This window comes from Flavobacterium difficile (assembly GCF_011392115.1).
Lineage (GTDB): Bacteria > Bacteroidota > Bacteroidia > Flavobacteriales > Flavobacteriaceae > Flavobacterium > Flavobacterium difficile.
Window position 1 is genome coordinate 1 of sequence record NZ_JAAJBT010000009.1, and the last position, 57,671, is coordinate 57,671.

The 57,671-nt window shown below is 32.2% G+C and carries 50 protein-coding genes (1 of these 50 running past the window's edge); 25 read left to right on the plus strand and 25 right to left on the minus strand.

The window, feature by feature from the left end:
- Positions 1-5: 5 nt before the first annotated feature.
- Genes G4D72_RS12265 through G4D72_RS12275 form a run of 3 tightly spaced genes read left to right on the plus strand, consistent with a single transcriptional unit; the run spans position 6 to position 1,720 of the window.
- Entirely contained in the window at positions 6-143 is a 138-nt protein-coding gene (locus G4D72_RS12265; RefSeq protein ID WP_317165247.1) for a T9SS type B sorting domain-containing protein, read from the plus strand.
- Positions 144-155: 12 nt separating this feature from the next.
- A complete protein-coding gene (locus tag G4D72_RS12270; RefSeq protein WP_166078016.1) occupies positions 156-1,157 on the plus strand; it encodes a PorP/SprF family type IX secretion system membrane protein in 1,002 nt (333 codons plus the stop codon).
- Between the two features lie 47 nt (positions 1,158-1,204).
- On the plus strand, positions 1,205-1,720 hold the full coding sequence (locus tag G4D72_RS12275; RefSeq protein WP_166078017.1) for a gamma carbonic anhydrase family protein: 516 nt from the start codon (positions 1,205-1,207) through the stop codon (positions 1,718-1,720).
- Positions 1,721-1,859: 139 nt separating this feature from the next.
- On the opposite strand, the gene murI is transcribed toward G4D72_RS12275, so the two are convergent.
- The 8 genes from murI to G4D72_RS12315 all read right to left on the minus strand — a co-directional run bounded on the left by murI (position 1,860) and on the right by G4D72_RS12315 (position 9,949).
- A complete protein-coding gene (murI, locus tag G4D72_RS12280; protein ID WP_166078018.1) occupies positions 1,860-2,636 on the minus strand; it encodes a glutamate racemase in 777 nt (258 codons plus the stop codon).
- Positions 2,637-2,706: 70 nt separating this feature from the next.
- Positions 2,707-3,219 carry an OmpH family outer membrane protein gene (locus G4D72_RS12285; RefSeq protein ID WP_166078019.1) on the minus strand — a complete coding sequence of 171 codons (513 nt, stop codon included), beginning with the start codon at positions 3,217-3,219 and terminating at the stop codon, positions 2,707-2,709.
- A 46-nt stretch (positions 3,220-3,265) separates the two neighbouring features.
- Complete coding sequence (locus G4D72_RS12290; RefSeq protein WP_166078020.1) at positions 3,266-4,111, minus strand: OmpH family outer membrane protein; 846 nt, start codon at positions 4,109-4,111, stop codon at positions 3,266-3,268.
- A gap of 37 nt (positions 4,112-4,148) precedes the next feature.
- A complete protein-coding gene (gene bamA / locus G4D72_RS12295; protein ID WP_166078071.1) occupies positions 4,149-6,767 on the minus strand; it encodes an outer membrane protein assembly factor BamA in 2,619 nt (872 codons plus the stop codon).
- Between the two features lie 7 nt (positions 6,768-6,774).
- Positions 6,775-7,509 carry an isoprenyl transferase gene (locus tag G4D72_RS12300; protein WP_166078021.1) on the minus strand — a complete coding sequence of 245 codons (735 nt, stop codon included), beginning with the start codon at positions 7,507-7,509 and terminating at the stop codon, positions 6,775-6,777.
- A 1-nt stretch (position 7,510) separates the two neighbouring features.
- Positions 7,511-8,197: a type IX secretion system protein PorG gene (porG, locus tag G4D72_RS12305; protein WP_166078022.1), complete on the minus strand. Its 687-nt coding sequence runs from the start codon at positions 8,195-8,197 to the stop codon at positions 7,511-7,513.
- Between the two features lie 196 nt (positions 8,198-8,393).
- The gene (locus G4D72_RS12310) at positions 8,394-9,278 is read right to left on the minus strand and encodes an NAD kinase (protein ID WP_166078023.1); all 885 of its coding nucleotides are present in this window, start codon (positions 9,276-9,278) and stop codon (positions 8,394-8,396) included.
- Positions 9,279-9,289: 11 nt separating this feature from the next.
- Complete coding sequence (locus G4D72_RS12315) at positions 9,290-9,949, minus strand: CBS domain-containing protein (RefSeq protein WP_166078024.1); 660 nt, start codon at positions 9,947-9,949, stop codon at positions 9,290-9,292.
- 90 nt (positions 9,950-10,039) lie between these two features.
- Here G4D72_RS12315 and G4D72_RS12320 point away from each other — a divergent pair, with 90 nt between their 5' ends.
- The 8 genes from G4D72_RS12320 to clpX all read left to right on the plus strand — a co-directional run bounded on the left by G4D72_RS12320 (position 10,040) and on the right by clpX (position 18,479).
- Positions 10,040-10,753 carry a pyridoxine 5'-phosphate synthase gene (locus G4D72_RS12320; RefSeq protein ID WP_166078026.1) on the plus strand — a complete coding sequence of 238 codons (714 nt, stop codon included), beginning with the start codon at positions 10,040-10,042 and terminating at the stop codon, positions 10,751-10,753.
- Between the two features lie 101 nt (positions 10,754-10,854).
- Positions 10,855-11,613: an alpha/beta fold hydrolase gene (locus tag G4D72_RS12325; protein WP_166078027.1), complete on the plus strand. Its 759-nt coding sequence runs from the start codon at positions 10,855-10,857 to the stop codon at positions 11,611-11,613.
- A 104-nt stretch (positions 11,614-11,717) separates the two neighbouring features.
- Complete coding sequence (locus G4D72_RS12330) at positions 11,718-12,974, plus strand: OmpP1/FadL family transporter (RefSeq protein WP_166078028.1); 1,257 nt, start codon at positions 11,718-11,720, stop codon at positions 12,972-12,974.
- 18 nt (positions 12,975-12,992) lie between these two features.
- Positions 12,993-14,552, plus strand: a complete 1,560-nt coding sequence (locus G4D72_RS12335; protein ID WP_166078029.1) for a G-D-S-L family lipolytic protein — start codon at positions 12,993-12,995, stop codon at positions 14,550-14,552.
- Between the two features lie 86 nt (positions 14,553-14,638).
- On the plus strand, positions 14,639-14,983 hold the full coding sequence (locus G4D72_RS12340) for a phage holin family protein (RefSeq protein WP_166078030.1): 345 nt from the start codon (positions 14,639-14,641) through the stop codon (positions 14,981-14,983).
- A gap of 98 nt (positions 14,984-15,081) precedes the next feature.
- Positions 15,082-16,410 (plus strand): trigger factor, encoded by a 1,329-nt coding sequence (locus G4D72_RS12345; protein WP_166078031.1) that lies wholly within the window; start codon positions 15,082-15,084, stop codon positions 16,408-16,410.
- 102 nt (positions 16,411-16,512) lie between these two features.
- Positions 16,513-17,169 carry an ATP-dependent Clp endopeptidase proteolytic subunit ClpP gene (gene clpP, locus G4D72_RS12350; protein WP_166078032.1) on the plus strand — a complete coding sequence of 219 codons (657 nt, stop codon included), beginning with the start codon at positions 16,513-16,515 and terminating at the stop codon, positions 17,167-17,169.
- Between the two features lie 77 nt (positions 17,170-17,246).
- Positions 17,247-18,479: an ATP-dependent Clp protease ATP-binding subunit ClpX gene (gene clpX, locus G4D72_RS12355; protein WP_166078034.1), complete on the plus strand. Its 1,233-nt coding sequence runs from the start codon at positions 17,247-17,249 to the stop codon at positions 18,477-18,479.
- An 83-nt stretch (positions 18,480-18,562) separates the two neighbouring features.
- Here clpX and G4D72_RS13495 read toward each other — a convergent pair whose 3' ends face one another.
- The 3 genes from G4D72_RS13495 to G4D72_RS12365 all read right to left on the minus strand — a co-directional run bounded on the left by G4D72_RS13495 (position 18,563) and on the right by G4D72_RS12365 (position 22,008).
- A complete protein-coding gene (locus G4D72_RS13495) occupies positions 18,563-18,694 on the minus strand; it encodes a hypothetical protein (protein WP_262887232.1) in 132 nt (43 codons plus the stop codon).
- A 36-nt stretch (positions 18,695-18,730) separates the two neighbouring features.
- On the minus strand, positions 18,731-20,302 hold the full coding sequence (locus G4D72_RS12360; protein ID WP_166078036.1) for an OmpA family protein: 1,572 nt from the start codon (positions 20,300-20,302) through the stop codon (positions 18,731-18,733).
- Positions 20,303-20,499: 197 nt separating this feature from the next.
- Positions 20,500-22,008, minus strand: coding sequence for a GH3 auxin-responsive promoter family protein (locus G4D72_RS12365; protein WP_166078037.1), 1,509 nt, complete (start codon positions 22,006-22,008; stop codon positions 20,500-20,502).
- A gap of 63 nt (positions 22,009-22,071) precedes the next feature.
- On the opposite strand from G4D72_RS12365, the gene G4D72_RS12370 reads away from it, so the two are divergent.
- Entirely contained in the window at positions 22,072-22,866 is a 795-nt protein-coding gene (locus G4D72_RS12370) for a DUF2797 domain-containing protein (RefSeq protein WP_166078038.1), read from the plus strand.
- A 61-nt stretch (positions 22,867-22,927) separates the two neighbouring features.
- Here the strand turns inward: G4D72_RS12370 and G4D72_RS12375 are convergent, their stop codons facing one another.
- Both G4D72_RS12375 and G4D72_RS12380 read right to left on the minus strand, forming a co-directional pair.
- On the minus strand, positions 22,928-23,875 hold the full coding sequence (locus G4D72_RS12375) for a DUF3078 domain-containing protein (RefSeq protein ID WP_166078039.1): 948 nt from the start codon (positions 23,873-23,875) through the stop codon (positions 22,928-22,930).
- Complete coding sequence (locus G4D72_RS12380; RefSeq protein WP_166078040.1) at positions 23,865-25,640, minus strand: 1-deoxy-D-xylulose-5-phosphate synthase; 1,776 nt, start codon at positions 25,638-25,640, stop codon at positions 23,865-23,867. The genes G4D72_RS12375 and G4D72_RS12380 overlap by 11 nt, the downstream gene beginning before the upstream one ends.
- A gap of 211 nt (positions 25,641-25,851) precedes the next feature.
- On the opposite strand from G4D72_RS12380, the gene G4D72_RS12385 reads away from it, so the two are divergent.
- The 3 genes from G4D72_RS12385 (at position 25,852) to pbpC (ending at position 34,369) form a co-directional block, all read left to right on the plus strand.
- Entirely contained in the window at positions 25,852-26,292 is a 441-nt protein-coding gene (locus tag G4D72_RS12385; RefSeq protein WP_166078041.1) for a nucleoside deaminase, read from the plus strand.
- Between the two features lie 153 nt (positions 26,293-26,445).
- On the plus strand, positions 26,446-31,935 hold the full coding sequence (locus G4D72_RS12390; protein WP_166078042.1) for an alpha-2-macroglobulin family protein: 5,490 nt from the start codon (positions 26,446-26,448) through the stop codon (positions 31,933-31,935).
- Positions 31,936-31,969: 34 nt separating this feature from the next.
- Positions 31,970-34,369 carry a penicillin-binding protein 1C gene (gene pbpC / locus G4D72_RS12395; RefSeq protein WP_166078043.1) on the plus strand — a complete coding sequence of 800 codons (2,400 nt, stop codon included), beginning with the start codon at positions 31,970-31,972 and terminating at the stop codon, positions 34,367-34,369.
- A gap of 124 nt (positions 34,370-34,493) precedes the next feature.
- Here the strand turns inward: pbpC and G4D72_RS12400 are convergent, their stop codons facing one another.
- Both G4D72_RS12400 and G4D72_RS12405 read right to left on the minus strand, forming a co-directional pair.
- Entirely contained in the window at positions 34,494-36,041 is a 1,548-nt protein-coding gene (locus G4D72_RS12400; protein WP_166078044.1) for an Rne/Rng family ribonuclease, read from the minus strand.
- Positions 36,042-36,379: 338 nt separating this feature from the next.
- The gene (locus G4D72_RS12405) at positions 36,380-36,673 is read right to left on the minus strand and encodes an HU family DNA-binding protein (RefSeq protein ID WP_091314983.1); all 294 of its coding nucleotides are present in this window, start codon (positions 36,671-36,673) and stop codon (positions 36,380-36,382) included.
- A 131-nt stretch (positions 36,674-36,804) separates the two neighbouring features.
- Between G4D72_RS12405 and mutY the strand changes: the two genes are divergently transcribed.
- From mutY to gldD, 3 genes are all read left to right on the plus strand, one after another.
- Positions 36,805-37,833 (plus strand): A/G-specific adenine glycosylase, encoded by a 1,029-nt coding sequence (gene mutY, locus G4D72_RS12410; protein WP_166078045.1) that lies wholly within the window; start codon positions 36,805-36,807, stop codon positions 37,831-37,833.
- Positions 37,834-37,869: 36 nt separating this feature from the next.
- On the plus strand, positions 37,870-38,283 hold the full coding sequence (locus tag G4D72_RS12415) for a single-stranded DNA-binding protein (protein WP_166078046.1): 414 nt from the start codon (positions 37,870-37,872) through the stop codon (positions 38,281-38,283).
- Positions 38,284-38,417: 134 nt separating this feature from the next.
- Positions 38,418-38,969 carry a gliding motility lipoprotein GldD gene (gene gldD / locus G4D72_RS12420; RefSeq protein WP_166078047.1) on the plus strand — a complete coding sequence of 184 codons (552 nt, stop codon included), beginning with the start codon at positions 38,418-38,420 and terminating at the stop codon, positions 38,967-38,969.
- A gap of 2 nt (positions 38,970-38,971) precedes the next feature.
- Here gldD and G4D72_RS12425 read toward each other — a convergent pair whose 3' ends face one another.
- The 7 genes from G4D72_RS12425 to G4D72_RS12455 all read right to left on the minus strand — a co-directional run bounded on the left by G4D72_RS12425 (position 38,972) and on the right by G4D72_RS12455 (position 45,873).
- Positions 38,972-39,364: a response regulator gene (locus tag G4D72_RS12425; RefSeq protein ID WP_166078048.1), complete on the minus strand. Its 393-nt coding sequence runs from the start codon at positions 39,362-39,364 to the stop codon at positions 38,972-38,974.
- 28 nt (positions 39,365-39,392) lie between these two features.
- On the minus strand, positions 39,393-41,024 hold the full coding sequence (locus G4D72_RS12430) for an ATP-binding protein (protein ID WP_166078049.1): 1,632 nt from the start codon (positions 41,022-41,024) through the stop codon (positions 39,393-39,395).
- 57 nt (positions 41,025-41,081) lie between these two features.
- A complete protein-coding gene (locus G4D72_RS12435) occupies positions 41,082-41,897 on the minus strand; it encodes an SDR family NAD(P)-dependent oxidoreductase (RefSeq protein ID WP_166078050.1) in 816 nt (271 codons plus the stop codon).
- 12 nt (positions 41,898-41,909) lie between these two features.
- Positions 41,910-42,647 (minus strand): monofunctional biosynthetic peptidoglycan transglycosylase, encoded by a 738-nt coding sequence (gene mtgA, locus G4D72_RS12440; RefSeq protein ID WP_166078051.1) that lies wholly within the window; start codon positions 42,645-42,647, stop codon positions 41,910-41,912.
- A 1-nt stretch (position 42,648) separates the two neighbouring features.
- Positions 42,649-43,761, minus strand: a complete 1,113-nt coding sequence (locus G4D72_RS12445; protein WP_166078052.1) for an NAD(P)/FAD-dependent oxidoreductase — start codon at positions 43,759-43,761, stop codon at positions 42,649-42,651.
- 28 nt (positions 43,762-43,789) lie between these two features.
- Positions 43,790-44,557, minus strand: coding sequence for a DedA family protein (locus tag G4D72_RS12450; protein ID WP_166078053.1), 768 nt, complete (start codon positions 44,555-44,557; stop codon positions 43,790-43,792).
- Between the two features lie 62 nt (positions 44,558-44,619).
- Positions 44,620-45,873: a dicarboxylate/amino acid:cation symporter gene (locus tag G4D72_RS12455; RefSeq protein ID WP_166078054.1), complete on the minus strand. Its 1,254-nt coding sequence runs from the start codon at positions 45,871-45,873 to the stop codon at positions 44,620-44,622.
- A 175-nt stretch (positions 45,874-46,048) separates the two neighbouring features.
- Here G4D72_RS12455 and G4D72_RS12460 point away from each other — a divergent pair, with 175 nt between their 5' ends.
- Positions 46,049-47,962, plus strand: a complete 1,914-nt coding sequence (locus tag G4D72_RS12460; RefSeq protein WP_166078055.1) for a S9 family peptidase — start codon at positions 46,049-46,051, stop codon at positions 47,960-47,962.
- 45 nt (positions 47,963-48,007) lie between these two features.
- Complete coding sequence (locus tag G4D72_RS12465; protein WP_166078057.1) at positions 48,008-49,216, plus strand: BaiN/RdsA family NAD(P)/FAD-dependent oxidoreductase; 1,209 nt, start codon at positions 48,008-48,010, stop codon at positions 49,214-49,216.
- Positions 49,217-49,268: 52 nt separating this feature from the next.
- Here the strand turns inward: G4D72_RS12465 and G4D72_RS12470 are convergent, their stop codons facing one another.
- Both G4D72_RS12470 and G4D72_RS12475 read right to left on the minus strand, forming a co-directional pair.
- Positions 49,269-49,811 (minus strand): hypothetical protein, encoded by a 543-nt coding sequence (locus G4D72_RS12470; protein ID WP_166078058.1) that lies wholly within the window; start codon positions 49,809-49,811, stop codon positions 49,269-49,271.
- A gap of 83 nt (positions 49,812-49,894) precedes the next feature.
- A complete protein-coding gene (locus tag G4D72_RS12475) occupies positions 49,895-50,374 on the minus strand; it encodes a TspO/MBR family protein (protein ID WP_166078059.1) in 480 nt (159 codons plus the stop codon).
- An 89-nt stretch (positions 50,375-50,463) separates the two neighbouring features.
- On the opposite strand from G4D72_RS12475, the gene mvaD reads away from it, so the two are divergent.
- The 4 genes from mvaD (at position 50,464) to G4D72_RS12495 (ending at position 54,499) form a co-directional block, all read left to right on the plus strand.
- Complete coding sequence (mvaD, locus tag G4D72_RS12480; RefSeq protein WP_166078060.1) at positions 50,464-51,549, plus strand: diphosphomevalonate decarboxylase; 1,086 nt, start codon at positions 50,464-50,466, stop codon at positions 51,547-51,549.
- Between the two features lie 57 nt (positions 51,550-51,606).
- Positions 51,607-52,545, plus strand: a complete 939-nt coding sequence (locus tag G4D72_RS12485) for a mevalonate kinase family protein (protein ID WP_166078061.1) — start codon at positions 51,607-51,609, stop codon at positions 52,543-52,545.
- Positions 52,546-52,627: 82 nt separating this feature from the next.
- On the plus strand, positions 52,628-53,548 hold the full coding sequence (locus G4D72_RS12490) for a geranylgeranylglycerol-phosphate geranylgeranyltransferase (protein ID WP_166078062.1): 921 nt from the start codon (positions 52,628-52,630) through the stop codon (positions 53,546-53,548).
- A gap of 81 nt (positions 53,549-53,629) precedes the next feature.
- Positions 53,630-54,499, plus strand: a complete 870-nt coding sequence (locus tag G4D72_RS12495; protein WP_166078063.1) for a pseudouridine synthase — start codon at positions 53,630-53,632, stop codon at positions 54,497-54,499.
- A gap of 51 nt (positions 54,500-54,550) precedes the next feature.
- Here G4D72_RS12495 and G4D72_RS12500 read toward each other — a convergent pair whose 3' ends face one another.
- Entirely contained in the window at positions 54,551-56,899 is a 2,349-nt protein-coding gene (locus tag G4D72_RS12500) for an endonuclease (protein WP_166078064.1), read from the minus strand.
- Positions 56,900-57,002: 103 nt separating this feature from the next.
- Between G4D72_RS12500 and G4D72_RS12505 the strand changes: the two genes are divergently transcribed.
- Positions 57,003-57,671, plus strand: partial view of a DUF6252 family protein gene (locus G4D72_RS12505; RefSeq protein ID WP_166078065.1) — the 5' portion only. The gene runs 24 nt beyond the window's last position; the window shows 669 of its 693 coding nt (coding positions 1-669); it begins with the start codon at positions 57,003-57,005; its stop codon lies beyond the right edge, outside the window.

Sequence of the window (57,671 nt, forward strand, 5' to 3'; positions counted from 1 at the left end):
AACAAATAGATCCATTAGGAGAAGGTTGGGACGGAAAATACAACGGACAAGACATTCCATCTACGGATTATTGGTTTAGTGTAGACTACACAGAAAACGACCAACAAAAACAATTTAAAGCACATTTTTCGTTAAAAAGATAATATTCGAATACTATGAAACTAAGAAATTTATTACTCCTTAACCTAATTATTTTTTTTCAATCGGCTTTTTCCCAAGAAGGAATTGCTGTTTATACAGATTATCTTACGGATAATTATTATTTAATTCATCCTTCTATGGCTGGTGCTGCTAATTGTGCTAAATTAAGAGTTACAGGTAGACAACAATGGTTTGGTCAGGAAAATGCTCCTTCTTTACAAACTATGAGTTTTAATACGGCTTTAGATGAGGATGGTAAATCAGGTATGGGAATAATTGCTTTTAATGATAAAAACGGATACCATTCACAAACTGGTGCCAAGTTAAGTTATGCACATCATATTTTATTTTCTCGTTCAAAGGCTGATTTGAACATGCTTTCTTTTGGTCTAAGTACCGCTTTTGTTCAGAGTAGGTTAGATGAAACTGCTTTTACCGTTTTTGACCCACAAGTTTATGGTGGTATTACTCAAAAAGACTCTTATTTTAACTTAGATTTAGGTGCTTCTTATCATTATATGGATTTCTTTACTCATGTTACAGTTAAAAATTTTATTGCCAATAGAAGGGAATTATATTTAGATGGAATCGAATCAGACAATTTAAGAAAATATTTATGGAGTGTTGGTGCTAATTTTGGTGATGAGGAGAACGTTTCAATAGAGCCTTCTTTTTTATTCCAAATTACAGAACAAACTGGAGAGAAAGCTATTGATTTAAATGCTAAAGTTTATAAAGCAATGGATTTTGGTAGACTTTGGGGTGGTCTTTCATACAGAAGAAGTTTTGACGGTGCCGAGTTTTTAAATGGTCAAGTTGTAGACAATCAAAAATTACAATATATAACACCTTTCGTAGGTTTAAATTTTAAACAGTTTATGATTGGTTATTCTTACAATCAGGTTTTAGGGGATGTTAAATTTGATAACGCAGGGTATCATCAATTAACTATCGGTTTGAATTTATTCTGCAAGCCTAAGGCTTACGATTGTAACTGTCCAGCTGTTGCAAACTAAAATAACTAATCCCGATTTATTCGGGATTTTTTTTTAAACAATTTATTATGATTATTAAAGAAGTTAGAGGAAAAAAGCCAGCTATTCCAGCTGATTGTTATGTAGCAGAAAATGCTACTATTGTAGGTGATGTTTCTTTTGGAGAACAGTGTAGTGTTTGGTTTAATGCTATAGTAAGAGGAGATGTTAATTTTATTTCTATTGGAAATAAAGTAAATATTCAGGATGGTGCGGTAATTCATTGCACGTATTTAAAGCATCCCACAATTATTGGAAATAATGTGTCAATCGGACACAATGCTATTGTGCATGGTTGTACGATTCATGATAATGTTTTGGTTGGTATGGGTGCCATAATTATGGATGGCTGTGTGGTAGAAAGTAATTCGATAATAGGAGCGGGAAGTGTGGTTACCCAAAACACACATGTTGAAAGCGGCTTCATTTACGCTGGAATTCCAGCAAAGAAAGTCAAAGCGTTAAATACAAGTGATTTTGCGGGCGAGATTGATCGTATTTCTACTAATTATGTGATGTATTCAAGTTGGTTTAAAGAAGACTAAAAAAGCACTTTTATGAATTATAGCCGTGGTTGTAACGGCATCCTTTTATTTTGTTGTTTTTGTACTTGAAAAAACAACAAAATAAAAGATATAGTGGAAGACACGAGGGGTTTTGTTTTGAAAGACCAATGTGGTGCTCCTAAAAATCTTTGTAAGCGACTCTAAATTTATCGCCAATTAATTCTTGCATTACTTGTGGTGCTTGATTAATATAAAATATTTGCTTTACATCTTTAGAAGTATTGAATAAGTTATTGATTTCTAAAATGTGTTTAGTTTGTTTCGCCACGGCTTCGCCTGAATCTATAATTTTAATGTGATGGGGTATGATTTTTTTTATTTGTGGTATTAAGTACGGATAATGCGTGCAACCCAAAACCAAATAATCGATGTCTTGCGCAACCATTGGGTGTAAATAATCTTCTAAGAGTTGGGTCATTTTTTTAGAGTACATTTCACCATTTTCGATGAGTTGTACTAATTCGTAGCCAATTTGTTCTACGACTTTAACATCGGAATATAAGGCAACAGTTTGATGAAAAAGCTCACTATTTAAAGTGCCTTGGGTAGCTAAAATTCCGATTTTTTGTGTTTTTGAATGTAAAGCAGCGGGTTTTATTGCGGGTTCAATGCCGATAAATGGTATGTCGTAAGAATTTCGTAACACTTTTATTGCATTTGTGGTTGCGGTGTTGCAAGCCACAATGATTAGTTTGCAATTTTGATTTAGTAAAAATTCTGTATTTTTTTTACTGAGTGCAATAATTTCTTCTTGTGTTTTTTGTCCGTATGGTGCGTTTTTACTATCCGCTAAATAAATGGTGCTTTCGTTAGGTAGCAATGCATGAACTTCTTTCCAGATGGAAGTGCCGCCAACGCCAGAATCGAATAGTCCTATTGGGTTTGTATTGCTCATAAAACAAATGTAAAAAAAAACTGCTCAATCTAAAAAAGATCGAGCAGTTTTGTATGATTTTAGTATTTTTTTAGAAACCTAATTCTTTTTTTACATCAGCCATAATGTCTATGTTTCCTGCACCAATATGTAAAACAGTTCCAGGAGAAGTTGAATCAAGTACGTAAGATAAACCTTTCATGTCAGATACTTTTTTGATAGCAGCTAACGCTTTTTCGAATAATGGTTTTTGTAATTCAACTTGTTTATCTTGTAATGATTTTGAGGCATCATCTTGATATTTTTGAATTCTTGCTCCCATGTCTTGCATTTCTTGAGAACGAGTTTGGTTTAAAACATCACCAGCAGTTTCAGCTTCTTGTTGATATTTAGCAGCTTTAGTTTGGTATTCCGATACTAATTTTTTGTATTCTACATCGTAACCTTCTCTCAATTTTGTCAATTGAGCTTCTGCTGCTTTCATTGCAGGCATAGTAGTCATTAAAGTACTTACATCAATATGTCCAACTTTAGTTTGAGCTGTTGCTACTTGTGCTCCAAAAAACATTACTATTGCAATAAATAGGGTCTTTAATTGTTTCATTTTAATTTAATTTAATAAGGGTTATTTACTTTTTTGGTTCTAGGTTTTAATTTTTAATTGGTTCTTGATTTTTATTGTCTTCTTTTTTTTCTTCTTTTTTCTTGTTTAAAGCTTCTCTTTTTGCTTTTTGCTCGTCTAATAATTTCTGACGAGCTTCTGCTCTTGTTTTTAAAAGTTCTGCTCTTTTATCGTCTGCCTCTTTTTTCTTAGCTGCAGCAGCATCTTTGCGTTCTTGTAATTTTTGTTCTCTTTCGTCTTTTGTGGCTTGTACTTTTTTCTCTTTCTCTAATATTTCTGGATTTTCAGTAGTGTCAAATTCTCTTTTTTCTTTTGCATCCTGAATTTTCTGTTGTTTTTTAGACAATTCTACTTTTTTTCCTGCTCTTTCTAATGCTTTTAAAACAAAATCACTTATGTCAAATCGTTCTGCTGTAAAAAGCATGGTTAAATCTGACGATTTGTCGAAAATGAAATCATAGTTTCTTTGTGCTGCAATATCTTGTACAATATTAAAAACCTGATCTTGTATGGGTTTTACTAGTGCCGATTTTTGTATGATTAAATCGCCCTGTGGACCAAATCTTTTTTGTTGGTACTCTAGCATTTCCTTTTCAAGCACATTTATTTCTTCTTCTTTGTCGTTAATCAATTCTTTTGTTAATAACACTTTTTCAGATGCTAAGGCATCCTTAAGTTTTTTGATTTCATTTTTCTTGGTTTCAATTTCTTGTTTCCAAGTGTTTGCTTTTTGTTCTAATTGGTTTTTTGCTTCTGCATACTCTGGAACTTTTTCCAAAATATACTCCATATCAATGTATCCAATTTTTGTTGTTTTTTGCGCTTGTGCTACAAATAAAACAAAACTAAAAAGTAAAACAAAATATTTTTTCATAAACTTAAAATGTTAAATTCAACTATCGTGCCAAAGTTTAAAATTGTTGTCCGATGATAAAGTGTGTTTGCCATCCACTTTTAATTGTATCTCCAGGAACAGGATCGAAACCATGAGCAAAATCAATACCTAATAAACCAAAGGCAGGCATAAATACTCTTAAACCAAATCCTGCAGAGCGTTGCATTTTGAAAGGATCGAATTTTTTGAAACTATCAAAAGCAGAACCTGCTTCTAAGAAAGTCATGGCATAAATTTTTGCCGTTTGCTTCATCGTGATTGGATACCTTAACTCCATAGAGTATTTATTGTAAATAGAACCACCGTCTTGCGAAGATAGTGAATTATTTGGATAACCTCTTAATTGAATTACTTCTCTACCATCTAAAGCAAAGTTTGCTAGTCCATCACCACCTACAAAAAATCTTTCAAAAGGAATGATTCCTCTGTCTGCATTGTAAGCGCCAAGGAATCCAAATTCTCCTCTAGCACGTAAAACGAATTTTTTGTACACTTTAGTATACCAATCCCCACTAAATTTAACTTTATAAAATTCTAACCACTTAAATCTTTCCTGGTCTATTAATGCATCATCTTTAACGGCTTTGTTAAAATCGGTTGTTGCATCTCCAAATTCATCAATATAAGCGCCTTGTGGAACAAAATTTCCGTTACTGTTAGTGTATGATGCCCCTTTGTTTTTTAACTTATATTGTTCTTGTTTTTCTAAGTTCCCGTAATCTACACCATTCCATAATGAGTAAGGTAAGGAGAATTTAGCTGAAATAGAAAAGTTTGAACCTCTATCAGGAAAAATTGGATCTAAACCTCTACTGTCTCTGGTTAAAGTTGTACTGAACGCTAAGTTTCTTGAGGCTCCATCTCCGAAAGTGAATAAACCAGTATTGTAATTGTTTAAGTCATAGTAAGAAAAAGAAACCGAGTTAGATAAACTAAAATAGTCATCTGGAACTTTTAATCTTTTTCCGTATCCTACAGTTAATGTAGTAATGTTGAAACTTTTATCTCTGGTAACGTCTCTGGTATTAAAATCGAATAAAAATTGTTTACTGTGTGATATGGAAGTAAAGAAACTAATTGGTTTTTTTCCGCCTAACCAAGGTTCTGTAAAGGATAAACTGTATACCTGAAACCCTTGACTTCCTTGTAATCTTAATGACATTTTCTGCCCGTCACCCATAGGTAAAGGTTGGTAGGCTTTTTTATTGAAAATATTTTTTAAAGAGAAGTTGTTAAAAGATAAACCTAGTGTTCCAATAAATCCACCGGCACCATATCCACCTTGTAATTCTACCTGACTTGATCCTTTTTCTACAACTGTCCAATCTAAATCTACCGTTCCAGCGGAAGGATCCATATTTACAGGCTCAGGGCGAATCGCTTCTGCATCAAAGAAACCTAATTGTCCTAATTCACGAATAGTACGTATTACTTGTTCTTTGTTCCATTTTTCTCCCGGACGCGTTCTTAATTCGCGATAAATAACTCTGTCGTTGGTTTTGTCGTTTCCTTTTACAGTTACGTTGTTCAAATAGGCTACTGGACCTTCTGAAATTCTAATTTCGAAATCGATCGTGTCGTTTTCTGTTTTTACTTCAACAGGGTTAATATTAGACCACAAATATCCGTTATTTTGATATAAATTTGAAATGTCCTCTGAGTCAGGTGAAGAATTATCTGCAATTCTTTTATCTAGTAAAACCCCGTTATAAATCTCACCTCTTTTAATTCCTAATATGGAATTTAATAATTGGTCAGAATAAACTGTATTTCCTAAGAATCTGATGTTACCGAAATAGTATTTTCTACCTTCTTCAAGATTTACATTAATGGTAATTTTGTTTTTATCTTTGTCGTAGTTTACATTTTCAGAGATAATTCTTGCGTCTCTAAACCCCTTTTCTTTATATTTTGAAACTAAAGTAGTTAAGTCTTCTTTGTACTTGTCTTTAACAAATTTAGAGGCTTTAAAAAGGCGATATATTTTTTTCTCTTTGGTGTTTTTGAAAGCTTTTTTTAGTTTTTTATCGGCTAATAATTCGTTACCGATAAAGTTGATTTTATCAATTTTTACTTTTTTACCTTTATCTATGAAAATAACCATATCTACTTTTGTATTTGTAGAATCAGCCAGAGTATTAATGGTTACTTTTGTGTTGAAAAAACCATCTTTTTTAAATTTATTTTCGATGTAATTTTTGGTATTGGTTACCAAGTTTTCGTTTACAATTTTTCCTTTTGTAAGTTCCGTTTCTTTAAGAACGTCTTCTTTTTTTCCCTTTTTAATACCTTTTATTTTAACTTCGTTAAGTTTAGGTAATTCATATAATTCTAATTCTAGAAAAATGTTTTCACCTTCAATTTTCTTTACATAAAAGTTTACGTCGTTAAACAAACCAAGTTTCCAAAGTTTGGTTACTGCACTACTAATTTCATCTCCAGGAACTCTAATTTTACTACCAATTTCTAAACCGGTAAAAGTTATAACTGTTTGTTCGTTAAAAGAAACTTTTCCAGTAATTTCTACACCAGAAAGCGTGTATTCTTTACCTTTTTCTAGAATTGTATCTTGTGCGTTTATTGTATTTCCTATAAATAATAAGGTAAATAAAAATAGTATTCTGTTTTTAAACATTGTCAATTTATCTAATTTGTTCGCTTGTTTTTCCAAATCTTCTTTCTCTTTTTTGATAACTTAATAGTGCTTTGTGCAATTCTTCTTCGTTAAAGTCTGGCCAAAGTACATCGGTAAAATAAAATTCAGCATAAGCAATTTGCCATAATAGAAAGTTGCTTATTCTGTGTTCGCCACTGGTTCTTATCATTAAGTCCACATCTGGCATGTTGTGCGTGTAAAGATGCTGATTAATAATTGATTCGTCAATAGCATCTAATGAAATTATATTATTTTTAACTTTTTCTGAAATTATTTTAACAGCATTTATGATTTCATCTCTAGCCCCGTAGCTTAAAGCTAAAGTTAAGGTCATATGTGAGTTTTGAGCTGTTTTAGAAATTACTTCAAGTAGTTCTTTTCTTACCCCGTTAGGTAAACTGTCTAAATTACCTATCGCGTTAAGTTTTATATTGTTATCTTGTAATGTTTTTACTTCTTTTTTTAAGGCACTTATTAAAAGTTTCATTAAGGTGTCGACTTCAATTTTTGGTCGGTTCCAGTTTTCAGTAGAAAAAGCGTAAAGTGTTAAATATTCAATTCCTAATTTAGCGCAATTTTCAACAGTTTGTTTTACAGATTTGGTGCCTTTTTCATGGCCAAAAACACGTAACATGCCTTGTTTTTTTGCCCACCTACCATTGCCATCCATTATTATGGCTAGATGTTTGGGTAAATTGTTTGGATCTATTTCTTTTTTCATTTTATTTTTCTGCACAAAAACATGGGTTTTTCCCAAAGGTATACGTTAAGGTAAATCCTGTAAAAATATACCAATCTTTATTATTTAAATTACCAAATTTTAAAGGCTCAAAATTTTTATTTTCAGGATTACTTCCGTCTAAATTATCGGTAAATGTATATCTAGCACCAGTTTCTAATCCTAAAACCAATTGGTTGGCTATCTTTGCTTTTACTCCAACAACCATCGGAATGGCAAAGGAAAAATCTCTGTAATCTTCTTTACTTTCTTTATTCAATACAAATGTTTCGTTGTATAAAAAGGTAGATATGCCAGAATATACATAAGGTGAAAATACAAAATCCGACTGATGCAAATCAAAATCTAAAAAATTAAATTCTAAACCAGCTGAAATTTCTTTTATGTTGTTTTTTATTTCAAAACCTCTTAAATTTCTGTTTGGCGCTTTACTATCTACATCTCTAGCTGAAATAGTTGCTTGTGTGTACGAAAATCTCCAAGAATGTCTGGTACTTTTATTCCATTTATAAAGCACGCCAAAAGCGGCATCATTTGGTGCCAAATAATCCATGCTTCCTACATCTCCAATGTAATTACTACCGCCAACAAAAACTCCTAATTCGTGAATTTGTCCGAAAGAAGTTAAGCAACAGAATAGCCCGATAATATTTAATAAAAATCTTTTCATTTTTTAAATAGTTTGCAAATATAATAATATTGAAGTACTAACCATCTTAAACCAAGTTTTTTTGATGATTAACTTCATTGAATAACGTAAAAAAATGAAAAATCGTGTGTTATTGGGATTGTCAATTCGGTTTTGTTCGATTTTTTATGAAATATTTTCATACAATATCAGAACTTTGTCTAATTTTTTTGGAATTTTAGTTTCTTTTGTCTTCTCCCCAAAGTAGTTTTTTTCTTATCGTTCTCAGGAAACCTTCTTCTGGGAATTCTACAATTGAAATGTGGAAATCGGTTTTTTTAATAGATAGTGTAGTTTCGTTAGAAACAGAAGTAATCCTAGAATCTAAAGAAACTAAATATTGTTCTTCTCTTCCTTTTATTTTTAAGGTTAGTTCCGAATCATCAGGAATTATTAATGGTCGGGCTGTTAAATTATGTGGCGCAATTGGTGTAATTACCAAGCAATTGGCAGTTGGCATAATTACGGGTCCGCCACAACTCAATGAATATCCAGTAGAGCCAGTTGGCGTAGATATTATTAGTCCATCAGCCCAATAAGAATTTAAGTATTCATTGTTTATATAGGTTTCAATCGTAATCATAGACGTCGTGTCTTTTCGGGAAACCGTTATTTCGTTTAAGGCAAAATTGATGTCTTCTAAATCTATGTTTTCAGGATTAGAATATAAACTTACTAAAGTTCTTTTAGATAAAGTAAAATCGTTAACAAGTACTCTTTGTAAAAGATTTTCAATATTTTCTTCTTGTACTGTAGCTAAAAATCCTAGTCGACCTGCATTAATTCCAATAATTGGTAAATTTGAATCTCTTACAAAAGTAGCAGCTCTTAATATGGTTCCATCGCCACCAATACTAATTAAATAATCGAAATTTTTTTTCAAACATTCATGTGAATCAAACGTTGGGAAAACAGTTGTAAGTACATTATTTTCCAGTAATTTTTCATAAAACACCTTATAAAAACAAACCTCAATATTTTTTTCTTCTAAAAACGCCACCACTTTTTCTACTATAGAATGCGTGTTGTTTTGATAGTACTGACCAAATACGGCTATTTTCATTTTAAGAAATTTTAAATATTTAAATATTTGTCTAAATAATCTGAACGCTCTTTTAAACCTGCTAAATAGGAATCTTCTTGATGTTCCGACAAAATCGTGTAGTTGTATCTTCTAAACGTTTGTATGATTTCATTAAAATTACTTTGCGAAATTTTTAATGTTATTTGTGTGCTGTTTTGTGAGATGTTCGATATGAAAACGCCTAACACTTTTGCATCATTACTTTCTACAATCTGACAAATTTGACTAAAGGTAAAATCGGTAGATTCTTTCTCAATCACTATAATGCCGCCGTCTTCTTTAACAAACGTAGTTTCGTTTAAAAAGTGAAGTACATCATCTAATTCGTAAAATCCAACGTACTGGTTTTTTTCATCTAAAACAGGTAATAAATTGGTGTTGTTTTTAGAAAATTCTTCAAAAACATCAAACCAATTCATGTTGTTGCGTACAAAAAAGCGATGTAAATTGTACTTGTGATCGTTAATAAGATGGGAAGTTGTTAGTATTTCCGTATCTTCTTTAGCAATTGATCCGATATAAATGTCTTGTTCTAAAACAGGAAAATGAGAATAATTAAAATCTAAAAACAAATTTTCTGCGTCAGCAATAGAATCGTTGACTTGTAAGGGTTTGAATTGATTATTTAAAAAATCTGTAATTTTATCCATAAATGATTGGTTCAAAACTATTGCAAATTAAGCAAAAAATACAAATTACTTAGTTTTTTGTTTGTATTTTTGTACAAATAAAACACATTTATGACAAAGTTATCTGTTAATATTAATAAAATTGCAACACTAAGAAATGCCCGTGGAGGTAATGTTCCTGATTTGTTGCAAGTTGCAAAAGATATTCAAAAATTTGGTGCGAACGGAATTACCATTCATCCCCGTCCTGATGAACGTCATATTACTTATCAAGACGCACGAGATTTAAAAAATGTAGTGCATACAGAATACAATATTGAAGGAAATCCACAACATAATTTTATTGATTTAGTTTTAGAATGTAAACCAGATCAAGTGACTTTAGTGCCAGATGCTATTGGAGCCATTACTTCAAACGCAGGTTGGGATACAGTAACACACCAATCGTATTTAAAAGAAGTGGTGCAAGAATTTCAAAGAAACAACATTAGAGTTTCTATTTTTGTTGACCCAATTGAAGCAATGGTTGATGGTGCAAAGGAAACAGGTTCAGACAGAATTGAATTGTATACCGAAGTTTTCGCTCATCAATACGGTTTAGGTAATTATGCTGCCATAGAACCTTTTGTAAAAGCAGCAATTAGAGCAAACGAATTGGGTTTAGGAATCAATGCCGGACACGATTTAAGTTTAGATAATATTAAATTTTTTAAAGATAATATTCCGAATTTATTAGAAGTTTCAATCGGACACGCTTTAGTTTCAGAATCGCTATATTTAGGTTTTGAAAATGTAGTGAACATGTATTTACAAAGGTTGAAGTAAAAAGTAAAAACTTAAAAGGTAAGTTTAGTCTTTGAAGTTCGACTTGGATTTCATTCTACTCTTTTGCGGTCTAAAATTTATAGAATTAATTATTTATTAAAATGCTATATTCAAAAATAGAAGGACAAGGAAAACCGTTTTTAATCATTCACGGATTTTTAGGAATGTCTGATAATTGGAAAACTTTAAGCACGCAATTTGAAAATTTAGGGTTTGAAATGCATCTGCTAGATATGAGAAACCATGGAAAAAGTTTTCATTCCGACGATTTTAGTTATGAAGTGATGGTAGAAGATGTGAAAGCGTATGTCGATTTTCATAAATTAGAAAACATCACTCTTTTAGGACATTCCATGGGTGGAAAAATTGCCATGTTGTTCGCCACGCGTTATCCAAATTTACTTGAAAAATTAATTGTAGCTGATATTGGCCCGAAATATTACGCGCCACATCATCAAAGTATATTAGCCGCATTAAATGCAGTGGATTTTTCCAAACAACCTAGTAGGGCGGAAGTAGATGAAATCATTTCTGCATACATTTCCGATTTTGGAACCAAACAGTTTTTGTTGAAAAATTTATATTGGGTAGAACCCGGACAATTAGGTTTCAGGTTTAATTTGAAAGTTTTTAACGAAAAAATTACCGAAATTGGTACGGCACTCCCGTTTGAAAGTCATTATGAGAAACCTGCTTTGTTTCTTCGCGGCGATAAGTCGGATTATATTTTAGATGCCGATTTTGAAACCATATATTATCATTTTCCAAAAGCTACAATTACTACTATTCCTAATGCCGGACATTGGCTACACGCCGAAAATCCAAAGGCCTTTTATTACGAAGTTGAAAAATTTCTATAAAATTTATTATGCATACATAATATTTTCCTTAAAAAAATTGTAAATTTCATAATTAATGTTAATTTTGAAATAAATATAACGTATAAACTAACTAAATTTAAATTATGAGAAAATTATTTTCTTTATCATTACTTACTTTGGCGTCAGCTACTATGTTCGCAGGTGGATATAGAGTTTCGATCCAAGGTCAGAAACAATTGGCGATGGGACATACCGGAGTTGCAGTTGTAAATAGTGCAGAGGTTGCTTTTTTTAACCCTGCCGGGATGTCTTTTTTAGATAAAAAATTCAATTTATCTGTAGGTGGTAACGCACTTTTTGCTAAAACAAGATTTCAAAGTTCACAGTTCAATCAAACGGCTGCTACAGATAACGTAGGTACGCCATTTAGTTTGTATGCTACTTATAAAATTAACGATTGGGTTTCTGCTGGTTTAGCAGTTTATACTCCTTACGGTTCGTCAGTAGAATGGAATCAAGATTGGGCTGGAGCGCATTTAGTAAACAACATTGATTTACAAGCGATTTTCATTCAACCTACTATCTCTTTCAAAATAGAAGATAAATTTAGTATTGGTGGTGGACCGATTTTTGTACAAGGTAGTGTAAATTTCAATAGAAACTTAACTCCAAATCCAGTTTTGTCTAACAACGGAAGTGGTACAGATGTTACTTTAGATGCATCAGGTATTTCTGCAACAGGTTATAACATTGGTATGATGTTTAAATTAACGAACCAAGTTATGTTAGGTTTAGATTATCGTTCAGAAATTATCATGGAAGCAAGAGGTGGAAGTGCAAATTTTGCAGATGTTCCAGCTATCGCATCAGCTAGTTTTACGAACACAACGTTTAGTGCAGATTTACCTTTACCAGCAGAAATTACAGCGGGTATTTCTTATAGACCAACAGATAAATGGTTATTTGCTTTCGATTATAACTACACAAAATGGGACGTGTATAAATCTTTAGATGTAGATTTTGATAATACTTTACCAACGTCTGTAAACCCAAGAAATTACAAAAATGCAAGTACGTACCGTTTAGGAGCTCAATACCAAGCTAATGATAAATTTACGTTCAGAGCAGGTTGGTATTTCGACGAAAGTCCAGTACAAGACGGATATTTTGCACCAGAAACTCCAAGAAATGATTCTAACGGATACACTGGAGGTTTAACTTATCAAGTAAATAGCAAATTAGGTATCGACTTATCGTTCTTATATTTACATTTTGATCAAGTAGATAATTCTTACGATTATTTTGATGATCCAACAACAACTACAGGATTGTCATCTTTCGGTGGAACATACAAATCTTCTGTATTCTCTCCAGGTATCGGAATTACTTACGGTTTCTAATTTAAAAAAATATACAAAATGAAAAATAAATTTATAGCATTAGCAGCTTTAGCAATTGGTTTTGCAAGTTGTGAACCAGAATTTGAAAAAGAAGTTACAGCAGATTATTCAGCTGGTGAAGCCGATTTTTCTTCTTATGTAGCCGTTGGTAACTCGCTTACCGCAGGTTTTATGGACAATACGGTTTCAAGAGTGGGACAAACTTATTCTTACCCAAATCTTTTAGCACAACAATTTGCTTTAGTAGGTGGTGGTGCTTTTACTCAGCCTTCTTTTGCAGAAGACGTTAATAACTTAGGAGGTTTTGCAGGTCAGCCTGGTTCAACCAGATTAGTAATTGATGCTACTCAATTAAATGCTGACGGAACTAGAGGTGCGGTAGAGCCAATCGCAGGTGCTTCTACTATTACTTTAACGCCTCAAGCTAAAGCGTATAACAATATGGGAGTTCCTGGCGCAAAATCATTTCATTTAGGCATTCAAGGGTATGGAGCATTAAATCCATATTTTGCTAGACATGCTACAACGCCAACGGCAACTGTTTTAGGTGATGCTATGTCAAAAGCTCCTACTTTCTTTACTAACTGGATTGGTTCAAATGATGTTTTAGCTTATGCTACTTCAGGTGGTGTTGGTGTAGATCAAAATGCTGCTGGTAATACAAACCCTACAACTTATGGTTTCAATGATATTACAAATGCAAATACGTTTAATAGTGTGTACAGTACTATTGTGAATACTTTAACTTCAAACGGTGCTAAAGGTGTGGTGTGTACGATTCCAAGTGTTACTTCAATTCCGTTTTTTACAACTGTTAAATATAATCCAATTCCAGATGCGGCACTTTCTGCAAATCCTAATATAGCATTAATTACTTCTTTACATCAATTTTTAGCATTAGCTACTAATGGTAGAATTTCTCCTCTTAATGTTGCAGATGGATTGCCAAATGCTGTGATAATTAACGATGAGACATTATCTGATTTAGGTACTCAAATTACTGCTTTTGCTAATGGGTCTGGGAATCCTATCCTTATTGCAAACGCATCTACTTTAGGAAATTTGTATGGTAGAGCGCGTAGTGCAACTTCTTCTGATTTAATAGTTTTGCGTGCAAGCTCAATTATTGGTCAAGTTAATACTTCAGCTCCAGCTCCATTTAACGTAAATGGGGTAACATTACCATTATCAGATCAGTTTGTTTTGATCCCTTCTGAATTAACAGCAATTTCTAATGCAACAGCGGCTTATAACAATTCGATTATCTCTATTGCCGATGCCAAAAACGCAGCGGCTGGAAAAACAGTTGTAGCTGTGGCAGATATGAATGCTATCTTAGCCAAATTAGTTTCAGGTTTAAAAATTGAAACAGGTTCTATTTATACAGCTAACTACTTCGGTGGTTCTGCTACAGAAGGACAAGTATTGTTTTCTTTAGATGGAGTACATCCAAATGCTCGTGGATATGCAGTAATTGCTAATGAAATCATTAAAGTAATTAATACTAAATTTAAAGCGAATTTACCATTACAAAATCCAACTTATTTCCCAGGAATTAACATTCTTCCTACCAACTAAGTTAGCGTTTTAAATAAAATTAAAAATAGGCATCATTTTTGGTGCCTATTTTTTTATATTTACACTCTAATTACAAGCAAAAAACCATGAAAAACTATCTTATCAAATTACTTATCTCAACGGTATTAATAGTTGTGATATCACATTTCTTAAAAATTGAAATTACAAATTATACTGCCGCGATACTTATGGCATTTGCCTTATCGGTATTAAATACTTTTTTAAAACCCATTTTAGTCTTTTTTACCATACCGGTTACCATAATGTCTTTAGGTTTGTTCCTGTTAATCATTAACGCAGTAATTGTTAAAATTGCCGATTATTTTATAGACGGAATTTCAGTGCCCACTTTTTTAACGGCTATTATTTTTAGTATAGTGTTGTCTGTTTCTCAGTATATTTTAAATAAAATTTTTATAGATAAAAAGTAAATCTTTAAATCTAAAATTCAATAAATCAAAAACTTGTATGGGTTGCAAAAATTATATAATTTTGCAACCCATATTTTATACTTCAAAAAATTAATAAAATGAACATTAGAAAAGAACACATTGACGCGTTAAATGCCGTTGTAAAAATTACAATTGGTAAATATGAATATACTGAAAAAATTCAAAATTTTTTAGAAGTAAAAAGAAAAACGGCTACGCTTCCTGGATTTAGAAAAGGGAAAACGCCAATGGAAGTTATTAAAAAACAATTTGAAAAACCTGCAATTATTGAAGAAGTAACGCAATTGGTGAACAAAGGTTTAAAAGACTATATCGCAAAAGAAAAATTAGACTTATTAGGTAGTGCATTGCCAAGAATTAACGAAAATTTTGATTGGACAGCAGATGAATTAACTTTTGAATACGAATTAGGAATTGCACCAGAATTTTCTGTAGATTTAGCAAGAGCAGCTGGAGTAACTCGTTATAAAATTATTGCTGACGATGCTTTATTAAACGAGCAAGTAGAAAGAATTCAAAAACAATACGGTAAAATCCTTACGGAAACCGAAGTAAAAGAAGGTTTCGAAATTAACGGAACGTTCTCTAACGAAGAAAAAAACATTAATAATCAAGCTTTAATTGGTTTAGATATTTTTGCAGATGCAAAAACGGGTAAGCAATTTATTGGAAAAAAAGTAGGTGATGTAGTAACTTTACAAACTAAAGGTTTATTTAACGACGACCACCAATTAATGGATTATTTAAAAGTGTCTCATGATGAGGTGCATGGATTAGATATTGAAGTTAACTTTACAATTGACGCTATTCAATCTATCGAAAAAGCAGAACTAAATGACGAGTTATTCTCGAAATTATTCCCTAATGGTGAAGTAACAACTGTTGAAGGTTTAAAAGAAAGAATCAAAGAAGATGCAGAACAACAATTCGTGCAACAAGCTGATCAAAAGTTTTTAAACGATGTTACTGAAGCTTTATTAGAAACTACAAAATTTGATTTACCAGAAACCTTCTTAAAAAAATGGATTCAAACTATTGGTGAAACGCCATTAACGGCTGAACAAGCTGAAGTGGAATTTGCTAAATCTGAAAAAGGATTACGCTACCAATTAATCGAATCTAAAATATTCACTCAAAATAACTTACAAGTTAGATTCGAAGAATTAAAAGACTTTACTTCGGGATTAATCAGACAGCAAATGGCACAATTTGGTCAAGCGAATGCTACTGATGCTGAGGTTGACGGAATCGTTTCTAGAGTGATGTCAAATCAAGAAGAAATTAAGCGTATTTCTGATCAAGTGTTAACCTTAAAAATGATCGACTTATACAAAACAAACGTTAAGGCAGTTGAAAAAGAAGTAAACTATCAAGATTTTGTTAAAGCTATGTATGGCGAAATGTAATATTGATAAAAATTAGTATATTTGAACGTCAATCCATTTTGGTTTGACGTTTTTTATATTAAAACGAAACTTAAAACCACAAACTTTTAAATACAATTTAAAATGAACTACGGAAAAGAATTTAAAAAATTTGCGACAAAAAAACACGGTGTAAATAGTTTATATTACGATAAATTAGTTGGAAGTTTAACGCCTTATATTATTGAAGAACGCCAATTAAATATTTCTCAATTAGACGTTTTTTCTCGTTTGATGATGGATAGAATTATCTTCATGGGAACTGGTGTTGACGATTATATGGCGAATATTATTCAAGCACAATTATTGTTTTTAGAAAGTGTAGACGCTTCTAAAGACATTCAAATTTACATCAACTCACCAGGTGGAAGTGTTTATGCAGGTTTAGGTATTTATGATACGATGCAATATATTAAACCTGATGTGGCAACAATTTGTACCGGAATGGCTGCCTCTATGGGTGCGGTTTTATTGTGTGCTGGAGCAGAAGGAAAACGTTCGGCGTTACCACATTCTCGCGTTATGATTCACCAACCTTCTGGTGGTGCTTCTGGTGTAGCTACAGATATGGAAATTAATTTAAGAGAAATGTTAAAGTTAAAAGATGAATTGTATCAAATCATCTCTACACACTCTAAACAACCGTTTGAAAAAGTATTCAAAGATAGCGAACGTGATTATTGGATGATTGCAGATGAAGCAAAAGAATACGGAATGATTGACGAAGTATTAAGAAGATAAATTCAGTTTGCAGTTTTCAGTCTCAGTTTACAGTTTTGTATCTGCGACAGAAAACTGCGACTGTGAACTAAAAAAAAATGGCAAAAGAAATATTAGAATGTTCGTTTTGTGGAAGGAAAAAGCCAGAAACTAATTTATTAATTGCAGGTATAGATTCGCACATATGCGACAAATGTATTGAGCAGGCGCATGGTATTGTTTTAGAAGAGCTTAAAGGAACAATGGATTCTGAAGCTTTTGGTGATTTAGTGTTGCGTAAACCTAAAGAAATAAATGAGTTTTTAAATGCGTATGTAATCGGACAAGAACAAACCAAAAAAGTATTAAGCGTGGCAGTGTATAATCACTACAAGCGTTTGATGCAACAAGTTACAAATGATGATGTTGAAATCGAAAAAAGTAATATTTTAGTTGTAGGTCAAACCGGAACTGGAAAAACACTAGTAGCAAAAACCATCGCTAAAATGCTAAATGTGCCATTAGCTATTGTTGATGCAACTATTTTAACAGAAGCAGGTTATGTTGGAGAAGATGTAGAAAGTATTTTAACACGTTTGCTTCAAGCTGCAGATTATGATGTAGCTAAAGCGGAAAGAGGCATCGTTTTTATCGATGAGATTGATAAAATTGCTCGTAAAAGTGATAATCCGTCTATTACAAGAGATGTTTCTGGAGAAGGTGTGCAACAAGCATTATTGAAATTATTAGAAGGTTCTGTTGTAAATGTACCACCAAAAGGCGGAAGAAAACATCCTGATCAAAAATTTGTTGAGGTGAACACTCAAAATATTTTATTTATTGCCGGTGGTGCTTTTGATGGTATTGAACGTATCATTTCCAAAAGATTAAACCGTCAGGCAATGGGTTTCAGTGCCTCTAAAGATTTAGATAAAGTAGATGAAAATAATTTGTTGCAGTATATTATTCCACGCGATGTGAAAGAGTTTGGTTTAATTCCAGAAATTATTGGTCGTATGCCTGTTTTATCACACATGGATCCGTTGGACGGTAAAACGTTACGTGCCATTTTAACAGAGCCTAAAAACGCTTTAATTAAACAATATCAAAAGTTATTTGAAATGGATGAAGTAACTTTTACCATTGAAGATGCTGCTTTAGATTTTATTGTAGAAAAAGCATTAGAATATAAATTAGGCGCGCGTGGTTTGCGTTCGTTATGTGAAGCGATCTTAACAGATGCCATGTTCGAATTGCCAAGTTCGGAAGAAAAAGAATTAAACGTAACTAGAGAGTTTGCTGAACAAACTCTAAGTAAAAATTTGCTTCAAAAGTTGCAAGTCGCATCTTAAAATCAAATGCATGCTTATCAAAAAAGGCAATCCTACGAATAGTGATTGCCTTTTTCTTTTTTTTATAGTTGTTGTTTTTGTGCTTAAGCCGTTTTATTTTCTGTTACTACAGGCTTTGCATTTACATATCTCGATTTGCAACTCCAACCTCTACTAGCACAAGAGGTTAAAATCAATCCGATTACCATAACTGCGATACATTTTTTAATAGACATTTTTTTGATTTTTTTATAGTTGTTGTTTCTTGTTTGTTATTTGTTGATTTTAAATTCTGTTCTTCTGTTTAATTGGTCTTCTTCTGATGTACAAGTAGTACATTTTACTTTCAATTCCATTTCACCCATTCCCATATATTTCAGTCTGTCTTTACTAATACCTTTAGATACTAAATAATCGAAAGTAGATTTAGCTCTTTTTTCTGATAAAACTTTGTTATATTCATCAGAACCTTTTGAGTCAGTATGAGCAAATATTGAGATCGACATGTTTGGGTTCTCATTTAACACCGTAATTACTTTATTTAATGAAAGTTTAGATTCTTGTTTGATTGTCGCTTTGTTAAAGTCGAAATAGATGTTTTCAATCTGAATCTCCGTTTCAGTAACAACAGGTTTTGATTGATTCAATTCAATTGATGAATCTCCATAAAAATCGCCAGAAGTTAATTGTTTAGTTAACGGTTCATAGCCATCTTTTTCTATAGAAACGTTGTAAATGGTTAGCGGATTATAAATAACAGAAATGTTTCCTTTATCATCTGTTTTTCCATTTGCTAAAATTCTACCAAATTCATTTTTTACAATAATCTTTGTGTTTGGTAACGGTGTTCCTGTTAGTTTTTCTTTAATCGTTAGCTTAGAAACCGTATTTGGCGCCATTTTTAAATTGTATCTAAAAATATCGTAATTTCCATCGGTAGCTGTATTGTCTGAAGAAACATAACCTCTTGTGTCGTTTACCATTACAAAGGCTAAATCATCTTTTCTTGAGTTTAATGTTGCTCCTAAATTAAATGCAGTATGGTAACCATCATCAGTTATTGAAGATCTAAAAACATCAAATCCACCCATGTTGGTATGTCCTTTAGAAGAGAAAAATAAATAGTTGTTATCATTAGATATGAATGGGAATTTTTCGTCTTCTTTGGTGTTTATTTTCGAACCTAAATTCATAGGAACACCTAAAGAACCATTTTCTAAAATGGCAACTTCATATAAGTCGAAACCACCAGCTCCACCAGGAATATTTGATGAGAAATATAACTTTTTACCATCATTTGAAACAAAAGGCGTTTCAATGGAATATTGGTCGTCCATTAGTTTTAATTCTGTAATATTTGTCCAATATTTATCAGATTTCATGTCTAAATCGGCCGTATACAATTTGTAAACGTTTGGATTTTCTTTTGTAGATTGAGTAAAAAACACTTTGTTTTCATCTGGAGTAAAAGCAATTGTACCTTCGTTATCTTTTGAATCAATTGCTGAGGCAAATAAAAGTGGAAAAGTTAAATTTCCAGTACTATCTACATTTACGCAGTATAAATTATTGTTTGGCGTTTTTGTGTCTTCGTTAACTGTAGTTTCATAATGTCTTCTTTTTTTGTTAGACAATATGATAAATTTGTTTTTAAAGAAAGAAGTTCCTATTTCTGATAACTCTGAGTTAACGCTAACTTCATTTAAAATAAACCTTAAACCTTTGGAGTTTTTGTTGATAATGTCGTTAATTGAGTCTAGCTTTTTATTTCTTATAGGCTCTTGTGCTTCTGCTGTTTTGAAAAGTAATAGTGAAAAGGCTAAAATTAAAAACTTTTTTTTCATATTTTTATTAGGTTAAATCTTTGGGGGCGCAAAAATATAAATTTTTATTAGATAAATACTTTATTTTCTGAATTATATGCAAAGATGGCTTCTAATAAATACCTAAAAAATTATAATCGATAATAAGTAGCTTTATTCGTTAAAATGCATAGAACATCATTTTAACGTTAAGAAATATAGTACTTTAAGAAAATAAATTAGTATTGAAGTAATTCTTCTAAATAGTCTCTGGAGTTAGAAAGGCGTGGAATTTTATGTTGTCCTCCTAATTTGTCGTTTTTTTTCAGCCAGTTGTAAAATAAGTTTTCTTTAGCAACATTTAAGACTAAAGGGTTCAGTGTCATGTTGTTAAATCTTTTGGCTTCATAATCTGAATTTACTTGTTGTAGGTTTTTATCAAGTAATTCTGAGAAATTTGAAATGTTTGTAGGATACTTTTTGAACTCGATAATCCATTCATGTGCCCCTTTTTCTTTTCCCTTCATAAAAATAGGAGCTACGGTATAATCTGAGATTTCGCAATTTAATTCGGAACACGTTTTAGCTAATGCGGCATCTGTATTTTCCACCATCAATTCTTCGCCAAAAACATTAATGTGGTGTTTAGTTCTTCCCGTAACTTTTATTCTAAACGGATTTAAAGATGTAAAACGAATGGTGTCGCCAATTAAATAGCGCCATAAACCAGAATTGGTTGTAATGACTAAGGCGTAATTTTTATCAAGTTCAACTTTGTTTAAAGGGATTACTTTTTGGTTTGGTTTTCCAAAAGTATCCATTGGGATAAATTCATAAAAAATACCATAATCTAACATCAAAAGTAATTCGTTAGAATCATTACGATCTTGTAAAGCGAAAAAGCCTTCTGAGGCATTATAAATTTCGTAATATTTGAAATTTTTAGACGGGAATAAGTTTTTATACTGCTCTTTATAAGGATCAAAACTTACCCCACCATGAAAATATACTTCTAAATTAGGCCAAATTTCTAAAATGTTGGTTTTTTTATTTTCTTCTAATGTTTTGTTTAATAAGACCATCATCCAACTCGGTACTCCTGCCAAACTGGTAACGTTTTCTAAGCTACTCTCTTTAATTATGGCGGGTAGTTTTATTTCCCAATCACTCATTAAGGAGGTTTTGTTGCTTGGAGTAGAACTAAACTCGGCCCACATGGGCATGTTGTCAATTAAAATAGCGGATAAATCTCCAAATATAGTATTGTTGTTTTCGTATAATTCTTTACTACCACCTAATCGTAAACTTTTCCCTGTAAACAATTGCGAATTTTCATTATTATTCAAATACATGCACAATAAATCCTTACTGGCTTTGTAATGGTTGTTGTCTAAAGCTTCAGAACTAACAGGAATAAATTTACTTTTTGCATTGGTTGTACCACTTGATTTGGCAAAGTACTTAATATTAGAATTCCAAAAAATATTTTGCGCACCTTGTCGTGTTTGTTCGATGTAAGGTTCTAGTTCTTCATAAGTAGAAACTGGAATTCTTTCATTAAAAGTGTCGTAATTTCTTATAGTACTGTAATCGTATTTTTTTCCTAGAACGGTATTTTCAGCAGCTCTTAAAAGTCCAAATAAAATTTCTTCTTGTACTTCAATAGGATATTTCATAAACAATTCAATTTGATGAATACGTTTTTTTAAAATCCAAGAAGCGATAGAATTAATTATAGGTAATGGCATTTGAATAGTTGTATTTTTATAACTTTACCAAAAATAATAATTTTTATTTCAATTACAATTTTTATGACAACTTTTGAAGGGACATTAACAAAAATGGAAACCGAAATGGGGGCTCCAATTCAGTATTATTTAATTTTCGATTCGAATTTTATTAATATGAATCAGTTACTCAATAAAGATATAGAAATTACCCACAAAGGTTATCAGTGTTTAAATTGTAAGAAAGCCAAAAAAGTATGGCGACAAGGTTTTTGTTACGATTGTTTTTCAACTATTCCAGCGGCTGCAGATTGGATTATGAAACCCGAATTAAGCACTGCGCATTTAGATATTGAAGACAGAGATTTAGAATATGAAAAGCGTGTACAGTTGCAGCCTCATACAGTTTATTTAGCTTTGTCTAGTGAAATAAAAGTAGGGGTTACAAGAAATACACAAGTGCCAACACGTTGGATCGATCAGGGTGCTGTTCAAGCTTTACCTATTTTAGAAACACCAAACAGATATTTAGCTGGTGTAGCCGAAGTGGCATTGAAAAATCATTTTGCAGATAAAACCAACTGGCAAAAAATGTTAAAAAATGAAGTGCCTGTGGTGAGTTTGTCACAAGAAAAAAGCAATTTGAAACAATGGTTGCCAGAAGAAACTAAACCTTATTTTATAGAAGAAGATACGTTGTACAATTTAGAATTCCCCGTACTTCAATATCCAACTAAAGTAACTAGTTTGAATTTAGAAAAAACACCAAATTTTTCAGGAAAAGTGGTTGGGATTAAAGGGCAATATTTAATTTTTGAAGATGGAACAGTCTTTAATGTAAGAACCTACGAAGGTTATGTGGTAAGTTTGAAGTTTTAAGAAATAATGGGCCACAAATTATTCATAATTAAATAATTTGTGGCAAATACTATATATGGTTTTAAAAAGTATATTCTAATCCAACTCCTACAATTTGTTTCCATTGTACTCTTGGACCTTCTGTGATTTGAATGCCATCAATTTCTCGTTTATTTTTAATGTCGTTATCGTATAATAAATGTGTGCCTAAATTCGCTCTTACATATTTATTCACGATCATTTCTACCCCCATTTGCCAATCGACATCAACATTTCCAAAGTCATTTAAATAGTCTGTGTATAATGTAGCTCTGGTGTCTAAATTAATATTGGTCATAATTTTTGTTTTGTACTGACTAGTAACTAAAGCCCCAAGTTCTGTACGATGTTTTTTTCCTTTTCTAATGATAACTGTTCCTGTTTCATCAAAAACGGCTTTTTGTACTCCAAATGCTCCTTCATTAGCCAAACGATTGTCTAAAACTAAAGTAGTTTTTTGAGTTAAAGGTGAAAGATAAACCGTGAAACCTAAATCTTTTCTGGAATATTCTGCTCCAATACCTAAGAAAATGTAAGCAGGAGCAAAAGGTTTTGAAATAGCTTTGTCTGTATTTGGATAGTTATATCCATTGGCAAATTGTGTTAAAAAACTAAATTTTCCTCCGAAGTACCAGTTCGAAATAGTGTCTTTTCTGTATCCTAAGGTTGAATTTAAATTAATCTGATCGTCTGTTTTTCTAACATCAGTATTTTCTTGTTTGTTAATACCGTATCTAATGATCAATTCGTTATTCCATTTCATGTTTTCTCGAGAATAGTTTCGAATAAAATTTCCTTTTGCTAATCCAGATATCGAATTGTTTCCACCAGCAGACCAATTAACAAAAGTAATTTGTGTAAAATCTAATCCTACTTTATTGATCTTTTTCCAATTTGATATTGAATCAGGCTTTTCGGTTCTAATAATTTGGGCGACAGCAAGTGTTGAAAAAAGGAATAATCCAAAAAATAAAATTCTTTTAAGCGTCATTGGTAGTACTCAATAATTGGGTTAAACTTAGGGTATCTAATTGGGTGATTTCAAATAATTGTTTTACGGTTCCATGTTCAATAAATTCATCTGAAACCGCACGATTTATAATTTTGTTTTTGTAATTGTTTTCTATGGCGAATAAGTTAATTACGCTTCCTAATCCACCATTTATCGTACCTTCTTCTACGGTAATAATCGTGGAATATTCGGCAAAAATAGTATTTAATTTTTCTGTATCCAAAGGTTTAATCCAGCCTACATGATACTGAGAAAAATTTTCTGGTTTTCCTGTATTTGATATGGCTTTCATAACATTATTCCCTATTGTTCCAGTGGATAAAACAGCAATTTTGTTTCCTTTTTTTAAGGTTTGTATTTTACCGATTTCAATTTTTTCAAAAGGTTGTTGCCAATTCACAATTTCACCTTTTCCTCTCGGATATCGTATCGCAATAGGATGCTGTAACCCTAACGAAGAAGTATATAAAATATTGCGCAAATCTATTTCGTTCAACGGTGCATAAATCATCATGTTTGGAATGCAATTCATGTATGCAATGTCAAATAATCCGTGATGTGTGGCGCCATCTTCTCCTACAAAACCAGCTCGGTCTAAACAAAAAATAACCGGTAAGTTTTGAATGGCAACATCGTGAATCACTTGATCATAAGCACGTTGTAAAAACGTCGAATAAATATTACAAAAAACAACAAGTCCTTGTGTGGCCATTCCTGCGGCTAAGGTAACAGCATGTTGTTCCGCAATTCCCACATCAAAAGCACGATCGGGAAAAGCTTCCATCATATATTTTAATGAACTTCCAGATGGCATCGCTGGTGTTATGCCAACAATTTTTTTGTTTTCTTTGGCCAATTCCACCAATGTGTGTCCGAAAACATCTTGAAATTTAGGTGCTAAATTTTCGTTCTCTGGTTTAAGAATCTTACCTGTTAATTTGTCGAATTTGCCAGGCGCATGAAATTGCAACTGATTTTCTTCTGCGTAGGATAAGCCTTTGCCTTTTGTAGTGATAATGTGCAAAAATTTCGGGCCTTTTATTTTTTGTAAACGTTGTAATTCTGAAAGTAATTTCGGTAAATCATGGCCGTCAATCGGACCCGAGTAATCAAAATTCAAGGATTTGATTATGTTGTTTTCTTTCGGATTTTTCCCTTCTTTTACAGCTGTTAAATAGTCTTTTAACGCACCCACACTTGGGTCAATTCCCATCGCATTGTCGTTTAAAATCACAAGTAAATTAGCATCGGTAACGCCAGCGTGATTTAAACCTTCAAAAGCCATCCCACTCGCAATAGACGCGTCGCCAATAATAGCAATGTGTTGTTTTTCTGTATCGCCATTAATATTGGAAGCAATCGCCATTCCTAAAGCGGCAGAAATAGATGTAGAAGAATGTCCTACACCAAAAGTATCATACGCACTTTCTGAACGTTTAGGAAATCCCGAAATGCCATCGATTTCTCTGTATTTGTGAAAAATTTCTCGTCTTTCAGTTAAAATTTTATGACCGTAAGCCTGATGTCCTACATCCCAAACTAATAAATCATTTGGAGTATCAAATACATAATGCAAAGCAACTGTAAGTTCTACCACACCTAAACTAGCACCTAAATGGCCTTCTTTTTGAGAAACGATATCGATGATAAATTCTCTAAGTTCTTGTGCAACTTGAGGTAACTGATTTTCAGAAAGTTTTCTTAAATCGGTTGGAGTGGTAATATGTGAAAGTAAATTTTCCATTTGTGCAGCAAAAATACAATAATGTTTGTAATTTTGATAACGAACAAGTAGCAGATGTATATTTAAATTAGCCACGAATTCACGAATTGATCTATTTACTGTGAAATTAGGATTGACAAAGTCGATAAATTATTCGAATTTTTTATTTTAAAATATTTCAATCTAATTAGTAATTCGAGAATTCGTGGCAAAATCAAAAACAAGATAAAATTTGGAAAATATATTTACCGACGAATATTTCATGAAAAAAGCACTTCAGGAAGCAGAAATCGCCTTTGAGAAAGATGAAATTCCTGTTGGAGCTGTAATTGTTGTAAATAATACAGTGATTGCTCGAACCCATAATTTAACTGAGTTACTTCATGATGTAACCGCTCATGCTGAAATGCAAGCCATAACCAGCGCTGCTAATTTTTTAGGTGGAAAATATTTAAAAGGCTGTACGTTATATGTTACGTTAGAACCTTGTCAAATGTGTGCAGGAGCTTTGTATTGGAGTCAGATTTCTAAAATTGTATTTGGTGCTTCAGACGAAAAACGCGGATATAAAACCTTAGGTACACAAATTCATCCTAAAACAGAAGTGATTTCTGGTGTTTTGGAAAAAGAGTGCTCAGCTTTAATGACCAGTTTTTTTCAAAAAAAGCGCTAAAAAACTGCTTTTTTTTACTTCATAATTGAACCAAAAAAGACACTTTTAATTTTATTTAACAGATGTGAATAAAATGTTAAAATTTGGCATGTGGTTTGATGCAGTTATTTTGAAATTAACCATGTTATATTAACTTAATTCCTATCTCAATTTATGAAAGCAAAACGTGTATTACAATTAATCGTATTATTGATTGTAGTGGTATCATGTAGAAAAAAAGCGGAAGACTTTAATTCTAAATTTGAATTGTTTAAAAACTACATTCTGAATTTTAGTTCCGGAATGGTTTCTTCCAAAAGTGATATCCGACTGGTTTTGGCTTTCGATAATAAAAATTGGAAAGCAAATGAAGAAATTGATGAAGATTTATTTTCTATAAGTCCAAGTGTTTCAGGTAAAGTAGTAGCGCTTTCTGCTAATACTCTAGCTTTTATCCCAAAAGAAAAATTAAAACAAGATACAGAATATCAAGTTACTTTTCATTTATCAAAACTTAAAGAAACTCCTGATAAATTAGAAGATTTTAACTTTACGATTAAAACCATCAAACAAGATTTTGCTATAAATACTTTCGATTTACAATCGTACAGTAAAGAATACCAATATCTTAACGGAACTATTACGTCAAGTGACGATTTAGAATTTGATGTCTTAAATAAATTAGTAAAAGCGGAACAAAAAGGAAAAGAGTTAAAAGTCAAATTTCTGAAAAATGGCGCGATAAAAAATGAATACCGTTTTACTATTGATAGTATCCAACGTTTTGCTTCAGATTCAGAAATTGACATTCAATGGAATGGAAGTTCAGAAGATATTGAACAAAAAGGAAATCAAATTGTTGAAATTCCCGGACAAAATAATTTTAAAGTGGTGAATTCTTGGGTAGATCAGAAAGAAATGCAAAGTCTATCCATCAATTTTTCTGACCCACTTTCCAGAGAACAAGATTTTAGTGGATTGGTTCAGGTGGAAACGGCTTCTAATTTACGATTTGCTACTGCCGGAAATGTCCTCAAAGTATTTTTCGAACGTCCGCTAAAAGGCGAATTACTTACAGAAGTTTTTGAAGGAATTAAAAATGACATCGATAAAGTCTTAAAAGAAGGGTTTTCTAAAAAAATCACTTTTGAAGATGCCAAACCAAGTGTGCGATTTATAAAAAGCGGTACGATATTACCAAGTTCTAATAATTTGAAAATTAATTTCGAAGCGGTCAACTTAAGTGCCATAGATGTAAAAGTGTATCAAATTTATAAAAATAATGTGTTGCAATTTTTACAAGACAATGAATTAAATGGTGGAAGAAATTTAAGAAATGTAGCACAACCTATTTCGAAAAGTAAAATTGTATTAAAATCAAACAGCTATACCAATTATAGTAAATGGAATGCCTATGCTATAGATTTATCGAAAATTGTAAAAACAGAACCAGGTGCAATTTACAGAGTAGAATTGTCTTTTAAGAAAAAATATTCCTTACTAAAATGTAGTTCTAATTTAATTGACGAAGAAGAAGAAAGCGAAGAAGAGGAGGAAGAAATTCGCTCTGTTGATGAATATTATGACGACTACTATTATGAAAATTATAGTTGGATGGAAAGTGCCGATCCGTGTACCGATTCTTACTATTACGATATTAAAATAGCCACGAATGTTATTGCGTCCGATTTAGGTGTGGTAGCTAAAAGAGGCGAAAATGGTGCTTATACTTTTGCGGTGAATAATATTATTACCACCGAACCAGAAGGAAATGCGAAAATTGAATTGTTTACTTTTCAACAACAAAAATTAGGGGAAGCTTCAACAAATAGTGATGGAATTGGAACAATCGATTTGAAAAAATACGCCTATTTCGCCATCATAACCAAAGGAAATCATACCACTTATGTAAAGTTAGATGAAGGGCACTCGCTATCGGTAAGTAATTTTAGCGTAGGTGGAGAAGCTCTTCAAAAAGGATTAAAAGGTTTCATTTACACAGAAAGAGGCGTTTGGCGTCCAGGTGATACTTTATTCGTTTCGTTCATGTTAAATGATAGGGAAAGTAAATTGGAAAAAACGCATCCAATCAAGCTAAGTGTAGCCGACCCGCAAGGAAAAACACGTTACCAAGCAATTAAAAAGTATAATGACATGAATCATTATCAGTTTAAAGTCGCGACTCGTGCTTCTGATCCAACCGGAAATTGGGAAGCAAAAGTGTCTATTGGAGGCGTGCATTTTTACAAAAGTCTAAAAATTGAAACCATAAAACCAAACCGCTTAAAAATTAAAAACGGATTTTCAAATGCAACGTTATATGCCAATTACAAAAATTCCGCAAATGTAAGTGTGGCTTGGTTACATGGTGCCGTGGGTAAAAATTTAAAACTTGATATGCAAGCGAAATACATACAAGATATTACCACTTTTAAAGGTTTTGAAAAATTCGATTTTGACGACGAAGTGCGTACTTTTGGTACAGAAGAAGTAAACGTTTTCTCAGGAAAAGTGGACGAAAATGGTGCAGCAAATGTGGCAATCGAACCAAGAATAACCAATCAAGCGCCAGGTAAATTAAAAATGGTTTTACAAACGAAAGCTTACGAACCAGGTGGCGATTTTAGTACGGATGTGGTTTCAGCAACGGTTTCACCTTATAGAACTTATGTAGGAATTAAAACACCAGAACTAAATAAATATGGCACCTTAGAAACGGATGTTGTAAATAAATTTGAAATTGCTACAGTTGGTGAAAAAGGTCAGCCTAAAGCGGTGTCTAATTTAGAAGTTCATGTGTTTAAAGTAGAGTGGAAATGGTGGTGGAATGCTTCGGATAATGATTTATCTAGTTACAATTCTTCTGAAGTTACCATGCCTTATAAACGTTATTTAGTGAGTACCAATAGCTCAGGAAAAGGAAGTGTAGCTTTTAGTGTGCCTGAGAACGATTGGGGTCGCTATTTGATTCGCGTTATCGATCATAATGACGGACATGCCACAAGTTTAACCACTATTATAGATTGGCCAGCTTGGTCTGGAAAAACTAAAAAAGGCGATGCGTCTGCAGCAAATATGTTAGTTTTTGCAACCGATAAAGATAAATATGAAGTGGGCGACGATATTGCGGTTTCTTTTCCATCTAGTGAAGGCGGAAGAGCATTAGTTTCTATCGAAAACGGAACGAAAGTAATTCAAACCAAATGGATCGAATCTAAAAAAGGAGAAACAAAATTTTCCATTGAAGCGACTAAAGAAATGGCGCCAAATGTGTATATCCATATTACATTGTTAAAACCACACGCATCAACTGTTACTGATGCGCCCATTCGTATGTATGGAATTATTCCAATAGAAGTCATTGATAAAAATACAGTATTGCAACCTGAAATCGTTTTACCGACGGTTTTAAAACCAGAACAAAAAACGACGTTGAAAGTAAGTGAGAAAAACGGTAAAGAAATGACCTATACAATTGCTATTGTTGATGATGGGTTGTTAGATTTAACCAATTTTAAAACACCAAATGCTTGGGATAAATTTTATGCACGTCAAGCACTAGGTGTAAAAACTTGGGACGTTTATGACGATGTAATTGGAGCGTATGGTGGAAAAATCAATCAAATTTTCAGTATTGGTGGTGATCAGGATTTAGGTGGCGGAAAGGCCAAAAAAGCGAACCGATTTAAACCTGTAATTATTCATTTAGGTCCCTTTAAATTAGAAAAAGGACAAACGAAAACGCACACTATTAAATTGCCTAATTATATTGGTTCCGTGCGCGCTATGGTGGTGGCTGGAAATGCAAAAGAAAGTGCATACGGAAGTGCAGAACAAACGTGTTTGGTGAAAAAACCATTAATGACGCTAGCTTCTTTTCCAAGAAAAATTTCTGCAAAAGAGAGAATCACTGTTCCTGTAACTGTCTTTGCAACAGAAAAATATATTAAAAATGTTGCGGTACAAGTTGTGGCTTCTAACGGAATTTCAGTAGTTGGCAAAAAAGTGCAACAAATTACTTTTGCAAATCCAGATGAAAAAGTAGTGTATTTTGATGTAGCTGTTGCCGATTTTTCAGGGATTGCTAAGTTGAGTTTTATATCGACTTCTGGAAAGGAAAAATCCGTTTACACGGTTGAGGTAGATGTGGTGAATCCGAATCCAGTTTCACAAGATTTTGTAGAAGTGGTGCTTCCTGCAAACAGTTCAAAAACGTTAAATTGGACCACATTTGGTGTGTATGGTTCCAACAAATCCAGATTGGAAATTTCGTCATTTCCATCCGTTGATTTTAATGGGCGTTTGAATTATTTGATACAATATCCGCATGGATGTGTAGAGCAAACTACTTCTTCGGTATTTCCACAATTGTATTTGTCGGATGTAGTTGATATCGATGCCAACCGTAAAGCACAAATTCAAAATAATATTAATGCTGCGATTCATAAATTAGGTAATTTTCAAATCGCTTCTGGCGGCTTGTCGTATTGGCAAGGTAATGGAAATACAGACGATTGGGGAACTTCTTATGCCGGACATTTTATGTTTGAAGCGGAGAAAAAAGGATATGTGTTACCTGTTGCATTCAAACAAAAATGGGTGAATTTCCAACAAACAGAAGCTAAAAGATGGCGTTATGATGCTTCTCAGAAAAATGATTTTGCACAAGCGTATCGTTTGTATACTTTGGCTTTATCAGGAAATGTAGATATGGCTTCTATGAACCGATTAAGAGAAACCGCTTCCATTTCTAATGAAACCAAATACCGTTTAGCGGCTACGTATGCTTTAGCAGGACAAAAAAATGCAGCGTTGAATTTAATCAAAGGACTTTCCGCACAATTAAATGCAGATATGTACGGTTATTATTATGGATCAGAACAAAGAAACAAAGCCATGTTGTTAGAAACGTATGTGTTGTTAGACAATAAAGCAGAAGCTTTCAAACAAGCTATTAAAGTAGCAAAAGATTTATCGTCAAGTAAATACATGAGCACACAATCTACAGCTTACTCATTATATGCGATTTCTAAATTCGCCATCAAAAATAAAGGAGCTGGAATCAACGCCACCTATTCGTATGCAGGAAAATCGAATGTAGTTACCAGTACTAAATCTTTTATCGATAGAAAACTAGAGGTGAAAACCGGGAAATATACAACGACTATCAAAAACAATAGTAAAGCACCAATATATGTGCGCGTTTTAAATAGCGGAATTTTACCTGTTGGAAAAGAAAAAGTCATGGAGAAAAATTTAAATGCGACGGTGAAATTCACCACAAAAGCAGGAGCGACACTCGATGTTTCTAAAATCAAACAGGGAACAGAAGTGGTGGCGGAAATTACCATTTCTAACAAAGGAACAGAAAAAATGGAGAATATCGCGTTGTCACAAATTGTGCCGTCTGGATTTGAAATCATGAATACTCGTTATACCGATTTTGGTTCATTTGGTAAAAATGTAGCAGATTATATCGACATTCGAGACGACAGAACCCAGTTTTATTTCTCGTTACGCGTAGGCGAATCCAGAACGTTTAGAGTTTTAATGAATACTAGTTATTTAGGGCAATACTATTTGCCAGGCATTCAATGTGAAGCTATGTATGATAATAATTACATAGTAAGAACAAAAGGACAATGGGTAACGATTATTAAATAAATTAAAAAGTACTTCATTAGGGTTTATAATCCTAATGAAGTTAAAATATAAGTTAGTGAAAACAATATTTCTAAAGCTGTATTCCAAAATCAAACAGAAAATTCTGAACCATAAAAAGAAATCAATTGTTAGTTTGGTTTTGTTGGTGTTGTATTATTTTTCCTTGCCTTTTCAATTGTTTGAAAATAGGTATTCTACGGTTATAGAAAGTGCCGAAGGACAATTATTGGGTGCGAAAATCGCTTCCGATGGCCAATGGCGTTTTCCTGAAAATGATACAATTTCTGAAAAATTTAAAAAATGTATTGTCGCTTTTGAAGACCAACATTTTTATCAGCATTTCGGATTTAATCCCGTTTCAATTGTACATGCCATTCAAGAAAATAGAAAAGCGGGTCGAGTAGTGCGCGGAGGAAGTACGCTCACGCAACAAGTCATTCGTTTACACCGAAATGGAAAAAAGCGTAGTTATTTCGAAAAAGCACTTGAGCTGATTTTAGCTACGCGTTTAGAATTTCGTCATTCTAAAGATAAAATTTTGCAACTCTACGCTTCACATGCACCTTATGGAAGCAATGTGGTTGGAATTGAAATGGCGTCTTGGAAGTATTTCGGGTTGCAACCGCATCAATTGTCTTGGGCTGAAACAGCAACTTTAGCAGTTTTACCCAATGCACCAAGTTTAATTTATCCTGGTAAAAATCAGGAAAAGTTACTTAAAAAAAGAAATAGGTTATTGAAAAAGTTGTTTGCTGAAAATGTAATAGACAAAGAAACATATGAGCTTTCTTTACAAGAAACGTTGCCTCAAAAACCTTTCGAATTGCCTAAAATTGCACCGCATTTAGTGGAAAAAGTCGCGAAAGAACATCGAGGGGAAAAAGTAAAAACAACCATTCAAGCCAGTTTACAGCAACGTACCAATGAAATTGTGAATCAATATTACCAAGTGTATAAGCAAAATCAGGTGTATAATATGGCGGTAATTGTAATAGATGTGAAAACAAATAATATTATCAGTTATGTGGGAAACACACCAACGGAAAAACAACACCAAAAAGATGTAGATATTATTGAAGCACCAAGAAGTACTGGAAGTATTTTGAAACCGTATTTATACGCGTCTATGTTAGATGATGGCGATTTGTTACCAGAAACGTTAGTCGCAGATGTACCTACTCAAATTTCTGGATATACGCCACAAAATTTCAACTTGACGTATGATGGAGCAGTTCCAGCTAGTAGAGCTTTAGCTCGTTCGCTAAACATTCCTTCTGTTTTAATGTTACAAGAGTATTCCGTAAATAAATTTTACGAGCAGTTGCAGAAATTGAAATTAAGAAACATTAACCGACCGCCTTCCAATTATGGGTTGTCTTTGATTTTAGGTGGCGCCGAATCAAATTTATGGGATATAACGAAAGCGTATGCTTACATGTCTCGAACCAATTCGTATTATGCTTTATCTCGAGGAAAATATCGCAAAGAAGAAATGGCACAATTGAATTACGAATTCGAAAATAAAATAGATTTTGGTTCAGAATCAGCACAAAAACCCATTTTTGGAGCGGCACCCATTTGGCAAACGTTTAATGCCATGAAAGAAGTCAACCGGCCACAAGGCGATGAGGCATGGCGTTTTTATGATTCGTCATTAGAAATTGCTTGGAAAACAGGAACCAGTTTCGGAAGTCGAGATGCTTGGGCTGTTGGCGTAACGAAAGACTATGTAGTTGGAGTTTGGGTAGGAAATGCAACTGGAGAAGGAAGGCCATTGTTGACTGGAGTAGATACAGCTGCGCCCGTTTTATTTGATGTGTTTCAATTCTTGCCTCGTTCAAAATGGTTTGAAGAGCCACATAAAGATTTAGAAGAAGTGATGGTTTGTGAAAAATCAGGGCATTTGGCTACAGAATTTTGTCCTTCAAAAAAACAATTTATTGCTAAAAGAGCGAAGAAAACTACCGCTTGTCCGTATCATAAAATGGTACATTTAGATCAAACTTTACGTTTTCGAGTAAATAGTAGTTGTGAATTGGTAGATAAAATCGTTTCTAAACCCTGGTTTGTGTTGCCACCTGTAATGGAATGGTATTATAAAAGTAAAAATGTTGATTATTTGAATTTGCCACCTTTTCGGGAAGATTGTGTCAATGCCCAACAAGATAAGTTTATGGATTTCATATATCCAAAAGCCAATACAAAAGTAATTTTAGCTAAAGATTTTAATGGAAAAGTACAACCTGCCATTTTTAAAGTAGCGTTGTCCAATTCTTCAGCGGAGTTGTTTTGGTATGTAGATCAAAAGTATTTAGGAACGACCAAAATGTTCCACGAAATGCCTGTTTTTGCCACCAACGGTTTTCATATCATTACGGTTGTAGATTCCAATGGAAATGAAATCAGACGTAAAGTCGAATTTGAAAGCGAGTAATTTAGTCAGCGGTATACAGTTTTCAGTATTCGGTTTGTTTCAGAGGTGAAATTTTTTCAATTTATTTTGAGGGAAAATATCAAATAAAAAAACCGCTATTCTTTCGAGTAGCGGTTTTGTTTTTTTATAAAATTTCTTTTCCTTGGTTATCAAAGAAATGATATTCTAAATACGTGTAAGCGTCACGAGGTATAATTTTCACCCATTTCTTATGTTCAAAAAACCATTTTGAACGTAAGGATGGAAAACCTTTTGTAAGGTATGCGGCCACAAAAGGGTGTACATTAAGTACAACTTTTTTATGGTCTTTAATAATGCTTTCTAGGTTAGCTTCTATTTTGTCAATAATTAAAATTGGCGCTTCAATTTGTCCGTTTTCGTTCGGATTTTCTTCGTTGGTTTCAATATTAACTTCAGGTCTAACTCTTTGTCTAGTAATTTGAACTAATCCAAATTTGCTAGGAGGCAAGATTTTATGCTTGGCCTTGTCGTCACTCATTTCTTCTCTTAAGAAATCAAACAATATTTTTCTATTGTCTGGGTTTTGCATATCAATAAAATCGACAACAATAATTCCTCCCATGTCTCTTAGTCGTAACTGACGTGCAATTTCTGCTGCAGCAATCATGTTCACTTCCATGGCAGTATCTTCTTGGTTTTGTGCTTTATTAGATCGGTTTCCAGAGTTTACATCGATAACGTGTAACGCTTCTGTGTGTTCGATAATTAAATAAGCACCTTTACTCATAGAAACTGATTTTCCAAAAGAGGTTTTTATTTGTCTTTCTATATGATATTTCTCAAAAAGAGGTAAATCTTTCGATTGATAGTGTTTTACGATAGACGCTTTATCCGGAGCTATTTCTTGCAAATAGTCCTTCGTTTGTAAATACAAATCTTCATCATCTACTTGAATACTCGTGAAAGTATCGTTAAAAATGTCTCTTAACATAGAAGAAGATTTAGTTAATTCTCCTAATACTTTTGATGGATGATGAGCGGTTTGTAGTTTTTTACACATTGTAGTCCAACGGTCTAACAATGTTTCTACATCTTTTTCAATCTCAGTTGTTTTTCTGCCTTCGGCTACTGTTCTCACAATAATACCAAATCCCTTTGGTTTGATAGATACTAATAGTTTTTTCAAACGTTCTTTTTCTTTTCTATCGCTAATTTTTTGCGACACAGAAACACGGTCTGAAAACGGAACTAATACTACATATCTTCCTGCTAAAGAAATCTCAGAACTAATTCTTGGTCCTTTGGTCGAGATAGGTTCTTTAACTATTTGAACTAAAATCGATTGATTGGCGCTTAATGTGTCCATTATAGTGCCATCTTTACTAATTTCGGGTTCAAAAGAGAAATTTTTGAGTGAATAATCTTTTATTTTACCTGCGCTTACAAGTTTAATAAATTTCATCAAAGAGCTTAAGTTTGGCCCTAAATCGTGATAATGCAAAAAAGCATCTTTTTCATGACCTAAATGCACGAAAGCAGCGTTTAATCCGGCAACAGGTTTTCTTATTTTTGCTATAAAAATATCGCCAACCTGAAACTGATTGCTATCGCTAGCTTCTTTTTCTTTGTGTAATTCAATTAGTTTTCCATCTTTTAATAAGGCAAAATCTACTGCGTCTGAACCAGATCGAATAATTAATTCTTTGTTCATGCTGTATCTTTTATATCCGAACATTTTTGTTTGATTGTCTAAAAAATCTTTTAATGAAATTTTAAATTCTCTACTTATTGCTAGGATGGATTAAACAATTTAGGTAAAATACCCAATAGAATTTTAATGCAAAATTGAACTTGTCAAAATCGTATGAAATTCATAATTCAATGAACGTTAATTCTTTTCTAAACAAAGAAAAGTAGTTTTTAGACTACTTTTTCTTTTTGTGACGGTTAGCTCTCGCTCTTTTTTTACGCTTGTGAGTAGCTACCTTATGTCTTTTTCTTTTTTTACCACTTGGCATAATGTGTAGTTTTTATGATTAATAAATAATATTATACAGTTACTTCTGTCTTTTCTTTAACGCTTTCTACAAATACTTTAGCAGGTTTAAATGCTGGAATGTTGTGTGCTGGAATTTTAATTGTTGTGTTTTTAGAAATGTTTCTTCCTGTTTTTTCAGCTCTTGTTTTAACAATAAAACTTCCAAATCCTCTTAAGTAAACGTTATCACCAGTTTCTAATGAATTTTTTACTTCTTCCATGAATGATTCTACAGTAGCTTGAACGTCACCTTTTTCAAGGCCTAATTTTTCTGAAATTTTTGCTACGATGTCTGCTTTCGTCATTTTCTTTCGTGTTAAATTTTATGTATTTTTTTGAGTGTGCAAATATATGAATTAAAAAAACACAAATTCAAACTTAATGAACTAAAATTTAACCATATAAATGATTTATTTTTACGGCTTTAAATTTTAACATGGATTTTTCAATCAAAATTATCAATTGGTACAACCAAAATTACAGAGACTTGCCTTGGCGAAACACCACTGATGCTTACAAAATTTGGCTTTCAGAAATTATTTTGCAACAAACAAGAGTGAGTCAAGGGTTGCCTTATTATACCGCTTTTATAAATGCTTTTCCAACCGTAAAAGATTTAGCAAATGCAGAAGAACAACAAATTTTGAAGCTTTGGCAGGGTTTGGGTTACTATTCTAGAGCCAGAAATCTGCATTTTACTGCGAAATATGTCATGGATACTCTCAATGGTGTTTTTCCAAATTCGTACGATGAATTACTAAAATTGAAAGGGATTGGTACTTACACAGCTGCAGCAATTGCTTCTTTTTCTTCTAATGAACCAGTAGCGGTTGTTGATGGTAATGTTTTTAGAGTATTATCGCGTGTTTTTAATGTAGCATATGATATTTCTCAAAATTCCTCAAAAAAGTATTTTATCGATTTAGCTACAAAAGTTCTTTCTAAATCGCAACCTAATATTCACAATCAAGCGATTATGGAATTTGGTGCTTTACAATGTGTGCCTAAAAGTCCTAATTGTATGGATTGTATTTTTAATGATAGTTGTGAAGCCTTAAAATTAAATAAAGTTTCGGAATTACCCTTGAAGTCGAAAAAGGTGAAGGTTACCAAGCGCTTTTTGAATTATATTGTAGTAAAAAATACTTCTGGTATTTATAAGATGCATAAAAGAACCGAAAACGGAATTTGGAAAAATTTATTTGAATTTCCATGCATTGAATCAGAAAGTGAAATAGCAGAAAATGTAATTTTAAATCAGATTAAAGATAAATATACGATAAATACGTTTCATTATTTCAATTCGTTTGACGTATTGCATAAGTTATCCCACCAACACTTAAATGTAAGATTTTATGCCATTGAAATTGATGATGAAATTCATGATGGCTATTCTTTTGAAGAAATAAGACAGTTGCCCGTACCAATTGTTTTACATAATTTTATAGAAAAAATTGCAATCTAAATAATATTTAGTATTTTTGATAAAAACATATAAGCCATGAACGGTACATTAAATAAGGTTATTCTAATTGGACATTTAGGAGACGAAATAAAAATGCATTATTTTGATGCACAAAGTTGTATTGGAAGATTTCCTTTAGCAACCAATGAAGTATATATTAATAAATCGACAGGAGAAAAAATAACTTCTACCGAATGGCACAATATTGTGGTGCGAAACAAAGCGGCTGAATTGTGTGAAAAATACCTTTCTAAAGGCGATAAAATTTATATTGAAGGACGAATTAAGTCACGTCAATGGACAGCTGAAGACGGAACAACAAAATATACTACAGAAATTCAAGTTACAGAATTTACTTTCTTAAACACTAAAAAAGAATCAGACTTATCAAAAGCCCCAACTAGTAATCCACCAAGTTCAAAAGATTTAGATTTTGACTCACTAGAATAATTGTGTCTTTTAGAGATTGTTTATAAAAATATTAAAGTAGAGAAGAGTTAAGCATATATAGATTTAGGTTTGAAAAATATTACAATCCACTTTCTATAAATTAGGCTCTTTTTTCTTTTAAAAAATAAATTAAAATGAAATGTTCCCTTTTTTTTACCCTGCTTTTTTTTGCTTTACTTTCTTGTGGCGATGAAAAAATGCCAAAGCCAACAGGACAATTACGTTTAGAATATCCTCCAGCGAAATACAAGAAGTTTTCTAATTCTTGTGGTTTTGATTTTGATAAAAACGAATTGGCAGAAGTAAAAGCGACATCAAATTGTGGTTTGGAAATTCATTATCCAAAAATGAAAGCTACAGTATATTTAACTTATAAACCCATTCAAGGTAATTTAGAAACATTGCTTGTTGATGCTCAAAAACTAACTTATGAGCATGCTATAAAAGCGAATGATATCGCAGAACAACCTTATGTAAACTTGAATAAAAAAGTATATGGAATGTTTTATCAAGTTGGAGGAAATGCGGCTACTAATGCACAGTTTTATGTTACAGATAGCACAAAAAACTTTGTAACTGCAAGTATGTATTTTTACTCTAAACCTAATTTTGATTCTATTTTGCCAGCCGCAGATTACATTAAAAACGATATGAAACAACTCATTGAATCGATCAACTGGAAGTAGTTTTAATACTCTAATTTTTGTAAAAAGTCTTTGGCGGAAATGGGTTTCGAAATAAAATTTTTAACAGATTTATATTTTTTAGATTTCTTTATTTCTGAATTATCAATAGAAGAAGAAACCATGTATATGTTTAAATGATCTTTAAATTGATGTTTTTCTACTAATTTTAAAAATTCCCATCCGTCTAAAATAGGCATATTAATATCTAGAAAAACAATATCTGGCAGAGTCTCCTTGTTTTTGTGTTTATTTGTTATTGCATCTAAAGCCAATTGACCATTTTCGAAATTTACAATAGCATCAAATTTCCCAAGTTTAGTTAATATTTTTTTAAATAAAAGTACAAAAACTGGGTCGTCGTCTATTATATAAGCAAGTTGGTAGTTTTTAAACATTGTTTCAGCGTTTAGTATGATCAAGAATTTAAAGAATAATTTTAAAAATTGTGCCTTTACCTAGTTTGCTTTCTAGACTTATTGTTCCGCCTAATACTTCAATTTTATTTTTTATCATAAAAAGACCCAAGCCAACAGCGTCAGAATTGTTGTGAAACGTTTTGTACATACCAAAAATTTTATCTTTATTTTTCATTAAGTCAATGCCAATTCCATTATCTTCTACAAAAATAACTGTTTTTCTTTTTTCTTTTAAAGCTTTTATTTTTATGAAAGGTTTTTTATGAAGCGATTTATACTTTATGGCATTTGATATTAAATTAGAAACAATACTTTCAAAATAGGTTGGAATAGTATTTAAAATTAAATCTGCTGCAACAGTAACTTCTACAGAAATATTATTTGTTTTAATATCGTTTTTATAAGTTTCTAAAATTGAAGCAATTTCTTTTTTTACATTAATTTCCGTTTTTCTTTTTTTGGAAGTAAATTGCAAATCTATTGTTTCGTTTAAATGAGATATAGTTTCAGAAAGCTTATTGTTGTTTTGTTTAAGCAATTGAAAATATTCTTTCTTTTCTGCATATTCATCAGTATCTTCAATTAAATCAATTAACATTGATATGTTACTGGTGTTAGAACGAATATTATGGGAAACAATATGTGTAAAATTGGCCAATTTAGCATTTAAGTTTTTAGACAGCGCAACTAATTTAGTAGCTTTTTCTTCTGCTAATTTTATTGCAGAAATATCTCTTGAAATAATTAAATATTTGGTGTAATTTCCATTATCGTCATATATAACACAGGCGGAATCTTCACGCCAAAAATACTTTTTTGATTTGCCTTTTAATCGAAACTGATATTTAAAATATTTGTTTTTAAGTCCTAAGTTTTCGTAAATGAAATCTTTAGTTTTATTAAGGTCATCTTTGTGAATGTTGTTGAAAACATCTTCTATAGTAAAGTTTAACACTTCGTTTTCGCTGTATCCTAAAAGTTTGTAGTAGGATGAAGAGGCGAAAGTTACTTTTTTGTTTTCTATAACTACAAATCCGTCTGAAGAATTTTCAGTTATTAAGCTAATTTTTCTTTCTGTTTCTAAAAGTTCTTTTTCTAGTTCTCGTCTTTTGCCTTGCTCAATCATTAAATTTAAAATATCGCATAAAACGCGAGCAAATGCTAGATCCGTCTCTGTCCAAACTCCGTTTTCTTTATTGTGTTCACAACAAAAAACACCAATTAGTTTACCGTCTTTTCTAATTGGTATGTCTAACATGTTTTTTATTCCTAACGGCGTAATATAGTTTTCTTTAAGCTCTCTGATATAAAAGTTAGAATTGACATCGTCTGCTACAATCGCAATTCCATCTTTAAGTGCTTGAAAATAAACAGGTAAATATTCGGCTATTAATTTTTTTTCGATAGTATGTGTTTTGGCTGTGGCATCATAAAGATCCTTACAAACTAAATCTTCACCTTCTATTTCCCAGTAACTAGCTCTAATTATTTTTAGCCCTTTGACAGCAGTTTCTGTTATGGTTTTGTATATGTCTTCAATCCCATTATAATCTAAAAAAGACGATTTGTATAATTTAATTAGTAAATTAAAATGATCCTGATTGAATAACAAGCCTTTGTTGATTTCACTTTTAGACATAAAAACAAGATTTTGATGTATTTTTTATAAAAATAGTGAAAATATATTAAAGATAATTTATTTTAAAGTGAATTTTCTAATAATGAAATTAAAAATTTTATAGCCTAGCGTTCTTCTTAACACACGCATCAAATTTGCATCAAAACCAATGGTGTACCTCCTGAAATTTTTATTTGGATTTTCTGCAATATCATATAATTTTTCAACTATTTGATTCGGTAAATTGCAATTTTTTCCTGATTTTTTTTCAAGTAAATAAGATATTTTTTCCATTAATTTGTTATACGAACAAATTTCTGTTTTGGCACATTTTGTAACATTCTTTTGAAATGAAGTGGGTGCGTTTCCAAACTGAACGGTAGATACACTGATGTTAAAATCCGCTAATTCGTAAGCCATACATTCTGAAAAACTTTCTACAGCTTGTTTTGTAGAATGATAAAAATTTCCAAGCGGTAAATTTACCAATCCAGCTACAGATGTAATGTTTATAAATTGTCCAAATTTTTGTGCTCTAAAAGTAGGGATAAAAGCACGGCAAATTTTCACAACGCCTAACCAATTGACATTTACAATGGTGTTAATTTTTTCGTCTTCTGAAAGTTCTACAAAACTTCTGTAGCCCATTCCAGCATTATTAATTATGGTGTCAATTTTTGGATGTTTTTCTAAAATAGTTTGAGTTGCTTTAGAGATACTTTCAGATGAAGTAACATCCATTTCATAACAATGAATATTTGGGATGTCGTTAAATTTATTTGCTTCAGTAAAATGAAGAAGAGTTGCTACTACAATCCAATTGTTTTTTGCAAAATACAAAGAAGTTTGTTCGCCAATTCCACCACCAGCTCCAGTTATTAATACAGTTTTCATTTTAGATTTGAATTAATATTTTAATTTAGTCATTAAAATATATCGGGCAACTTTACTTTGTTTTTTTCTTATGTAAGCTGAACCATTAGGTTTAAATTTTCTTGGATTCGGTAATATTGCCGCAATTCCAGCTGCTTGCATTCTGGTTAAGCTTTTGCAATCTTTATCATACCAATGTTGTGTGGCAGCTTGTGCACCGTAAATGCCATCGCCCATTTCAATACTGTTTAAATAAACTTCTAAAATGCGTTCTTTTCCCCAAATTAGTTCAATTAATATCGTGTAGTAAGCTTCTAATGCTTTTCTAAAATAACTTCGGCCTTGCCATAAAAATACATTTTTTGCCGTTTGTTGCGTTATGGTACTTCCGCCTTTAAGTTTTTTACCTTTAAAATTTTCAACTGCTGCTTTTTGCATAGCTGAAAAATCAAGGCCATTGTGATCAAAAAATCTAGCATCTTCGCTTGCAATTACTGCTTTTTGTAGATTTTTAGAAATGTCTTCAAGAGGAACCCAATCGTGTCGTGTTTCAATATTTTTTCCTTCTGCAGAATTTTCAAAATGACGGATAACCATTAATGGTGTAAAAGGAACAGGTACAAACTTGTACAGTATAACAAAAAATAAACTGATACTATTAAACCAAATAAATGCTTTCCAAAGCCAACGTGTTAAAGTGCTTACAAAGCCTTTTTTTTCATTAGTTTTAGGTTGTGTTTTAGGTTTTGGAGTTGTTTTTTTTACTGCCATTTTATACTAAATCTGCTAATTCTTGTCCGATTAAGCTGCCTATGGCAACACCCATTCCACCCATTCTAACACCACAAAATACATTATTGCTTATTTGTTGAACAATTGGTTTTTTAGAATTTCCAATGCCCATAATTCCGCTCCAACGGTGATCAATTTCGAAAGGAATGTTCGGCAAAATTACATCTTTTAGTAATTCTTGCAAGCGATTTTGAATAATTTCGGTTGTTTCTAACGAAGTTGTAGTTTCGCCTTTAAAGTCTAGGTTTCTACCACCACCAAAAAGTAAACGATTATTTATGTTTCGGAAGTAATAATACCCTTGATCTAAATGGAAAGTGCCTTTAACATGTAAATTTTTAATCGGTTTGGTTATTAAAACTTGAGCTCTAGCTGGTTTGACTTGATTTTGAGTTAATTCAGCGGCAAAACCATTAGTAGTAAATAATAGTTTTTTGGTTTTGAATGTCAATTCGTCTGTAGCAATTTCAACACCGTCATTTAATTCTTGATGGTTCGAAACAGTTTGGTTATTTAAAATAAGTATATCGTTTTGAATTGCTTTTTTTAATAAAGCTTGCATCATGTTTCCTGTGTCAATTTGACCTTCAAATGCATTGAAAATTATATGGTTGAATGTGTTTTTGAAGTTAAATTTGTCTGAAACTTTCGAATAGACTTCCGACTTAAATAAAGGATGAAGCATTTCATTTATAAGTGGAATTTTTTCAATACAATCATTAAAAAAGGCTTCGTCTTCTTTTAAAAAGAGTTCATAGCCTCCAAAAGGTTTGTAGTTGATGGCTGAATCGCCTAAATTTTTTCTGAGTAATTGTAAACCTGCATATCTTTTCTGAATCAATTGAATTACTTCTTCTTCAGAATGTGTTTTTAAATCGTCAATAATTTCAGAGACACTGCCGAAACAAGCAAATCCCGCGTTTTTAGTACTGGCGCCTTGTGGTAAAAAACCTTTTTCTAGAATTAAAATCTTAGCTTCAGGAAATCGTTCTCTTAGCCGAATTGCAGTGTGTAAGCCTACAATTCCACTTCCAACAATAGTATAATCTACGTTGGAGAACCAATTTTTTATTTCCCAGTAGCTTAGCTGCATCTTTAATCTCTAATACGTTTAAGGAAAATTATTCATCTCCACTTGTATCTGTTTGCTCTAATTTTTTATTCTTTATGGCTTTCATTACTAAAGGAAGTGTAGTAGCCACAACTAAAATAATGATGATTTTTTCGATATGATGTTTTAAATCGATATCAAATTTCTCTAAAAATAAGCCGTATAAATAATGTCCAGAATATACCAAAATAAAGGACCATAAAAGAGAACTCAATACATTATAAAACATGAACTTCTTTTTTTCCATGTGAACAATTCCTGCGATTATTGGAACAAAAGTTCTAACGATAGGTAAAAACCGAGCAAAAACTATAGCCACACCACCGTGTTTTTGAAAGAAACTTTCCGATTGAAATAAATATTTCTTTTTGAAGAAAAAACCGTCTTCTTTTTGGTATAAATTTTTTCCGTAAACCGATCCAAACCAGTAACCAAAAATATTTCCAAAAATTCCAGAAAGTGCAATTAATGTGGCTACAATAAAAACCGGAGAATATCCTTGTGGTAAAAATTTTAAAGGAGCTACTAACGCTTCACAATAAATACCTGATAAAAAAAGTAAACTGTCACCAGGTAAGAAAAAGCCAATAAATAAACCAGTCTCAGCAAAAATGATAAAAAGTACAACATAAATTCCAATAGGTACGCCACCTAATTCCAAGTTAATGTAAAATTCTGGATTAAAAAGTTGTGTCCAAGTAAATTCTTTATCAATTTGTTGTGTTTGTAAAAAAAAGTTTGATTTTAAAAAATTAAGTATTTCTAAATTGAATTTCATTTTTTTCTTTTTTTAGTACTAATCTAAGCAGCACTATTTGATTTTGTGTTGTTTGAATAAACTTATTCGTTTTCAGTTGCTGAAGCTACTTCGTTTTTCGATTCCCATTTGTCTATGGCAGCCGTTGATAGTGCGTTACCCAAAACGTTTGTCATGCTTCTTGCCATATCGCAAAAATGGTCAATTGGTAAAATTAATGCAATTCCTTCCGGTGGAATACCAAACATCGCACAGGTTGCAACCACTACAATTAATGAAGCTCTTGGCACACCGGCAACACCTTTGCTGGTTAGCATTAACACTAAAAGCATGGTTAGTTGTTGACCGATTTCCATTTCGATTCCATAAACTTGAGCAATAAAAATACTGGCAAAAGTCATGTACATCATACTACCATCTAAATTGAAAGAATACCCAAGTGGAAGTGTGAAGGAAACAATTTTTGGCTGGCAACCAAAACGTTCTAATTCTTCTACCATTTTTGGGAAAACGGCTTCTGAACTTGTAGTTGAAAACGCAATTAATAAAGGACTTTTAATACGTTGTAGCAATACGAAAAGGCGTTTGCCTAATATTAGATAACCTACTGTTAATAAAATCAACCACAAAACTAATATTCCAATTAAAAAAGCGCCTAAATATTTGGCGTATAATTCGAATACTTCAAATCCATGTTTCGCAATAGCACTTGCTACGGCTCCTAAAACCCCTAATGGTGCTGTCCACATGATGTATGACACCATTTTTAAAACCACATGAGCGGTAGTGTCTAATAATTTGATAATTGGTTTCGCTTCTTTTTTACTAAATGCGGCTAAAGCTACTCCGAATAAAATAGAAAAAATTACAATTTGTAAGATTTCATTTGTGGCAAAGGCTTCAAATAAACTTCTCGGTATTACGTGTTTTACAAACTCTTCTAGCGAAAATCCTTTTGAGTTTTCTAATAATTCCGAAGCAGCTGACGTGTCGTCTAATCGGATAGACGTCCCTTTTCCTGGTGCGAAAAAGTTCACTAAAACCAATCCTAATAATAAGGAAATTAAGGAAGCAGAAATGAACCAAGCCATTGCTTTTCCACCCACACGGCCGACCATTTTCATATCACCCATTTTTGCGATTCCAACCACTAAAGTAGAGAATACTAAAGGGGCAATAATCATTTGAACTAGTCGAATAAAAATAGTTCCAAGTAATTTGATGTTTTTTGAGAAAGATTCTATTGAGTCTGGAAACTGATAATGCACAATTCCACCTAAACCAACACCAATAATTAGTGAAATGATAATTAATATAAAAAGTTTATTATTTTTCATAAATGTGAATTTATTTTTAGAGGTCATTTCAGATTGAATCGCCTTTTCTTATTGATTTTAACAGAAAACTACTTTCATTTTTAACGATTGAACCACTTTATTATTTTAGACCGTGAAAATAGTTATATTTTTTCAAAAAAGTGCTACTTTTAACCTCGTTTTAAAATTTAACACTATGCAAAAATATATTTTTCTCATTTTCAGTCTAATAACTATGAGTGCAACCGCGCAACAAAACATTACGCCAGAAAAATTATGGCAATTGGGTAGAGTAACACCCATCGGGATTTCTAAAGATGGTAAGTCGTTGATTTATAAAGTAGGAACGCCAAATATTCAAGAAAATAAAATTGTTTCTAAATATTATTCTGTTCCAGTTGGTGGTGGAAGTGCTACTCTGTTAAATTCAATTGAAGGATTAGTTGCCGATAAAAATGTTTCACCAAATGGCCAAGAATACATTAGTGTCCAACAAGTAAAAGTAGAAAAAATATTGGGTGCTGACTTATATCCTAGTTTAACAAAAACGTCAGCGCAAGTATATGATGGTTTAGATTATCGTCATTGGGATACTTGGAATGACGGCACACACAATCATTTGTTTGTAGGTTTAGTGGGAAAACCAGATGAAAAAGTATTAGGTCCGATTGATATCATGCCAAATGAACCATACGATTCTCCACAAAAACCTCATGGTGGTGACGAAGATTATGTTTGGTCGCCAGATGGAACTAAAATTATATATGTATGTAAGAAGAAAGCAGGAACTGCTTATGCCACAAGTACAAATACCGATTTATTCGAGTACGATGTAGCTACTAAAACAACTAAAAACCTTACCGAGAAAAATTTAGGTTATGATACGCATCCTATTTTTTCACCTCAAGGCGATTTGACTTGGTTACAAATGAAACGCGACGGTTTTGAAGCCGATAAAAACGATATAATTGTCCGTCATAAAGGCATTGATATCAATTTAACTGCCGCTTGGGACGGAACCGTAGAAAGTTTTGTTTGGAGTCAAGATGGTAAAAAAGTCTATTTTATTGCACCAATTGCTGGAACTAAACAATTATTTGAAGTTAATTTTCCGGGTGTTACTCGAATAGCAATTACCGTAAAACAAATTACTGATGGCGATTTTGATTTGAACAGTATTATCGGATTTACAGGTTCTTCAGTTTTAGTAACTCAAACCACACACAACAGCGCAACAGAAGTGTTTTCGTATGATTTAAAAGCTAAAATTTGGAAACAAATCACTCATGTTAATGACGAAGCATATTCGAAAATTGCAAAGTGTACTTCGGAAAAACGTTGGGTAACAACAACCGACGGTAAAAAAATGTTGGTTTGGGTAATTTTGCCGCCAAATTTCGATAAAAACAAAAAATATCCAACGCTTTTATATTGTCAGGGTGGACCACAAAGTGCCTTAACGCAATATTATTCTTTCCGTTGGAATTTTCAATTGATGGCTTCGCAAGGTTACATTGTGGTAGCGCCAAATAGAAGAGGAATGCCAGGTCATGGTGTACAATGGAACGAACAAATTTCAGGAGATTGGGGCGGACAAGTTATGGACGATTATTTATCCGCCATTGATGATATTTCTAAAGAATCGTATGTAGATAAAGCCAGAATTGGTGCTGTTGGTGCGAGTTACGGTGGATATTCTGTATTTCAATTAGCGGGAATTCATAAAAACCGTTTCAAAACATTTATTTCTCATTGCGGAATTTTCAATACAGAAAGTATGTACGGCACAACAGAAGAAGTTTTCTTTACGAATTGGGATTCTGGCGGAGCGTATTGGGAAAAAGACAACAAAATCGCACAGAAAACATATAATGAATTCAATCCAATTAAATTGGTGAACAATTGGAATACACCGATTTTAATTATTCAAGGTGGAAAAGATTACCGTGTGCCAATCGGACAAGGTCAAGAAGCTTTTCAAGCCGCGCAATTAAAAGGCATCAAAAGTAAATTTTTACTATTTCCAGATGAAAACCATTGGGTGTTACAACCACAAAATGCTTTAGTTTGGCAAGGTGAATTTTTCAAATGGTTGAAAGAAACGCTTTAGTAATGTGCCGATTATTCAATTAGCCAATTAAAAAAAAACAAATAAATGCAACAATACAACATCATAATTATAGGCGGTGGCGCAGCCGGTTTCTTTGCAGCTATTAATATCGCAGAGAAAAATCCGCAGCTTAGTGTGGCAATTCTCGAAAGAGGAAAAGAATGCTTAACTAAGGTTAAAATTTCTGGTGGTGGCCGTTGCAATGTAACGCACGCGTGTTTTGTGCCAAACGATTTAGTAAAGTTTTATCCACGTGGTGAAAGAGAATTAAAAGGTCCGTTTTCGCAGTTTTGTTCTGGAGATACAATAGATTGGTTTGAAAAACGTGGTGTCGAGTTGAAAATCGAAGAAGATGGAAGAATGTTTCCAGTTACCGATTCCTCTCAAACTATAATTGATTGCTTTGAAAAAGAAGTCAAGAAATTAGGAATCAAAGTTTTTACTTCACAAAGTGTGCAGTCTTTGTATTTTAATAAAGAAGAAAAATGGAAAATCGATACGCAACATGATGTTTTTGTTGCGGATAAAATTGTTGTAGCTACTGGAAGTAATCCTAAAATTTGGGAAATGATGCATCAGATGGGTCACGAAATCGTAGCGCCTGTTCCTTCATTATTTACGTTTAATATTTCTGACAAAAGAATTAAAGATTTAATGGGACTTTCAGCGCAAGCTAGCATCAAAATTAAAAATTCGAAGTTAGCTTCTTCTGGACCTTTACTTATTACTCATTGGGGACTTTCAGGTCCAGGAATTTTGAGACTTTCAGCTTGGGGCGCGAGAGAATTATTTGATAAAAAGTACTGTTTTGCTTTATTAGTCAATTGGCTAGATGAGCTGTCTTTTGATGAAGCCATCGAACAATTAAAAACAATTAGAGAAGAAAATAATAAAAAATTAATCGGTAAATTTTGTCCTTTCAATTTTCCGAAAAGATTATGGGAAAATATAGTTGTTGCAGCCGGTATTGCATTGGATTTTAAATGGGCAGATGTGACGAATAAACAAATTAATAGTTTAGCCAATCAATTGACTCAAGCCGAATTTCAAGTCAACGGAAAAAGTACATTTAAAGAAGAATTTGTTACCGCTGGCGGCATTGATTTGAAAGAAATCCATTTTAAAACGATGCAAAGTAAAATCTTACCTAATGTTTATTTCGCTGGGGAAGTAGTTAATATTGATGCCATAACTGGCGGATTCAACTTTCAAAATGCTTGGACAAGTGGTTTTATAGTGGCAGAAAATATTTAAAAAGTTATAAGTAAAAAAAAGCCTCGATATTTTCGAGGTTTTTTTATTTAAATCAGACTTCTCTTCCGCCGTCTAAAGTGTTTTGCCAATCTTTTAATTCCTGCCATTTGCCTAAATATGCCATTTTTGATTGTCTTGGCCAAGTCGTTGGATCATGAATTTGGTAACGTTCACCAGCTTTGTTTAATATTTCTCTAAGTCTATCTACAGAAGTTTCTCCTAAAGCTTTCCAAGTTAAAATGCCTGAAGTTTTAAATAATTCTTCAATTTTCGGACCTATACCTTCCACAATTTTTAAATCGTCTTGTTGGTAGGATTTTCCGAAAATGGCTTTCACAGCTTTAATGTCATGAGTAATATTTGAATTGCCTTCATTCGCAGTTCCTACAAAATTACTTGCTTTTGCTGTTTGTTCCAGTTTTAATTTCTCAATTTCTGCTTGTAATTTGGTGTTTTTTTGGTGGCAATCTTCTGCCTCTGATTTCCATTTTTCATCATCATTTTCATTTGACTTACCAGTTGTCATTTTACCAATTATATAACCAATAATTCCGAAAATTAAACCTATTGCTGCTAATTGTAAATAATTATCCATACTTGAAAGTTTTTGTATTCGACTTTCAAAAATAATAATTTTTTTAATTAATTAGTTAAATTTCAATATATTATGTAATATTTTTAGAAATTATTTAAATAATAAATACTGAAAGTCAATAAAGTAGCGAAAGAAACCCAAGCGATGTAAGGAATAAATAATTTTGCAGCTGTAGTATTTAAAGGTTTAAATAGTTTATAACATTCCAACATAACAAGAAGCAATAGTATAATTTCAATTGAAGCTAATAATAAATTTTGTAATCCGAAAAATAAATACGACCACAAAGCATTCAATCCTAGTTGAAGAATAAAATATTGCAAAGCTACTTTTACTTCTTTTTGTTGGTTTTCAATTTCGTTCCATATTAAACCAGCTGCAATTCCCATAAAAGTATAAAGCATAGTCCAAACAGGTGCAAAAACCCAATTTGGTGGATTAAAAACTGGTTTTATAAGTGTAGGATACCAAGTAGTGATGGAAGATTGCGTGATTTTTCCTGAGAAAAAACCAACCGTTAAGCAAATAATAATGCAATACGAAATTCTTAGATATTTCTTCATTTTTAAAATTTTTTCAAAGATATTCAAAACTTCCGACTTCTTACTTCCGACTTCTAACTTCCTTTTCTATCTTTGTGAAAATTTTTTTTATGTATTCTGATTCTGATTTTATTTTATCCAATTATAATTCAATTGAAACCGCCTCTTTTTCTTGGAGTGCGCCAAGTAATATAGCTCTAGTAAAATATTGGGGAAAAAAGGAAAATGGCGATCAAATTCCAGCCAATCCTTCTATTAGTTTTACTTTAAAAAATTGCAAAACGATCACTACGGTTGTGGTTTCTTCAAAAGTTGAAAAAGATACTTTTTCTTTCGATTTGCTTTTTGAAGGACAACCAAAAGAAGATTTCAAACCCAAGATTCAAAAATTTTTCGAAAGAATTGAAACGTATTGCCCGTATTTAAAAGACTATCATTTTACTATTGATACACAAAATACTTTTCCACATAGTTCGGGAATTGCTTCATCGGCTTCAGGAATGGCAGCGCTTGCTATGAATATTATGAGTTTAGAAAAAGCCATTCAGCCTGAAATTTCAAGCGATTATTTTTATGCGAAAGCTTCTTTTTTAGCCCGTTTAGGTTCTGGAAGTGCTTGTAGAAGTATTATCGGTAATGTGGTGGCTTGGGGAAAAAATGAAACCATCAAAAACAGTTCTGATTTATTTGGCGTAGAATTTGTAAACATTCATTCCAATTTTCAGAATTTTCAAGATACGATTTTGTTAGTGGACAAAGGCGAAAAACAAGTTTCGAGTACAGTTGGACATAATTTAATGCACAATCATCCATTTGCATCTCAACGTTTTGATCAAGCGCATGATAATATTGCAAAAATTGTTTCGTTATTAGAAACAGGAAATGTAACGGAATTTATGAGTTTGGTAGAAAGTGAAGCCCTGACTTTACACGCCATGATGATGACTTCTATGCCCTATTTTATCTTGATGAAACCGAATACTTTGGAAATTATTAATAGAATTTGGAAGTTTAGAAACGAAACGCAAACGCCAATTTGCTTTACTTTAGATGCAGGAGCAAATGTACATGTTTTATATCCAGAAAATGTAAAAGAAAAAGTATTGCAATTTATTCAGGACGAATTAGTTGGCTATTGTCAAAATGGTCAGTATATTTGCGATGAAATTGGAAATGGTGCACAAAATTTAAAATAATTTTATATCTTTACTAAAATATCTGATTACTAAATACTGTAAACTGAACACTTAATTATGAAAGGACCACTTTTTTACTCAAAAATATTACTTTTCGGAGAATACGGAATCATTCAAGATTCTAAAGGACTTTCTATCCCTTATAATTTTTATAATGGCGCGCTAAAAACAGATGAAAATCCGTCTGAAGAAGCTAAAAAATCAAATCAAAGTTTGGTGAAATTTGTAGCGTATTTAAAGCAATTACAAACAGACCAACCAGATTTGGTTACATTTAATATTGAATTGTTACAAAACGATGTAAACAACGGAATGTATTTCGACTCAAGTATTCCACAAGGATACGGAGTAGGAAGTAGTGGCGCTTTAGTTGCGGCTGTTTACGATAAGTATGCTTTGAACAAAATTACCGTTTTAGAAAACTTAACAAGAGAAAAATTATTACAGTTAAAATCGATTTTTTCTAACATGGAATCGTTTTTCCACGGGAAAAGTTCTGGTTTAGATCCGTTAAATAGTTATTTGAGTTTACCTATTCTTATCAACTCTAAAGATAATATTGAAGCAGCTGGAATTCCAAGTCAATCGGCTACCGGAAAAGGAGCTGTGTTCTTGTTAGATTCTGGTATTGTAGGTGAAACGGCACCTATGGTAAATATTTTCATGGAAAATTTAAAGGACCAGGGTTTCAGAAAAATGCTTAAATCGCAGTTTATAAAATATACCGATTCTTGTGTGGAAAACTTCTTACAAGGCGATATGAAATCATTATTTAAAAACACTAAAGAATTATCTAAAGTGGTTTTAAGTAATTTCAAACCCATGATTCCTGAGCAATTTCACCAAATTTGGCAAAACGGAATTGAAACTAATGAATACTATTTAAAATTGTGTGGTTCTGGTGGCGGTGGCTATATCTTAGGTTTTACTCAAGATTTTGAAAAAGCAAAAGTATCTTTAAAAGATTATAAATTAGAAATGGTGTATCAATTCTAAAATTTAGTTTAAAGTTTCAGGTTAAACGTTTTTTTATTCCGTTAATTTTACTTGAAACTTGAGACTTGAAACTAAAGAAAAAATGCTAAGCCGCAACTCTAAATTATTTCTTACCAAAATCTTCAGTTTTTTTTCTGTAGTTCGTGGTTATAATGTGTTTGTAATTGCGCTTGCACAGTATTTATCAGCCATATATATATTGGCTCCAGAAAGAAGAGCCTTAGATGTTATTCTCGATTGGAGATTATTCCTTTTAGTAATCGCTTCTACTTTTGCCATAGCTGGTGGCTACATTATCAATAATTTTTACGATGCGAAAAAAGACATCATTAATCGTCCTAAAAAATCATATTTAGACAGGTTAGTGAGTCAAAAAACCCAACTTCAGGTTTATTTTACTTTAAATTTCTTTTCGGCTTTATTGGGTTTTATTATATCGTGGAGAGCTGCTTTATTTTATTCCGTGTATATTTTTATCATTTGGTTTTATTCGCACAAACTAAAAAAAATACTTTTTGTTGGAAATATTACGGCTTCCTTATTAGCTGTTTTGCCTTTTTTTGGAATTTTACTGTATTTCAAAAATTTCTATCAAGTAATTTTTGCTCATGCCATTTTCTTATTTCTAATTATTCTAATCCGTGAAATGATTAAAGATTTAGAAAATATTGAAGGAGATTTGTCTAACAATTATCAAACTATTCCAGTAAATTTTGGGGAAAATTTTACTAAGAAAATCATTTCGCTTTTGTTGTTAGGTACTATTGTTCCTGTCTATTTTTTAATCAATGTATACGATGTTGGTTATATGGATATTTACTTTTACATCAGTTATATTTTACTGTTGATATTTGTTTTGAAATTATGGAAGTCAGAAGGTAAAGTAGATTATATAAAACTGCATTTCTTGTTAAAAATTATACTTTTAGCAGGAGTTATTTGTATCGTTTTAATTAAGCCAACAGTAATTGAAAACGGACAAAAGCTACTGTTGGTTAATTAATTAATTTGTTTTAGAAGGACTTATAATTTCTAATTTCGTACATCTAACTTAATTTGACTACCTTTGCAAAAAAATAATAGCATGAGAAAATCGTCAGGAGCAAAAAGAAGCGGTAAAGTTTCGGAAAGTAAAAAACCAGATTTTAAGAAAAACGAATCAGGAAAATCTTTTTCTTCAGGAAACAAACCTGCAAATAAATTTGCGAGAACAGACAAACCAAAACCAGTTAAAATTAAATCTGATAAAGACGAAATCAGATTGAATAAATATGTTGCGAATTCAGGAGTTTGTAGTCGTAGAGATGCAGATATTTACATTCAAAGTGGTAATGTAAAAGTAAATGGAGTGGTAGTTACAGAAATGGGGCATAAAGTAAAGTTAACGGATGTAGTTAATTTTGATGGAGTTAATATTACTCCTGAGAAAAAAGAGTACATTCTTTTAAATAAACCTAAGAATTTTTCAACAGATAAAAACGATCAAGGAGCGAATAATGTTTTACAACTTATTAAGTCACCTTCAAATGTAAAATTAGAACCTGTGGGAAGAATGGACAAAACCACAACGGGATTGTTGCTGTTTACAAATGATCCTGATATGGTTAGAAAATTTACTACTCCAAATCAACGTTCGTCTAAAATTTATCAGGTTTCTTTAGATAAAAATTTGAAATATGAAGATTTAGAGAAAATTCAAAACGGATTAACTATTGAAGGGCACAGAGTTTATGTAGAAGAGGTAACTTATATTGAAGGTGAAGCGAAAAGTGAAATTGGCGTTAAAATGAAAACATCCAATGTAAAAGTGGTAAGAAACATTTTCGAACATCTAAAATATAATGTTATTAAATTAGACCGTGTTGTTTTTGCTGGCTTAACTAAAAAAAATCTACCAAGAGGAAATTGGAGAGTTTTAACCGAACAAGAAGTGGTAAATCTGAAAAATAACTAAGAAAATAAAAGCATAAAAAAAGTCCTGATATTAATTTATCAGGACTTTTTTTTAGTGAATGACTTTATTATGATGTTTACTTCCGTCTTTCAAAGTAATATCTAAAAGTAATACTTGATTGTTTTTGTTTAATGGAATTTCAAAATCTGTAGCTTTTCCATTTTGTTTCTTTATTTCTTTTCCAAGAATATCATAAACAATAATTTCTGCTATTTCTTTTTGTGTAGAAATTACTGTTATTGAGTTTTCATTGGATAGTGTAAATATATCGTTTGTAGAAACTGTAATGTTTTTCTCTTTTTTGTATATGATTTCAAATCGATTGTCGAAAATGCCTTCTTCAGACATAAAACTATAAGGCTCAGATAAATCAGAAGTACTTCCCGTGAAATTATCTTTTAAATATACTTTTTGAGAAGAAAAAACGCCATCTTTGTTTTCAAAAAAGATAGTATATAATCCTTTGTTTTTAATTTTTACACCTAAAGGCACAATGTCGTTTATTGTAAAATTGCCTTTTCCTTGAATTACGTATTTTTCTTTATCTATGATAGAATATAACATGGCTTCATCATATTCAAATATTTTTCCATCGATACCTAAATCAAATGCATCTGTAGCTTTATCTGTATATCCTACAAGAATTTGATTGTAGTTTTTATCAGCACTTGATAAGTTTAATCGAAAAACATCTTTACTGTTATTTTGTCTGAAAAACTGATTGTTTATAGTGTTGTATCTTAAAGCATTATGAAACCAAGCAGTCTCGTTTTCCGAAGTGTACAGATAAAAACCTTGTCCTGGTTTGATAGAACCATCAGGAATTGCGCCACCAGCGGCTGAAGCAACACCTCCTAAAGTTGTGTAAGAAGCAAAATTATTCACCGTATACATTCCGCCACTAGCTTGTGTGGTATGTGTCCAAAAATATAAGTTTTCAACGGTTCTATTTGTTGCAATAAAATGATTTGCTTCAATTGAGGCAGCATATGGATTTCCAACTAAATTATATCCTAACGGAATGGGGATGAAATATTCGCCATTATTTGGAACACCTATAAATTGTCCAATGTATGAACTTGCGGTTGAAGATGACCAGTTGTTAGGACTTCTAATTAAATATCCTTTACCAATTGCAAAACTATTTGTTCCTGGATTAATAGCAGTGTAAGCTGTAGGTGTAGTGGTTGCTCCTGGATTGTAGGTGTAAAATCTGTTTGTTAGAGTTTGTGGTGAAAAACTCAACAAATTTTGATTGCCTACCGGAGAAGACCAAGCGGTATAATCCAATCGCAATAAGTTGGCACTATTTTTTAATATTGTAATATTTCCAGTATTTGTAATGTTATTGATTTGAACTAAGTTGGCATTATTTTGTACTGTAAAATTGGCTGTTGAAGCCACATTAATCCCTCTAGCAATTGTAAAAATATGATTGCTTTGTAATAGGACTTGAGCCGTTCCTGTGATGTCTAAACTACAAGCATCTAAATTTCCAATAGAGGTGTAGTTTCCAGAAATTATAGCTCTTACGTTTTTGTTAGGTATACCATTATTCCAAGAACTGCCGTTCCATGTAGTTGTCGTAGGGCAAGTTAAGGTATTCCAAGCGTCTGGTGCTTGAGGTCCTCCCCAAATCATTGTAGCTAAATAAGGATTATCTATAAACGGATTTCTATTTCCTTGTATACTTTGTAAAACATTATTTCTAGTCTTTTCAAATTGACTAACCGGATCTTCTTCATTCCATTCTAAAAAAATGTCTGGCATATCAACATTATAAGTTGTAGCGCCACTTCCAACATTTGTGGCTAAACATTGCGTAGGATAACGTAAATACATGTACATCATCATACGGGCCACATCGCCCTTCCATTCATCTCCAGGGTACCAGTATATTCCAACATTTCCAGCATCACCTTCACCATCTGCAAATAATCTATTACCTCTGTCTGCATTGAAAGTAACGTCTGCTGCTCTAATATGGTGCGCATCTTCTCCGGCATCACTACTTGCTCCACTTCCTCCATCAACAAGAGCAGGAGTACCTAATGATTTTGCATAAACATGTTCTCTATTCCAAGATCCTGCCGGGCAACTTCCACTACATATGTTTCCTACTAAATCTAATCTGTCATTTTTGGAAATAGCATCTGTATCATTATATCCATACAAAAGCAACACTTCGCCAGAATTGTTAGGATTTAAATCGGCTGCTTGTAAAGCATTCCAAACTCCTGGAGAATAACTTATTTTATTGGTATGTGTAGAGGTAATTAAATTTCCTAATGCAGTTTTTAAAGTGTTTCCTGTTTGATTAAAATTTATTGAACTATAATAAGCAGGAATTTGTGCAAAACTGAAGCATGATATAAATAATAAAAGTATAAGTTTTTTCATAACGTTTTGATTTGGGGTATGCAAGATATAATTTTTTTTTAAATTTTACATTGCTGTAAAAAAATATAATATATATTTGTACATCTTTCAAAAAACTTTAAAAATGAAAAAAATATTTTCAATTGTTGTCCTTACATTTTTACTAATATCTTGTGAAAACGATGTTAGAACCAGTTCTCCTTCTTTTCAAGGTGAAAAAGACAATGTTTTTTGGCGTGCAGATGATTCAAAAGTAACGGTTAATCCCGGAGGTACAGTATCTATAAATGCGTATACAGATAAAGAATTAGTTTCTATAACTGTTCCAAATTCAGTTGGGATATTTAATTTAGGTACAATTGATCAGACTACCAATGCAACCTATTCTTATAATAATGAAGGAGCGGTTTTGTTTTATGAGACTTCTCTTATAGATGGGCCAGTATTCAAATTAGGCGGAATTGTTAACGCAGGATCAGGTTATGCAGCTTTAAATGATAATAATGTTAATACTTCTGGCGGATCTGGAAATGGTTTGACTTTAAGAATAACAACTAATGCATCTGGAGCTGTTACAGCAGCAACTATAGCTAGCAGAGGAACTGGTTATGAAGCAGGAGACATAGTTACTGTAAATGGTGGAAATGGAAATGCAACAGTTAGAATTTTAAACATCATGAAAAGTAATGGTGTAGTAGAAATTGAAAAAATTGAAGGAAACGCCTATACTGGAACTTTTTCTTTCAATGCAGTTGATGATAATGGGAATGTAGTTAATTTTAATAAAGGAACT

Excerpts from the sequence above, each read along its gene's own strand:
- G4D72_RS12325 (WP_166078027.1), top strand. The coding sequence starts at position 10,855 with ATGCTATATTCAAAAATAGAAGGACAAGGAAAACCGTTTTTAATCATT.
- G4D72_RS12460 (WP_166078055.1), top strand. The coding sequence starts at position 46,049 with ATGCAAAAATATATTTTTCTCATTTTCAGTCTAATAACTATGAGTGCA.
- G4D72_RS12340 (WP_166078030.1), top strand. The coding sequence starts at position 14,639 with ATGAAAAACTATCTTATCAAATTACTTATCTCAACGGTATTAATAGTT.
- G4D72_RS12345 (WP_166078031.1), top strand. The coding sequence starts at position 15,082 with ATGAACATTAGAAAAGAACACATTGACGCGTTAAATGCCGTTGTAAAA.
- G4D72_RS12365 (WP_166078037.1), bottom strand. The coding sequence starts at position 22,008 with ATGCCATTACCTATAATTAATTCTATCGCTTCTTGGATTTTAAAAAAA.
- pbpC (WP_166078043.1), top strand. The coding sequence starts at position 31,970 with ATGAAGTTAAAATATAAGTTAGTGAAAACAATATTTCTAAAGCTGTAT.
- G4D72_RS12375 (WP_166078039.1), bottom strand. The coding sequence starts at position 23,875 with ATGACGCTTAAAAGAATTTTATTTTTTGGATTATTCCTTTTTTCAACA.
- G4D72_RS12455 (WP_166078054.1), bottom strand. The coding sequence starts at position 45,873 with ATGAAAAATAATAAACTTTTTATATTAATTATCATTTCACTAATTATT.
- G4D72_RS12450 (WP_166078053.1), bottom strand. The coding sequence starts at position 44,557 with ATGAAATTCAATTTAGAAATACTTAATTTTTTAAAATCAAACTTTTTT.
- G4D72_RS12475 (WP_166078059.1), bottom strand. The coding sequence starts at position 50,374 with ATGAAGAAATATCTAAGAATTTCGTATTGCATTATTATTTGCTTAACG.
- G4D72_RS12390 (WP_166078042.1), top strand. The coding sequence starts at position 26,446 with ATGAAAGCAAAACGTGTATTACAATTAATCGTATTATTGATTGTAGTG.
- G4D72_RS12495 (WP_166078063.1), top strand. The coding sequence starts at position 53,630 with ATGAGAAAATCGTCAGGAGCAAAAAGAAGCGGTAAAGTTTCGGAAAGT.
- G4D72_RS12335 (WP_166078029.1), top strand. The coding sequence starts at position 12,993 with ATGAAAAATAAATTTATAGCATTAGCAGCTTTAGCAATTGGTTTTGCA.
- G4D72_RS12415 (WP_166078046.1), top strand. The coding sequence starts at position 37,870 with ATGAACGGTACATTAAATAAGGTTATTCTAATTGGACATTTAGGAGAC.
- murI (WP_166078018.1), bottom strand. The coding sequence starts at position 2,636 with ATGAGCAATACAAACCCAATAGGACTATTCGATTCTGGCGTTGGCGGC.
- G4D72_RS12370 (WP_166078038.1), top strand. The coding sequence starts at position 22,072 with ATGACAACTTTTGAAGGGACATTAACAAAAATGGAAACCGAAATGGGG.
- G4D72_RS12380 (WP_166078040.1), bottom strand. The coding sequence starts at position 25,640 with ATGGAAAATTTACTTTCACATATTACCACTCCAACCGATTTAAGAAAA.
- bamA (WP_166078071.1), bottom strand. The coding sequence starts at position 6,767 with ATGTTTAAAAACAGAATACTATTTTTATTTACCTTATTATTTATAGGA.
- clpP (WP_166078032.1), top strand. The coding sequence starts at position 16,513 with ATGAACTACGGAAAAGAATTTAAAAAATTTGCGACAAAAAAACACGGT.
- clpX (WP_166078034.1), top strand. The coding sequence starts at position 17,247 with ATGGCAAAAGAAATATTAGAATGTTCGTTTTGTGGAAGGAAAAAGCCA.
- G4D72_RS12290 (WP_166078020.1), bottom strand. The coding sequence starts at position 4,111 with ATGAAAAAATATTTTGTTTTACTTTTTAGTTTTGTTTTATTTGTAGCA.
- G4D72_RS12310 (WP_166078023.1), bottom strand. The coding sequence starts at position 9,278 with ATGAAAATAGCCGTATTTGGTCAGTACTATCAAAACAACACGCATTCT.
- G4D72_RS12470 (WP_166078058.1), bottom strand. The coding sequence starts at position 49,811 with ATGGATAATTATTTACAATTAGCAGCAATAGGTTTAATTTTCGGAATT.
- G4D72_RS12300 (WP_166078021.1), bottom strand. The coding sequence starts at position 7,509 with ATGAAAAAAGAAATAGATCCAAACAATTTACCCAAACATCTAGCCATA.
- mtgA (WP_166078051.1), bottom strand. The coding sequence starts at position 42,647 with ATGGCAGTAAAAAAAACAACTCCAAAACCTAAAACACAACCTAAAACT.
- gldD (WP_166078047.1), top strand. The coding sequence starts at position 38,418 with ATGAAATGTTCCCTTTTTTTTACCCTGCTTTTTTTTGCTTTACTTTCT.
- G4D72_RS12485 (WP_166078061.1), top strand. The coding sequence starts at position 51,607 with ATGAAAGGACCACTTTTTTACTCAAAAATATTACTTTTCGGAGAATAC.
- G4D72_RS12490 (WP_166078062.1), top strand. The coding sequence starts at position 52,628 with ATGCTAAGCCGCAACTCTAAATTATTTCTTACCAAAATCTTCAGTTTT.
- G4D72_RS12315 (WP_166078024.1), bottom strand. The coding sequence starts at position 9,949 with ATGGATAAAATTACAGATTTTTTAAATAATCAATTCAAACCCTTACAA.
- G4D72_RS12320 (WP_166078026.1), top strand. The coding sequence starts at position 10,040 with ATGACAAAGTTATCTGTTAATATTAATAAAATTGCAACACTAAGAAAT.
- G4D72_RS13495 (WP_262887232.1), bottom strand. The coding sequence starts at position 18,694 with ATGTCTATTAAAAAATGTATCGCAGTTATGGTAATCGGATTGATTTTA.
- mutY (WP_166078045.1), top strand. The coding sequence starts at position 36,805 with ATGGATTTTTCAATCAAAATTATCAATTGGTACAACCAAAATTACAGA.
- G4D72_RS12360 (WP_166078036.1), bottom strand. The coding sequence starts at position 20,302 with ATGAAAAAAAAGTTTTTAATTTTAGCCTTTTCACTATTACTTTTCAAA.
- G4D72_RS12270 (WP_166078016.1), top strand. The coding sequence starts at position 156 with ATGAAACTAAGAAATTTATTACTCCTTAACCTAATTATTTTTTTTCAA.
- G4D72_RS12285 (WP_166078019.1), bottom strand. The coding sequence starts at position 3,219 with ATGAAACAATTAAAGACCCTATTTATTGCAATAGTAATGTTTTTTGGA.
- G4D72_RS12465 (WP_166078057.1), top strand. The coding sequence starts at position 48,008 with ATGCAACAATACAACATCATAATTATAGGCGGTGGCGCAGCCGGTTTC.
- G4D72_RS12400 (WP_166078044.1), bottom strand. The coding sequence starts at position 36,041 with ATGAACAAAGAATTAATTATTCGATCTGGTTCAGACGCAGTAGATTTT.
- G4D72_RS12405 (WP_091314983.1), bottom strand. The coding sequence starts at position 36,673 with ATGACGAAAGCAGACATCGTAGCAAAAATTTCAGAAAAATTAGGCCTT.
- porG (WP_166078022.1), bottom strand. The coding sequence starts at position 8,197 with ATGAAAAGATTTTTATTAAATATTATCGGGCTATTCTGTTGCTTAACT.
- G4D72_RS12445 (WP_166078052.1), bottom strand. The coding sequence starts at position 43,761 with ATGCAGCTAAGCTACTGGGAAATAAAAAATTGGTTCTCCAACGTAGAT.
- G4D72_RS12330 (WP_166078028.1), top strand. The coding sequence starts at position 11,718 with ATGAGAAAATTATTTTCTTTATCATTACTTACTTTGGCGTCAGCTACT.
- G4D72_RS12425 (WP_166078048.1), bottom strand. The coding sequence starts at position 39,364 with ATGTTTAAAAACTACCAACTTGCTTATATAATAGACGACGACCCAGTT.
- G4D72_RS12435 (WP_166078050.1), bottom strand. The coding sequence starts at position 41,897 with ATGAAAACTGTATTAATAACTGGAGCTGGTGGTGGAATTGGCGAACAA.
- G4D72_RS12500 (WP_166078064.1), bottom strand. The coding sequence starts at position 56,899 with ATGAAAAAACTTATACTTTTATTATTTATATCATGCTTCAGTTTTGCA.
- G4D72_RS12430 (WP_166078049.1), bottom strand. The coding sequence starts at position 41,024 with ATGTCTAAAAGTGAAATCAACAAAGGCTTGTTATTCAATCAGGATCAT.
- G4D72_RS12275 (WP_166078017.1), top strand. The coding sequence starts at position 1,205 with ATGATTATTAAAGAAGTTAGAGGAAAAAAGCCAGCTATTCCAGCTGAT.
- mvaD (WP_166078060.1), top strand. The coding sequence starts at position 50,464 with ATGTATTCTGATTCTGATTTTATTTTATCCAATTATAATTCAATTGAA.